The organism is Uruburuella testudinis, from assembly GCF_022870865.1.
Classification (GTDB): domain Bacteria; phylum Pseudomonadota; class Gammaproteobacteria; order Burkholderiales; family Neisseriaceae; genus Neisseria; species Neisseria testudinis.
Map to the genome: position 1 here is coordinate 288358 of NZ_CP091508.1, position 57671 is coordinate 346028.

Here is a 57671-nt window from a genome sequence, read left to right on the forward strand (position 1 = left end):
AAAATCACCACCCCCGAATCGTTATCGGTGCACGGTATGTATAAGGTCAACCCGCAATGGAATGTGTTTGGCGATGTTACCTGGACGCGCCACTCGCGCTTCAATCAGGCCAACCTGATGTGGGGCAATACCAAGCAAGTAGCCGCCGACGACCAGGGTAACAACACCTCCAACGTGACCAGGCTCACGCCCAACTGGCGCAACACTTATAAAGTGTCGCTCGGTGCCTCTTACCAATACAGCGAGCCGCTGCAACTGCGCGCCGGTATCGCTTATGACCAGTCGCCTGTGAAAAACGCCAACTACCGCATGAGCACGCTGCCCGATAACGACCGCATCTGGCTGTCTTTGGGTGCGAAATATGACATCAACCGCCAACACAGCATCAACGTAGCCTACAGCCATCTGTTTATTAAAAAGGCCACGGCCAATGTGAACGGTTATTGCGGCGGCAGCAGCGCCACCGAAGTGGCCTGCGTATCGAGCAAAACCAACGGCAGCGCCAATTTCAAAAGCAGTGCCAACATCTTAGGTTTGCAATACACCTATAAGTTTTAACCACAGCCTTTCAGACGGCCTTGATGCAGTTTGAGGCCGTCTGAAAGCCAAGAAACAAAGAGAGAGGATTACCATGACCGCAAAAAACTTCGTTATCCGTAAAGCCGCCGTGCTCGGTGCGGGCGTGATGGGCGCGCAGATTGCCGCCCATCTGGCCAACGCCAAGGTGCCGGTGGTGCTGTTTGACCTGCCGGCGAAAGAAGGCCCGAAAAACGGCATCGTGCAAAAAGCCATCGATGCGCTGAAAAAGCAAAAACCTGCGCCCCTGGCCGGTAAAGAGGCCATCGCCTACATCAGCGCCGCCAATTACGACGACGATTTGGCCAAGCTGGCCGATTGCGATTTGGTGATCGAAGCCGTGGCCGAGCGCCTCGACATCAAAGAAAGCCTCTATACCAAAGTGGCGCCGCATTTGGGCGAACACACCATTTTCGCCACCAACACATCGGGCTTGTCGGTTGAAACCCTGAGCGGCAAATTTCCTGCCGATTTGAAACACCGCTTCTGCGGCGTGCATTTCTTCAACCCGCCGCGCTATATGCACTTGGTAGAGCTGATTCCCACCGCCGCCACCGCCCCCGAATATCTCGACAATCTCGAACGCTTCTTGGTAAGCACGCTGGGCAAAGGCGTGGTACGCGCCAAAGACACCCCCAACTTTATCGGCAACCGCATCGGCGTATTCTCGATGCTGGCCACCATCTACAACACCGAAAAATTCGGCCTGCGCTTCGATGTGGTTGACGACCTCACCGGCAAACGCCTCGGCCGTGCCAAATCGGCCACCTTCCGCACCGCTGATGTGGTGGGCTTGGATACCTTCGCCCATGTGGCCAAAACCATGGAAGACAACCTGCCGCAAGACCCATGGCACGCTCATTTTACGCTGCCGCAATGGCTGCACACGCTGATCGAAAACGGCGCCCTCGGCTCAAAAACCAAGGCCGGCATCTTTAAAAAAGAAGGCAAACGCATCATGATGTTCGACCCGGCCGCGGGCGAATATGTGGCTTCAAATAAAAAAGCCGACAGCGAAGTTACCGACATTCTGAAAGAAAAAGACTGGGGCAAAAAGCTGGCTGCCCTGCGCGCAAGCGACAACCCGCAGGCGCAATTTTTGTGGGCGATTTTGCGCGATTCGTTCCACTACATCGCCGTGCACGGCCACAGCATCGCCACCACTGCCCGCGATGTCGATTTCGCCATCCGCTGGGGCTTCGGCTGGGAACAAGGCCCGCTGGAAATCTGGCAGGCCGCCGGCGTGCAGCAGGTTGCCGGCTGGATTCAGGAAGACATCGATGCGGGCGAGGCCATGAGCAATGCGCCGCTGCCCGAGTGGCTCAAAGGCGTGGAAGCGTTCCACAACAATGAAGGCAGCTTCAATTTCAGCACCGGCGCTTACGATGCGCGCTCATCGCTCGATGTTTACCAACGCCAATTCCGCCCCGCCGCGCTGTTGGGCGAAAACCTGCCGCCGCTGGGCAAAACCGTGTTTGAAACCGAAGTGATGCGCGGCTTTACCTTTGATGACGAAATTTTGGTGATTGAAAACCTGAATAAAATGCGCGCCATCAGCCGCGCCGTACTCGAAAGCATCAATCAGGCCATCGCCATTGCCGAAAAAGACTTTAAAGCGCTGGTGTTTTGGGCGCCCGAAGCACCGTTTTCAGTGGGCGCGGATTTGAAATCGATGATGCCCGAATTTGCCACCGGCGATTTCGAAGCGATTGAGAGCATGGTGAAATTGTTCCAAGACACTTCGATGAACCTGCGCTACAGCCAAATCCCCACCGTGTCGGCGGTGCAAGGCTTCGCGTTTGGCGGCGGCTGCGAATTTGTGATGCACAGCAATAAAGTGGTGGCGGCGCTGGAAAGCTATGTCGGCCTGGTGGAAGTGGGCGTCGGCCTGATTCCCGCCGGCGGCGGCACCAAAGATTTCGCCTTGCAGGCCGCACGCGCCAGCCAAGGCGACCTGCTGGCCGCCCTGAAAGACCGCTACATGAATCTGGCCATGGCTAAAGTGGCCACCAGCGCGATTGAGGCCAAAGAAATGGGCTTTATGCGCGAAAGCGATGTGGTGGTGTTCAACAGCTACGAGTTGCTGCATGTGGCGCTGGCCGAAGCGAAAACACTGGCCGACAGCGGCTTCCGCCCCGATATGCCCGCCACCTTCCCCGTGGCCGGCCGCAGCGGCGCCGCCTCGATTAAAGGCCAATTGCTCAACATGAAAGAGGGCGGCTTTATCAGCGAATACGATATGCACATCGGCAGCCAAATCGCTTGGGTGATTACCGGCGGCGACGTCGACCCCGGCACCCTTGTCGACGAACAATGGGTGTTGGATTTGGAGCGCCAAGTGTTTGTCGATTTGCTGAAAAACGAGAAAACGCTGGAGCGCATCGAAAACATGATGTCCACCGGCAAGCCGTTGCGCAACTGATGTTTGAGGCCGTCTGAAAAAAGCTGGCCCTTCAGACGGCTTGAGCAAAACCTGTAGGGCGTGTGGCGAAAGCCGCGCACGCAGTTCAAATCGTTAAAAATCAAAAACACGTGCGTGCCTCTCGGGCACACCCTACACAATCCGCTGAAAGGCCGTCTGAAAAGCCCGAGCATTCAGACGGCCACCCCCAACAGGAGAATACTGTGAAACAATTAAGAGAAGCCTATATCGTAGCCGCCACCCGCACCCCCATCGGCAAAGCCCCGCGCGGCATGCTGCGCACCACCCGCCCCGACGACATGCTCGCGCACGTTATCCGCTCAGTGGTGGCGCAGGCGCCGGGATTTGACCCCGCCGAAATCAATGATGTGGTGGCAGGCTGCGCCTTCCCCGAAGCCGAATCCGGCCTCAACTTTGCCCGCATCGCCGCCTTGTTGGCCGGCTTGCCCGAAACCGTGGGCGGCATCACCATCAACCGCTATTGCTCCAGCGGCATCAACGCGCTGCAAATCGCCGCCGACCGCATCCGCACCGGTGAGGCCGAAGCCGTGATTGCGGCGGGCAGCGAGAGCATGTCGATGATTCCGATGATGGGCAACAAAGTGTCGCTCAACCCTGAAATCTTCGCCAAAGAAGAAAATCTGGGCATCGCTTACGGCATGGGGTTGACCGCCGAAAAAGTGGCCGAACAATGGAACGTCAGCCGCGAAGATCAAGATGCGTTTGCGTTGGAAAGCCACAAACGTGCGCTGGCTGCGATTGAAACCGGCAAGTTCAAAGCCGAAATCAGCCCGATTGAAGCCGTGTACCGCAGCGCCGACTTGGGCAGCCGCGAAGTGAAAGAAGTGCGCAAACTGTGCGACACCGACGAAGGCCCCCGTGCCGACACTTCCGCCGAAGGTTTGGCCAAACTGCGCCCCGTATTTGCCGCCAAAGGCAGCGTAACCGCAGGCAATTCCTCGCAAATGTCGGACGGCGCGGGTGCCTTGCTGGTGGTGAGCGAAGAGGTGCTGAAACGCTACAACCTTACCCCCATCGCCCGCTACGAAGGCTTCGCCGTGCGCGGTGTGCCGCCCGAAATCATGGGCATCGGCCCCAAAGAAGCCATTCCGGCGGTGTTGAAATCATCAGGCTTGAGCTTGAGCGACATGAAATGGATTGAGCTGAACGAAGCCTTTGCCGCCCAATCGCTGGCGGTAATCCGCGATTTGGATTTAGACACCGCCATCGTCAACCCCAACGGCGGCGCCATCGCGCTGGGTCATCCGCTCGGCGCCACCGGCGCCATCCGCGCCGCCACCGCCATCCACGGCTTGCGCGAGCGCGGCGAAAAAGGCTATGCCATGGTGACCATGTGTATCGGCACCGGCATGGGCGCAGCGGGTTTGATTGAAGTGCTGTAAATAGAAATAGTTTTTCTAGAAAAGGCCGTCTGAAAAAAATTCAGACGGCCTCAATTTTCTAGCAGGGGCTGCCGGTATCAATGGCCGACACGGGTGTGCGAAGTTTCCACCCCGCCCTTGATTTCGCCATACATCTGCGTGTTGCCGCCACCTGCACCGCCGGCACAGGCTGATAATAACGCAGCGGCCAGCACGGCAGCCAAACAATATGTTTTCATCTCGATTCCTTGCGGGCTTTCAGACGGCCTATGATAACCGTTTGCACTGGGTTTAAAAGTGATAAAAAACCTGCCTGAAGCTTGTGCAACATGCCGGCTGCTTGAATCAAAAGTTTGCACAAGCTGTCGGCAGGTTTTTATTTTAGCGCATTACAGCTTGTCGGCATCGGCGGCCAGATAAGCCGCCACACCGTCGGGGCTGGCGGTCATGCCTTTGTCGCCTTTGTTCCAGCCGGCCGGGCACACTTCGCCGTTTTCTTCAAAGAATTGCAGTGCATCTACCATGCGCAGCATTTCGTCTACATTGCGGCCGAGCGGCAGATTGTTGACCACCTGGTGTTGCACGATGCCGTTTTTGTCGATTAAAAACGAACCGCGGAATGCCACGCCGTCGGCGCTTTCCACATCATAAGCCTGCATCAGCTCATGTTTCACATCGGCCACCATGGTAAATTTCACCGCGCCGATACCGCCTTCGTTAAGCGGGGTGTTGCGCCAGGCATTGTGGGTAAACTGGCTGTCGCACGATACCGAAAACACTTCTACATTGCGCTGTTTGAAGGCTTCTACACGGTGGTCGTGGGCGATGATTTCAGACGGGCACACAAAGGTGAAATCGAGCGGATAAAAAAATACGACCGCATATTTGCCCTTGGCCGCGGCCTGAAAGTTGAAATCTTCGACGATGCTGCCGTCACCCAATACCGCTGCGAATGTTTTGTCGCTGTCGTGAAAAAACGGAGCGGGTTTGTTTACCAATACGGCCATAATGAATCTCCTTGCTTCGGATGGTTGCGGGAATATCAGTTTACTATAGCCGCTTCACTTATACCAAGGCACAAAAGTCATGCCCATTCACCAAAATAAGCTAACGGCGTTGGCGCGCTTGAGCTCGAAGAGGACGCTTAGGCTGTCCTGATGTGTCATATATCATCATCTTTTTTGCGCAGTAGATGCATTTTCAGGGGCAAAATACGCTTATAAATCGAATGGTCATGACACCCTAAGGCGCTGAACGCCAAGTCAGCCGGCTCCGTAGCTGTGTACTGTCTTCGGCTCGCCGCCTTGTCAGCTTACTTTTGTGGATGGGTATTGTTTGGTCTGAACGCAAAAAAGCAGACCCGCAAGCCTGCTTTTTATCTGCACGTGCCGGGCGGCACTTGCAAAAATCAGCGCACTTCCATCACTTGCAGCATGTTGGTGCTGCCGCTCTCGCGCATGCGTGAGCCGCTGGTGATGATGTATTGGTCGCCGCTTTCCAGCACCTTGCGCTCAACCAGCATGGCTTCCACTTCATCCACAGCGGTATCGTGATCTTTGCTGGTGGCCAACATAATCGGGCGCACGCCGCGATACATGGCCATGCGGCGCTGGGCGGATACGCTCGGGGTGAGCGCGTAAACCGGCAGTTGGATGCTGTGGCGGCTGATTTGGAAGGCGGTGGAGCCGCTTTCGGTTAAGGCCACGATGGCTTTGGCCTGAACGGCGCGGGCAACGTGCACGGCGCCGCTGGCCACCGCTAGGTTGGTGCCCACCGGCGGGTGGATGTTGCTTTCGTCTACGCCGTTGAGCGAATCTTGTTCGGCTTCGGCGGCGGCGCAGATAATCGCCATTTGACGCACGGTTTCAAACGGATAGGCACCCACGGCGGTTTCGGCGGAACACATTACCGCATCGGTGCCGTCGAGCACGGCGTTGGCCACGTCGCTTACTTCGGCGCGGGTGGGCACGGGGTTGGTGATCATGCTTTCCATCATTTGGGTGGCGGTGATGCTGAAGCGGCGCAGCTCGCGGGCGCGTTTGATCATGCGTTTTTGCAGCGCGGGCACGGCGGCATTGCCGACTTCTACGGCCAAATCGCCGCGGGCTACCATGATGCCGTCTGAAGCTTTGATGATTTCGTCGAGGTTTTCAATCGCTTCCACACGCTCGATTTTGGATACCAGGCCGGGGCGCACGGCATCGCTGCCCTGCATTTCCTGCTCGACCAAATCGCGGGCAATTTTGAGGTCTTCGGCCGATTTCACGAAGCTGACCGCCAGATAGTCGCAGCCGATGGCCACGGCGGTTTTGAGGTCGCGGAAATCTTTTTCGGTCAGCGCGCCGGCAGACAAGCCGCCGCCTTGTTTGTTGATGCCTTTGTTGGATTTGAGCTTGTGGCTGTTTTGCACGGTGGTGAGGATTTCGCTGCCGTTTACGCTGTCGACAATCAGGGTCAGCAGGCCGTCGTCGAGCAGCAAGATATCGCCGGCTTTGACATCGTTGGGCAGGTCGCGGTAGTCGAGGCCGACACGTTCGCGGGTGCCTTCGCCTTCATGGGCGGCATCGAGCAGCAGCTTTTCGCCGGCGTTTAATTCGATAAAGCCGTTGACCAGTTTGCCCACGCGGATTTTCGGGCCTTGCAGGTCGGCCATAATGGCCACTTCATGGCCGGCGCGTTTGGCGGCTTCGCGTACGATTTTGGCGTTTTCCTGATGAAATTCGGCGGTGCCGTGGCTGAAGTTGAAGCGCACCACGTTGAGGCCGCCGACACGGATCATGTCTTCGAGCAGGTCAACATTGTTGCTGCCCGGGCCGAGTGTGGCCACGATTTTGGTGTTGTGGCGGATACGGGTTAAGTCGCGTTTGGTCGTGCTCATACGGCTTTCCTTTTAGCTGAAATGATGGGATTCGGTGGAAATTTTAGTTGCAGAATTGTAACCTGAAACCCTGATGGGCAGTCGGAAAATTACAGTTTTTTATGATTTAAACCAAATTATCGGCGCGCTGCCGCTGTATTTCTGCTTGGGTATTACGCGCATATTGTGAAGATGCACAATAAAAAGCGCTGAATTTGTTGGTGTTTACAATGAAGTTGTGTCGGGGCGGGTGAGTCATACGGCTGTAATATTGTTTCATATTTGTTTGACGAAAGAGCCTGGTGGCGTTGTTTTGCCGTGCTGTTTCTGTGCCGGGTTGTTTGACCGGTTTGTTGTGGCAAGCGGGGTTTCAGACGGCCTGAATATCAGGCCGTCTGAAACACTTATACTGGTTCACAAAAGCAAGCGAACCCCGCGGCGAGTTGAAGGCGGTATATGCGTGCGGTGAGGCGCGCCGCCGCCGTTAGCTTATTGTTGTGAATGAGTATTAAGGCTGATGGCCCGATTGCTTGTGGTTGGCGGCCACGCGCATGTAGTGGGCGGCGGAATACACCAGAAAAGCTTTTTCTTCTTCTGTGAGCGCACGTATCTGCTTGACCGGCGAGCCGACGTATAAATAACCGCCTGCCAGCCGTTTGCGCGGCGGCACCAGGCTGCATGCGCCGATCATCACATCATCTTCAATCACCACATCATCCATAATGGTGCTGCCCATGCCTACCAGCACGCGGTTGCCGATGGTGCAGCCGTGCAGCATGACTTTGTGGCCGATGGTAACATCTTCGCCGATTACCAGCGGCGAGCCTTCGGGCTTGGCTTCGTTTTTGTGCGACACATGCAGCATGCTCAAATCTTGCACATTGCTGCGTGCGCCGATACGGATGCTGTTGACATCGCCGCGTATCACCGCAAACGGCCACACCGACACCTGTTCCGCCAGCGCCACCTCGCCGATCACCACGCAGGCAGGGTCGATATAGCAGCTTGCATCGATTTTAGGGCTCTGTTCCAGATAGGGGCGGATGTTCATGGTTTCTCCTTAAGTGTGTGTTTTCAGACGGCCTCAGTGCAGCCCGGGGCTTGCTTGCAGCATATAATAGAATCAGGCCGTCTGAAAAGCCTTATAATCAAACCATCATTTGCATGTGAAAGCACCCCATGAATACCGTTGACCGACTTGCCCGCCTGATTGCTTTCGATACCACCAGCCGCTATTCCAATCTGGCGCTGATACACGATTGCGCCGATTATCTCGAATCGCTCGGCCTCAAGCCCTGGCTGGCGCACAATCCCGAGCAGACCAAAGCCAATCTGTTTGCCACCATTCCCGCTGAGGGCGGCAGCACCGACGGCGGGCTGGTGCTGAGCGGCCACACCGATGTGGTGCCGACAGACGGCCAGCAGTGGCATTCCGACCCCTACACCGCCAATATCCGCAACGGCCGTCTTTACGGGCGCGGCAGCGCCGACATGAAAGGCTTTATCGCCGCCGTGCTTGCCGCTGCGCCCGCGATGGTGCAGGCCAAACTTAAACGCCCGTTGCACATCGCACTTTCATACGATGAAGAAATCGGTTGCCTCGGCGCGCCGGTGATGATTGCCGAATTGCAGCGGCGCGGCCTCGCGCCCGAACACTGCATAGTCGGTGAGCCCACGTCGATGCGCATGGTGGTGGCGCACAAAGGCATCCACACCTTCAAATGCGCCGTGCACGGCAAAGCCGCCCATTCATCGCTCACGCCGCAAGGGGTAAACGCCATCGAATATGCCGCCAAACTGATTGTGTTTATCAACGGCTTGGCAGGCCGTCTGAAAGCCCGCCACGACACCGACCCCGATTACGACGTGCCGTTTTCCACTCTGAGTGTCAACACCATCGGCGGCGGCATTGCCGGCAATATCGTGCCGCAGCTGTGCGAATTCGAATTCGACTACCGCAACCTGCCGCACATGAGCCCCGCCGATATTCTTGCGCCGATTGAAACGCATATCCGCGAAGTGTTGCAGCCGCAGATGCAGGCGGTGGATGAGGCTTGCGGCATTGAAGTGAAACACGGCGAAAACGTGCCCGCCATGCCCGAAGCCGAAGCGCGGCTGCTGCATGAGCTGGTTACTCAGCTGGTAGAAGATTCCGCCCGCCTGAAAGTGGCCTATGCCACCGAAGGCGGCCAGTTTCAGCAGGCCGGTATCGCCACCGTGATTTGCGGCCCCGGCAATATCGAGCAGGCGCACAAAGCCGATGAATTTGTCGAGCTGGCGCAACTGGCGCGGTGCGATGCCTTTTTGCAGAAACTGATTGCCGCGCAGAGCGTTTGAGCGGACAGACAAAAGGCCGTCTGAAGATATGGTTTCAGACGGCCTGAGAGCGGATTGTCAGGCTTTTTGATTACTAGGGTGCCCTGACCATTCATATATCATCATCTTTTTTTCGCTAAAAGCACATCTGCTGCGTTAAAAAGCCTCGCAAGATGCCCAATCTTGCTGCGTTTTTTGCCTTGCATCTGTGCTGTTATCACAAAAAATCTGAATCATTCTGAATGGTCAGGGCATTCTATAGAAACGGCAATTAAATAACTGAATTTCTTAAATCAATCTAATTGTTTTAAAAAGAAATTAACAAAAGATTTTTAGAATTAGAATTGCCGAATAGCATACCTTAGAAATGAAGTGATTGGGCGATAATGGTTGATAACAGGTATCAGCGTTTGCCGCCGAAGCCGATTTCAAGATCTTGCTCTTCCAGCTCAAATTCAGAGCTGCCTGGGCGTGTGAATTCGGCCATACCGGCAAGCTCGTTGGCTTGAGGGCCGAAAAAGCCCAAGCCGTATGTGCCGCTCCCTAATTTGGCGGAGACGGCGCTACTGCTATCTAGAGATACGCCTGCACCATTGAAATTCTCATCTTTTATTCGAGTAATCGGAGCGCTGTTCAGCGTGATATCGCCGAAGGTTGCCAGTCCTGTAATCCTGCCGCTGCCAAGCTTGCGGCCGAAGTCTGCGGTATAAGTCAGCGTGCCTTTTTCACCCGCGCTGAATGCTTCACCTTTATAGGTGTAGCGGCCTGTGCCGGGTAATGCATCAAAGGGGGTTGCATCGCCTTGAATCTCCGCTACTGAAAATGCATCAATCAGCTCGGGTTGGTTGTTGTTGTTACTGCGATATTGATTGTGTATATAGTTGCCGGCCACCACTGAATAGGCTTGTTTGTAGAGATACAATTTGCCGTCGTAAGCTTTCTGATAATCGCCGGTTGGGTTTTTTATCGTCAGCCCGCTATCCAATGCGGTTTCCGTCAAGCCTTGCGGGTAGTGCGAAATATCAATCGTGTCGCCGCTGTGATAGGTTTTGCCGTCAAGCTTGATGTAATAGTTGTAAGAATCATCATCCGACCATTCCGGTATTTGTATTGTGCGGTAACCGTTGGCCGGTGTGGTTGGATTTAAAGGTGTGGTGGTGGCATCAGCAGACAGATTACCCGTGCTGCTACCGCTACTACCGCAAGCAGCCAGAGTCAAGGTGGCGGCAAATACGCCGAGCAGAGATAAGCGTGACATTCAAGTTCCCTTAAGTTTAAATAACTGAGGGATTTTATCATTTTATGTAAAGAAATAGTTATTGGGTTGATGTTTTTTTGATTTTCATTATGCGCGATTACCATTGTCCGCAGGTGATTCTATCCAATCCGGCCAAATCAACCAACGTCACCACCTCTTTAAAACCGCTGCCGGTAAAAATTTCCCGTGCTGCGGCGCCTTGATTGAAGCCGTGTTCCACCATCAGCCGGCCGCTGTGTTTCAAATACTGCGGCGCATTTTCAACCAGCGTGCGGATGCAGCTCAGGCCGTCTGAAAAATCGGTGAGCGCGTGTTGCGGTTCGAAGCGTAAATCGCCTTGTGTCAAATGGGCATCGCCGGCTTCGATATAGGGCGGGTTCGACACAATCACATCGTAGCTGCCGCATTCAGACGGCCTGTCGACAGCAAACCACGAGCCGTGGGCAAATTCGATTGTTGCCCCCAATGCCTGTGCATTTTGTGCGGCCACCGCCAGCGCGGCCCGGCTGATATCGGAAGCGCGCACCCGGGCATCGGGCCGCTCCAGTGCGATGGTAACGGCAACGGCGCCGCTGCCCGTGCCCAAATCCCACACCTTGCCGCCCGGCGGCAAATGCGCCAACGCGGCTTCGACCAGGTGTTCGGTTTCGGGGCGGGGAATCAATACGGCGGGGGTAACGGCAAACGGGCGGCCGTAAAATTCGCGGCTGCCCAAAATATAGGCCATCGGCTCGCCCTGCAAACGGCGGGCGGCCAAGGCATCAAGCGTTGTTTGAATATCGGCGGCCAGGATGTTGCCGTCGCGGGTAATCAGTTGGGCACGGCTCAGGCCGGTTGCCTGTTGCAGCAGCATGCGGGCTTCTGATTTCGGGAGCGGGCTGTTTTGCAGCCATTGGGCAAGGGTTTGCGGCATGGGTTAAACGCTTTCAGACGGCCTTCGGTGGGTTTACAATAAAAATATCGTGGCCAAGCCCAGGAAAATCAGAAAACCGCCGGAGTCGGTCACTGCGGTAATCAGCACCGAGCTGCCGAGCGCCGGATCGCGGCCGGCTTTTTCCATCGCCACGGGAATCAACACGCCCACAGTAGCCGCGAGCAAGAGGTTGAGCGTCATCGCCGCCACCATCACCAGGCCGATGCCGGGGCTGTCGTACAGCAGCCACGACACCAAGCCCATCACGCTGCCCCAAATCACACCGTTAACCAGCGCCACCGCCACTTCTTTTTTCAGCAGCCGCCGCGCCTGGTTGCCGGAAAGCTGGCCGGTGGCCATGGCGCGCACAATCATGGTGATGGTCTGGTTGCCCGAATTGCCGCCGATGCCGGCCACAATCGGCATCAGCGCCGCCAGCGCTACAATTTTGGCAATCGAGCCTTCAAAAGCGCCAATCACGCGGCTGGCGATAAAAGCTGTGCACAAATTGATGGCCAGCCACATCCAGCGGTTTTTCACTGAATCGAGCACCGGCGCAAACAAATCTTCTTCTTCTTGCAAACCGGCCATGTTCAACATATCGGCCTCAGATTCTTCACGAATCACGTCAACCATTTCATCAATGGTAACCCGGCCGATCAGCTTTTTGTTTTCATCGACCACCGGCGCGGTTACCAAGTCGTAGCGCTCAAACGCCTGTGCCGCTTCTTCGGCATCGTCTTCCGGGCGGAAGCGCACCACTTCGGTGGCCATCACATTTTCCACCCGCTCTTCAGGGTCGGCCACCAATAATTTGCGAATCGGCAACACCCCCTGCAACACCTCGTGATCATCAACCACAAAAATCTTGTCGGTGTGGTCGGGCAGCTGCTCGAAGCGGCGCAGATAGCGCAATACCACTTCGCAGCTGACATCGGCGCGGATGCTCACCAGCTCGAAATCCATCAGCGCCCCCACTTGGTCGTCTTCATACGACATCGCCGCCTGCACTTGCGCGCGCTCTTCTTCATCGCGGGTTTTCAGCGCTTCATACACCACCTGGTTGGGCAGGTCGTCGGCCAGTTCGGCCAATTCATCGGCATCCAGATCTTCCACCGCGGCCAGGAGCTCTTCCTTATCCATGGTTTCAATCAGGGTTTCGCGCACCGCATCAGATACTTCGAGCAACACCTCGCCGTCTTCTTCGGGCGCGGCCAAATGCCATACCAGCATCCGCTCTTTTTGCGGCAGCGATTCCAACACCGTGGCCACATCGGCCGGGTGCAGCTCGCGCAAAAGGCCGATTAATTCTACCAGGCAGGTATTGAGTTTGTGCTCTTCAAGCGGCCGGTTGGCTTCGATTTGCTCATAAACGGGCAACAGCGATTCTGCCAGCTCGTGAATGCGGGCGATATCCAGCGGCAGCCGTTCAAGGTCTGTTTGAGAAGGGTTTTGTGCTTCGATGCTCATAAATACTCCGCCCGCCGGCAAGCGCGGACGCGTATTCGGGCGGGGTTAGATGCGTGATTCGGATGATGTGTTAAATGAACTGGGAAGGTCCATGATATATGCCTGCGACACCGCAAGCCTTAGAGTGGAAAACGGGGCGTATTCTACACCTTTCAGACGGCATTACCAACACTTTTGCCAGTGTACGCAGCGAATGTGTCACCACGTAGACGATGATGCGGCTGTGCTGGCGGCAGATGTGGAAATCACCTCGATGCCGTCTGAAAAGCCGCATTGGTTTTCAGAACAGCGGGCCTGTATTTGGCCGGCTTTCTGCTTATTGCCTATATGAAACATCACGTTGCTTTTCTATATGTTATAATAAACGGTTATTTGATTGTATAAAGAGGAGCGGTTTTTCAGAAAGCGGCCTATCCTTGTTATCAAGTCATAAAAAGGCAACGCCATGAAATCGGCGATTGGCATGGTTGCCGGGACACCCTCGTAAACAATCTATTGCGCCAAACAATGCACGATTTTGTTTTGGGGTTTGCTGGGGCAATCAATATTTTGATTGAGTCGGGTTTCAAGGTGCATTTTTTATAAAAATTTGGCCGTCTGAATGGAGAGAAACGAATATGCGCTATTTCTTTGCCGTTTGTGTTTTGCTGTGCACCTCAATGGTGTGGGCTCAGCGTGCCATACCGCAAGATATGGATGTGGCGGTATTGAAACGAGTAAGCTACCCGCAAATTGTGTTGAGCAATGACGGGCTCTCTTGGTTAAAAATACTAACCTTGGGCTGGCTTGACCGTTCGGCTGTCTTTGAGGTGGCGCCTGCGGTGCGCATCAGGGATGAGCATAACCGCTTTATCGTTCGGGGAAAGTTGGTTGCCAAAACAGGTAAAACCGTTGCGGTAAGGCGTGATGGTGGTAATCGTATTTTGGAAATCTGGGTGCTTTCCGAACCGGAGCGGCAGGTTTTCGAGCAGCTTGGTCGCGAGGTCTTTTGAGTATTTGATTGACGGGTGCTTGTTGCTCCTAAAAACGCATATGCTGCGTTAAAAAGCCTCGCAAGATATCTAAATCTTGCGGCGTTTTTTGCCTTGCACCTGTATTTTTATCACAAAAAATCTGAAGAATTCTGAATTGTCGGGAAACCCTTCAGATAAGCAATTTAAAGTTATTGTTATTTAAGTTAGAAAAATCATGAAAAAAGTATTTATCCGTACCTTCGGCTGTCAGATGAATGAATACGACAGTGAAAAAATGCTGTCGGTTTTAGCTGAAGGCGATGAGCTGGTTCAGGTGAATGAAGCGGCGGATGCCGATATTATTCTCTTCAACACCTGCTCTGTGCGCGAAAAAGCGCAGGAAAAAGTGTTTTCCGATTTAGGGCGCGTCAAACCCTTGAAAGCTAAAAATCCCAACCTGATTATCGGTGTGGGCGGCTGTGTGGCCTCGCAGGAAGGCGAGGCGATTGTGAAGCGCGCACCCTATGTGGATGTGGTATTCGGCCCGCAAACTTTGCACCGCTTGCCGCAAATGATTGATGATAAAAAGGTGAGCGGCCGTTCGCAAGTGGATATTTCTTTTCCGGAAATTGAAAAATTTGACCATTTGCCGCCGGCGCGGGTAGAAGGCGGATCGGCATTTGTGTCGATTATGGAAGGGTGTTCGAAATATTGCAGTTTTTGTGTGGTGCCTTATACGCGCGGAGAAGAATTTTCACGACCGCTTAACGATGTGCTGACTGAAATCGCCAACCTGGCTCAGCAGGGCGTGAAGGAAATCAATCTGCTCGGCCAGAATGTTAATGCCTATCGCGGCTTGATGGATGATGGTGAGGTTTGTGATTTTGCCATGCTGCTGCGGATTGTGCATGAGATTCCCGGTATTGAGCGGATGCGTTTTACAACCAGCCACCCGCGCGAATTCAGCGACCGCATCATCGAATGCTATCGTGATTTGCCCAAATTGGTTTCACATCTGCACCTGCCGATTCAAAGCGGCTCCGACCGTGTATTGTCGGCGATGAAGCGCGGTTATACTGCCTTGGAATATAAATCGATTATCCGCAAACTGCGCGCAATCCGACCGGATTTGTGTTTAAGTTCCGATTTTATTGTGGGCTTTCCGGGGGAGACCGAGCAGGAGTTTGAGCAAACGCTGAAATTGGTGAAAGACATTGCTTTTGATTTGAGCTTTGTGTTTATTTACAGTCCGCGCCCGGGCACGCCGGCGGCAAATTTGCCGGACGACACGCCGCAAGCAGAAAAAGTGCGCCGCCTTGAAGCGCTGAATGAAATTATCGAAGTGGAAACGGCGCGTATCAATCAAAGCATGGTAGGCACGGTACAACGTTGCCTGGTAGAAGGGGTGTCAAAAAAAGACCCGGATCAATTACAAGCCCGCACCGCTAATAACCGTGTGGTGAATTTCAGCGGCGATCCTGCGCTGATTAATCAGATGGTGGCTTTGGAAATTACAGAAGCTTATACCTTTTCGCTGCGCGGTAAGCTGCTGGCGTAAGCCTGATCCGCTGCATCTTGATAAACTGTGATATCGGCAGGTGTTGCAATAATATTGATTATGCCTGGTCTGTTTTCATTATTGGCAAAGGCCGTCTGAAAGCCATTCAGACGGCCTTTGCCTTTTATCGGTGATATTTTTGGTTTTGCATTAAGGTTAAATTGTTGACAAAAATACCACACATCTGCCGGAGATTGCATACAAAGCAGCAGAAGTTGGCGGTTGAATCCGCTATAATACGGTCTTAACTTTTGCTTAACAAAGAATAACCATGAATCCTTCAAACAACGGCGTATTAGAACGCTTATTTAAACTGCGTGAAAACGGTTCGAATGTGCGCACAGAGCTTTTGGCCGGATTGACTACTTTTCTGACCATGTGCTACATCATCATTGTTAACCCTTTGATTTTGTCGGAAACCGGCATGGATATCGGGGCGGTGTTTGTGGCCACCTGTATTGCAGCGGCCATCGGCTGTTTTGTGATGGGGGCTTTGGCCAATTATCCGATTGCCTTGGCGCCGGGTATGGGCTTGAATGCTTATTTTACTTATGCCGTGGTCAAAGGCATGGGTGTGCCTTGGCAGATTGCCTTGGGTGCCGTGTTTGTGTCGGGCATTATTTTCATCATTTTCAGCTTATTTAAAGTGCGCGAAGCGTTGGTGAATGCGTTGCCGATGTCGCTGAAAATGTCGATTGCCGCCGGTATCGGCTTGTTTTTGGCGCTGATTGCGCTTAAAGGCTCCGGTATTATTGTCGACAACCCGGCCACATTGGTAGGCATGGGCGATGTGCACAATCCCAGCGCATTGTTGGCGATGCTGGGCTTTTTGATGATTATTGTGCTCGACCACTATCGCGTGCGCGGTGCGATTATTTTGAGCATCTTAGCCATTACCGCCATTGCGGTGGCGATGGGCTTGAGCGAATTCAAAGGCGTGGTCGGCAGCGTGCCCAGTATTGCGCCGACGTTTATGCAGATGGATTTCAACGGCCTGTTTACCGTGAGCATGGTCAGCGTGATTTTTGTCTTTTTCTTGGTTGACTTGTTCGACAGCACCGGCACCCTCGTCGGCGTTTCCCACCGGGCGGGTCTGCTCAAAAACGGCAAACTGCCGCGCCTGAAACGCGCTTTATTGGCCGACTCTACCGCCATTGTTGCCGGTGCTGCCTTAGGCACTTCATCGACTACACCGTATATCGAAAGCGCCTCAGGCGTGGCCGCCGGCGGGCGCACCGGCCTGACCGCCATCACCGTGGGCGTGTTGATGCTGGCCTGTTTGTGGTTCTCGCCGCTGGCGCAAACCGTACCGGCTTTTGCCACCGCTCCGGCATTGCTGTATGTGGGCGTGCATATGATGCGCAGTGCAACTGAAATTGACTGGAACGATATGACTGAAGCGGCACCGTCGTTTCTGACCATTGTGTTCATGCCGTTTGCCTATTCGATTGCCGACGGCATTGCCATGGGCTTTATCAGCTATGCCTTAATCAAGCTGTTATGCGGTAAAGCGGCCGAAGTGCCGCCGATGGTATGGATTGTGGCGGTATTGTGGGCTGCCAAATTCTGGTTTTTGGGGGCGTAAAACACAGAATGCGCTAAAGTGGGATAATAAATTCTGATGATTTGATGAATGGATTTATTCCGCCAATATTGCAGGCCGTCTGAAAGCCATTCAGACGGCCTGAGTTTTTACCAAATATTCTTTGGATATAAATGTTTATATGGCATTGTTCCGATCTGTGTCGGAATCAATATCAGTCGAACGATTCGGCTTCAACAGGTATTTGATACCCATTCACAAAAGTAAACCAACCCGGCGGCGAGCTGAAGACGGGTACAGCCAGCCCTCTTCGAGCTCGGGTGTGCCGGCGCCGGTAGGCTATTTTGGTGAATGGTTATGACAAAGTTTGCAGGATTATTTCTGATCAACAGGGCATAAAAACACAGAGGCCGTCTGAAAGTTTTCAGACGGCCTCTCATTTCATTTGGCGGGTTTATTTCACAATCTGGCTTAATTCGCCTTTGGCGTATTTGTCGGCCATTTTTTCCAATGATACCGGTTGGATTTTTGCCGCTTGGCCTTCGCAGCCGAAAGCCAGATAGCGGTCGATACAGATTTGTTTCATGGCTTCAACGGTTTTGGCCAGATATTTGCGCGGATCAAATTCAGCGGGGTGTTCCGCCATAAATTTGCGGATGGCACCGGTGGAAGCCAAACGCAAATCGGTGTCGATATTGACTTTGCGTACGCCGTGCTTGATACCTTCCACGATTTCTTCGACCGGCACGCCATAAGTTTCGCCGATATTGCCGCCGAATTCGTTAATCACCGCCAGCCATTCCTGCGGCACCGAGCTGGAGCCGTGCATCACCAGATGGGTGTTGGGCAGGGCTTCGTGGATTTCTTTGATACGGTCGATGCGCAACACGTCGCCGGTGGGCTTGCGGGTGAATTTATAGGCGCCGTGGCTGGTGCCGATGGCGATGGCCAGCGCATCCACGCCGGTGTCTTTCACGAAACGGGTGGCGTCTTCCACGCTGGTGAGCATTTGGTCGTGCGAGAGTTTGCCGACCGCGCCCACGCCGTCTTCTTCGCCGGCTTCACCGGTTTCCAGGTTGCCCAACACGCCGATTTCGCCTTCTACCGACACGCCGCAGGCATGGGAAAATTCGACCACTTTGCGGGTAACGTCAACGTTGTATTCATAAGAGGCGGGGGTTTTACCGTCGGCCAGCAGCGAGCCGTCCATCATCACCGAGCTGAAGCCCAGCTGGATGGAGCGTTGGCACACATCGGGCGAGGCACCGTGATCTTGGTGCATCACCACGGGAATATGCGGAAATTCTTCTACCGCAGCCAGAATCAAATGGCGTAAAAACGGGGCGCCGGCATATTTCCGTGCGCCTGCGCTGGCCTGCACAATCACCGGTGCGTTGACTTGGTCGGCGGCTTCCATGATGGCGCGCATCTGTTCGAGATTGTTTACATTAAATGCCGGCAGGCCGTAGCTGTGTTCCGCCGCATGGTCCAACAGTTGGCGCATGGATACAAGTGCCATGATAGAAGCTCCTCAGATTTGTAGTCGTTTGTAGTAAAAATGCTGCGGTTATGATTATATCAGCTTATCGGGCAGATGTTGAAGAGGGTTTGTTTAATATTTAACGGAGGCCGTCTGAAAATGCCGCGCAGCGGCGCACTGTAAATAAAATTTAATCACTGCAAAAGCAGGCAAACAGCGGTTTAAAAATAATATTCGGGCTATATTTGCAGCTACCCATACACAAAACACAGAAGGAAAGTAAATGAATAAAACCAAACTGACTGCTTTTTTACTGGCTGCCGGCCTGAGCGTAAGCGGTGTGGCTGCGGCTGAAACCTTCGGTGCGGCGGCACAAAACCAACAAGGTGCGGCGCAAACGGTTGCTGCGGCTAAAAAATTGGCTGATGACCATAAAGTGGTGTTGGAAGGCAGCATCGTTAAGAAAACCGGTCATGAGCACTATGAGTTTCGCGATGCCAGCGGCAGCGTGACTGTGGAAATCGATGACGACGATTGGCGCGGCCTGAGTGTGACTGCGGCTGATAAAGTGCGTATTGAAGGCGAAGTCGAGCACAAGCGCGGCGGTCAGGTTGAGATTGAAGTCGACCGTATTGTGAAACTGTAATTCATTTGCTTGATAATAAAAGGCCGTCTGAAAGCTTGATATGCTTTCAGACGGCCTTTGTTGTTGATACCCTTCACAAAAACAGCCTGATTGTGTTGGCCGGATTTGCTCATGCAGCGTGTCAAACCGCGCTCTTTGAGCCGTGCCCGGCAGCTGCATGTTCAGGCAAAATTTCCTTATCAACGGCGCCGGGCAACTCAATGTGTTTGTACAGCCTTATCCGGCGCGTTGTTCCAATACGGCAACGGCGGGCAGCTCTTTGCCTTCCAAAAATTCGAGGAATGCGCCGCCGCCGGTGGAAATATAGCTGATTTGGTCGGTGATGCCGAATTTGGCAATCGCGGCTAAAGTGTCGCCGCCGCCTGCGATAGAAAAGGCATTGCTTTGGGCAATTGCCTTGGCCAAAGCTTCGGTGCCGCCGGCAAACTGGTCGAATTCAAACACACCCACCGGGCCGTTCCACACGATGGTGCCGGCGGCTTTGAGCATGTCGGCCAGTGCGGCGGCAGATTGCGGGCCGATATCCAGAATCATATCGTCAGCCGTTACTTCGGCTACCGGTTTGACCGTGGCTTGGGCATCGGCGGCGAATTCGGCGGCCACCACCACATCGGTGGGCAAGGGCACGATGCCGCCTTTGTCGGCCATTTTCTGCATGATTTTTTTCGATTCTTCCACCAAATCATGTTCGGCCAGCGATTTGCCGATGGGCGCGCCTTGTGCCAGTAGGAAGGTGTTAGCGATGCCGCCGCCGACAATCAGTTGGTCGACTTTGTCGGCCAGGCTTTCGAGAATGGTGAGTTTGGTGGAGACTTTGCTGCCGGCCACGATGGCCACCAGCGGGCGGGCAGGGGCTTTCAGGGCTTTGCCGAGTGCATCCAATTCACCGGACATCAATACACCGGCGCAGGCGACAGGAGCAGCTTGCGCCACAGCTTCGGTTGAGGCTTGGGCGCGGTGGGCGGTGCCGAACGCATCGTTGACGAAAACATCGCACAAGGCCGCGTAGGCTTGACCCAATGCCAAATCGTTTTTCTTTTCGCCTTTGTTGATGCGCACATTTTGCAGCATCGCCACTTCGCCCGCTTGGAGCGCCGGCTGGTTGTCGCGCCAGTCGTTGAGCACTTTCACTTCTTTGCCCAGCAGTTTGCCCAGATGTGCCGCCACGGGGGCAACATCATCTTCGGGCTTGAACTCGCCTTCGGTGGGGCGGCCCAGATGCGACATCACTATCACGGCAGCGCCGTTGTCCAAACAGTATTGAATCGAGGCCAGCGAGGCGCGGATGCGGGTGTCGTCGCTGATGGCGCCGTCTTTAAACGGCACGTTCATGTCGGCACGGATTAAAACGGTTTTGCCTTGCACGTTTTGCTCGGTGAGTTTCAAAAAAGCCATGTCGGTTCCTTTGCGGTTGAGTCGGAATAATCGGGAATTTCAGCTGCCGTATTATGCGGCAAGCCTGTCTGCGGGTAAAGGCGCGTGTGGGTGCGGCTTGATGTGCATCACCTTACAATCGCTTACAGGTTGCCGGTTATGCCCGTTCACAAAAATAAGCTAACGGCATGGGCCTGCCTGAGCTCGAAGATGACTGCTTTCGCTAAGGCGCTGAAGCGCCAAGTCAGCCGGCCCTCTGCGTGTGTACTGTTTTCAGCCCGCTGTCTAACTTGCTGATGTGAACGGGCATTATGCAGCCGTTAAACTAAATCATCTTATTTTGTTGTTGCTGCGGTGTTGTCGCCATGCCAAGGCGCGACTTTATACAGCAGCAGCATGCCCGGTACGGCCAGGAAAAAGCACAGCCAGAAAAAATTCACGTAGCCCAGCCATTCGATCAAATAGCCGGTGCTGGCGTTGATAAAAGTGCGCGGCACGGCAGCGAGGCTGGTGAACAGGGCGAGCTGGGTGGCGGTAAAAGCAGGGTTGGTTTCGCGCGCCATATAGGCGACAAAAGCCGCCGTGCCCAAGCCTACTCCCACGGCTTCGGCGCCGATAACGGCGGCCAGCATCCAGCGTTCGGAAGCGCCCACTTCGGCAAACGGCCCCATATCGGCCAGCCACACGAAACCCAAAATGGTCACAATCTGCACCAAGCCAAACAGCCACAATGCTTTGTTGATGCCGAGCTTGAGCATCCAGATGCCGCCGATGATGCCGAAAATCACCGCCGGCCACAGCCCGGCATTTTTGGCAATCAGGCCGATATCGGTTTTGCTGTAGCCCATATCGAGATAAAACGGTGTGGCCAGTGCGGTGGCCATGCTGTCGCCAAGTTTGTAGAGAAAAATAAACGCCAGCACCAACAGCGCCTGTTGCACGCCTTTTCTGCCGAAAAATTCGCTGAACGGCTCAACCACGGTTTGATAGAAGGTTTTCGGTGCGGCAGGCGGCAGTTGCGGTTCGCGGGCGATAAACAGCGTCATCAGCAGGCCGGGAATCATAAACAGCGCGGTAATCAGAAACACATTCTGCCAGGGCATGATGTCGGCCAGAATCAGCGATAGAGAACCGGGCACCAGCGCGGCGATGCGGTAGGTGTTGACATGCACGGCATTGCCCAGCCCCAATTCGTTGTCGGGCAGAATTTCGCGGCGGAAGGCATCGAGCACGATATCTTGGCTGGCGGAGAAAAAAGCCACCACCAGCGATAAGCCCATGATGATGTGCATATGTTGGTGCGGATTGAGAAATGCATAAGCTGCCAGCGCGAGTAGCAGGCTGATTTGGGTAACCAGCATCCAGCCGCGGCGGCGGCCGAGAAAGGGCAACTGCACCGCATCCATCAGCGGCGACCACACGAATTTCCACGTAAACGGCAGGCCGATCAGGGCGAACAGGCCGATGGTTTTCAAATCAATGGCTTCGCTGCGCAGCCAGGCCGGAATCAGGTTGATCAGAAAATACAGCGGCAGGCCGGAAGTGAAGCCGGTAAAGATACAAATCAGCATGCGGCGGGTAAAGATTTGCTGCCAGATGCCGGGTGGGGTTGTGTGCATGGAAAATCCTGAATGATGCCGTCTGAAAGGCTTCAGACGGCCTTAAAATTAAGCGGTATTGTAACAATAAGCGTTGAGGCCGTCTGAAAAGATTATGCAAAAACAAGCGGCATGGCGGGTGTTTGGGGCGGGTGTTTGTTTGTCGGGCGGTTTTCAAGCGTGAGAAAGGCATGCCCGGCGGTTTGCTGCCCGCTCCCGCAGAAGAGCTCGAGTGGCAGGCCGTCTGAAAGGCTGCTGTGGTTTAAAAGCGCCCGGCAGCTCGAATCAATCATGCAATTGTGTAGCGTGGACTTTGCCTGCGGAATATCAGCCGCTAGGGTGTCCTGACAATTCAGAATTATTCATGTCAAACCACGCAATTTGTGCGGGGAAAGCAGGCCGAGCGGCCGCAATCTTTCAGACGGCCTCTGCCGCCGTATCTTCGCTATCTTTGCCGCTGCCGTCGGGTAGGGCGGGCGCTTGTTCGGCCTGTTCGGCCAATTGTTTGTCGAGCTGTTTGGTGGCTTTGATGCCGAGTTTGCGCAGCTTTTCGGCACGGTTGACAAGATTGCCGCGGCCTTCGGAAAGCTGTTTGTAGGCGGCCTGATATTGGGTTTGTGCCTGCTCGATGTTTTTGCCGACGCTTTCGAGCGTGGTCACGAAGCCGACGAATTTGTCGTACAGCTTGCCACCCTCATCGGCAATGGCTAGCGCATTTTGGTTTTGCTGCTCGTTGCGCCAGATGTTGGCAACGGTGCGCAGGGTGGCCAGGAGGGTGCTGGGGCCGGCGAGCATGATGCGTTTGTCGAAACACTCTTGAAACAGGCTGTTGTCGTGTTGCAGCGCCAACAGATACGCAGGCTCTACCGGGATAAACATAAACACGAAATCCAGCGTGTTGACGCCTTCGATATTGCTGTATTGCTTGAGCGACAGGCTTTTGATGTGGGCGCGGATGCTGGCCACGTGGGCGGCGAGCGCGCGGCCGGCTTCGTCGGCATCTTGTGCTTGGGTGTAGCGCACATAGGCGGTGAGCGAGACTTTGCTGTCGATGATGATTTGTTTGTTGTCGGGCAGGTTGACTAAAACGTCGGGCTGGAGGCGGCGGGTGCTGCCGTCTTCTTCGGTGCGGGTGCCGGCGGCCTGCACGAGGTATTCGCGCCCTTTGCTGAGGCCGGAATTTTCGAGCACGGTTTCCAAAATCATCTCGCCCCAGTTGCCTTGGGTTTTGTTTTGGCTGCCAATCAGCGCTTGGGTGAGGGCTTTGGCGTCGGTGTGCAGCTGGCTGTTGAGGGTTTGCAGGCGCTTGAGCTCGTTTTCAAGTGTGAGCCGCTCTTTGGCTTCTTTTTCGTAGGTGTTTTGCACTAGCTCGCTGAATTTGCCCATGCGCTCGTTGAGCGGGGTGAGCAGGCGGTTGATGCTTTCGGTGTTGTGTTCGCTGAATTTTTTGCTTTTTTCTTCGAGAATGTTGTTGGCGAGGTTTTGAAATTGGTCGCTCAGGCTTTGGCGCGCTTCGGTGAGCAGGGCAAGTTTTTCTTGGTGGGCCAGGCGCTCTTGTTCGATTTGGGTGGCCAGGCGCTCGTTGCGGATTTGGGTGTCGGCCAGTTGCTGCTGCAAATCGTTGAAATCGTTTTTCAGACGGCCTGCTTCTTGTTCGCGCTGTTGCAGATGCTCGATTTGCTGGCCGGCGGCGGCGAAACGGCTGTGCAGCGCTTGCAGCTGGGTTTGCAGCTCGCGGGCGCTGCGGTGTTGTTCAGCCAGCTCGTTTTGCAGCGGCGGCAGCTGGCGGTTGATGGTTTCGGCGGTGGCCAGCGCGTTTTGGGTGTTTTGATATTGCTGGCGGAGCGCGGTCAGCGCGGTTTCCGCTTCGGCCTGCTCTTGTGCGGCAAATTGGTATTGCTGGGTGCGCTCGGCAAGTTGGTTTTGCAGGGCGGCGGTTTCTTCGCGGTGGGCGCTGCGTTCGGTTTGCATGCGGGTTTGGTGTTTGTGGTTCAGCAGCAGCCAGATAATCAGGGCGCTGAAAAAGGCGGCGGCGAGGGCGGCGAGAATGAGGTGGAGTTGGGTGTCGGTCATAGTGGGTAAATGAAAGAGAGGCCGTCTGAAAAAAGAATTCGGGGGGTTACTATATCATGTTTAGATGTTTCAGACGGCCTGTTTGCGGTATGATTCAGACCGATAATATCTGAACAGGATAAGGATTGTGGGCGGATTTTGGGAAGCGGTGCTGTTTGCGGTCGGAGTGACGGTGCCGAGTATGTTGTTGCTGCTTTTTGGCATGCTGCTGCGCCGCAGCGGCCAGATTAACGGTGATTTTTGCGCACAGGCTGCCAAGCTGGTGTTTAACTACGGCTTGCCGACACTGCTGTTTGTGAACCTGCTCAAGGGCGAGATTCATTACGGCGAACAGTTGGTGCTGTTGGCGGCGGGGGTTGGTTCTACGCTGCTGCTGTATTTCGGAGCGGAGCTGTATGCCTGGCGCTTTGTGCCGGAAACGCGCGATAAGGGTGTGTTTGTGCAAGGTGTGTTCCGCAGCAATCTGGGCATTATGGGGCTGGCGTTTGTGCAAAATGCTTACGGTGACGGCGGGTTGGCCGCAGGGGCGGTGTATATGGGCGTGGTCACGATTTTGTTTAATATTCTGGCGGTGATTACGCTGAGCCGTTCTGCTGAGGGCTCGTGGGCGGCGAAGATGAAAGTGATGGGCGGAAAAATCATCACCAATCCGCTGATTGTTGCGATTGTGCTGGCGTTGGCGTTGCAGGCGCTGGCGCTGAAAGTGCCGCGGCCGCTGCTGCAAACGGCGCAATATGTGGGCAATATTTCGCTGCCGCTGGCGCTGATTTGCGCAGGGGCGACGTTTGATATGAAGTCGATGTTGAAGATGTCGGATATTTCGTTGCAGGCCAGCATCGGGCGCTTGGTGGTGGCGCCGCTGGTGGCGGTGGCGGTGGGGCTGCTGTTGGGGCTCGAAGGTGTGCCCATGGGGGTGCTGTTTTTGATGACGGCCACGCCGGTGGCGGCGACCAGTTATGTGATGGCCAAGGTGATGGGCGGCAATGATGTGGCGGCGGCGAATATCACCGGCATTACTACGCTCGGGGCGCTGTTTTCGGCAGCTGTAGGCATTGTAGCGCTGCGCAGCATGGGCTTGATGTAGCGGCGATATCATCATGCCGTCTGAAAACTTTCAGACGGCATGATGATGGTTTTGATTGTTAAGTTGCCAAGGCCTTTCAGACGGCCTCTTCAGTGACTGTTTTCATCTTTACCGTTTTCATCTTCAATGAGGGATGTGGCGGCGGCAAACCATTTTCCCACCACTTCATTCACTTCTTCCTTGCCCTGTTTTTTCAGGCTGGAAAACAGTTGCACGCTGACCGGTTGGCGCTCGGCATAAGGTTTCAATGCTTTTTTGACCGCCGACAAGGTTTTGATTTGCTCGTTTTTGGATAATTTGTCTGCTTTAGACAACAAAATATGCACCGGCCGGCCGGTGTGGTGGAAAAAATCCAGCATCTGCACATCCAGCGCTTTGAGCGGGTGGCGGGCATCCATAATCAGCACCAGGCCGATAAGCTGGCGCCGCTGTTGCAGATAATCGCCCAGCAGCCTCACCCAGTGGGTGCGGATGGCCTCGGGCACTTGGGCATAACCGTAACCGGGCAGGTCGACCATAAAATGACCGTCGGCCAGCTCGAAAAAGTTGATGTGCTGGGTGCGGCCGGGGGTTTTCGATACATAGGCCAGGCGCACGTGGTTGGTCAAGGTGTTGATGGCGCTTGATTTGCCCGCATTACTGCGCCCCACAAAGGCGATTTCGGCCGGTGTGTCGGGAAGGTCTTTCAAATGATTGACCGTAGTAAAGAATTTTGCGTTTTGAAATAGGTTCATGGGTAGTAAAATTGTGTGAACTTAGTATAGAATAGCATGTTTATAGCGTTATCGGTTTGGCCGGGCACAAAAATCAGGCCCGGTGTTGAGTATTAGCAAAGGGTATTGCAGGCAGCGGGCCTGACAATGCTGTCATCAGGAGCACTTCCATGAAACGGTTTACCTTACTGGCTTTAACGGCGCTGGCTGCCGGCTCGGCATTGGCTGCCGAACTGAAAGGCGATGTTGCCAAGGGCAAAGAAATCGCAACCAACGTGTGCGCAGCCTGCCATGCGGCAGACGGCAACAGCGGCATTGCGATGTATCCGAAGCTGTCGGCTCAGTTTTCAAACTATATTTTCCATCAGACCAAAGATATTAAAGACGGCAAGCGCACCACCGGGGCGGCCGCGTCGATGGCGCCGATGGTGATGGGGCTGTCTGATCAGGACATCGCCGACGTTTCGGCTTTCTATGCCAAACAGTTTCCCAAGCAGGGCGAAACCAATCCTAAAGAAAACCCCGAGCTGGGCGCCCGTATTTTCCGCGGCGGCCTGGCCGATAAGAAAATTCCGGCCTGCATGGCCTGCCACGGCCCCAACGGCGCCGGTATTCCGGGCGGCGGCACCGATATTCTGGCCTACCCGCGCTTGGGCGGCCAGCACAAGGCTTATGTGGTTGAGCAGCTGAAGGCCTACCAAAGCGGCCGTCGCGAAAATGCCATTATGGCCGACGTGGCCAAGCGTATGTCTGATGAAGAGATGAATGCGGTGGCCAACTTTATCCAAGGTTTACATTGATTCATTTGCGGTTTGAATGATTTTTCAAGTTATCATGCCGGGAGGCCGTCTGAAAGCTGTTTCTTTCAGACGGCCTTGCCTACAGTTTGACCGACTGTTTTATCCGTTTGTATTGTTGTATAAAATCCACAGTTATGAGCCAGCCTAAACCTTCTCTTCCCCTTATCCGCCGCCCGTGGTTTGCTTTTTTAAGCTCCATGCGTTTTGCTGTGGCCTTGCTGTGCCTGCTCGGTATCGCTTCGATTATCGGCACGGTGTTGCAGCAGGGGCAGCCGGTGGCGAATTATCTGGTGAAATTCGGCCCGTTTTGGACGGAAATTTTCGGCTTTCTCGGTTTGTTTGATGTGTATGCATCGGGCTGGTTTGTGGTGATTATGTTGTTTTTGGTGCTTTCCACCGGCTTGTGTTTGTGGCGCAATATTCCGCCGTTTATGCGCGAGATGAAGTCTTACCGCATCAAGGCGGGCCGGCAGTCGCTCGCGGCCATGCGGCACAGCACCGTGCTCGCGGGGCGGCTGACGCCGGAAATCGCCGTGCGCTATCTTGATGTGCAGGGTTTCAGCAGCAAAACCGTGGTGCGGGAAGACGGCTCGCTGCTGGTTGCCGCCAAAAAAGGCGCCATGAACAAATGGGGCTATATCTGCGCCCATGCCGCCATTATCGTGATTTGCCTGGGCGGCCTGATCGACAGCAATATTTTGCTCAAAGCCGGCATGCTCAGCGGCCATATCGTGCCCGACAATGATTCGCTGTATGCCAAAGATTTCAAACCGGAAAGCACGTTGGGGCGCAACAATATTTCGTTTCGCGGCAATGTGGATATCCGCGAAGGGCAAGGCGCGGACGTGGTATTTCTGAATGCCGATAAAGGGATGCTGGTGCAGGATTTGCCCTTTACCGTCGATCTGAAAAAATTCCATATCGATTTTTACGATACCGGCATGCCGAAAGATTTTGCCAGCGACTTGGTGGTCACCGACAAGGCCACCGGTGAAAAAATCGAACAAACCATCCGCGTTAATCATCCGCTGACTTTGCACGGCATCACCATTTACCAGGCCAGCTTTGCCGACGGCGGCTCCGATTTGAAATTCAAAGCCTGGAATCTGGCCGGCAACAGCCGCACGCCCACAGCGATGGATGCCGTATCGATGCGCCAGTTTCCATTTGAGATGGGCGGGCGCAAATATCAGTTGGAATTCGATCAGTTTACGGCCATGAATGTGGAAGACATGAGTGAGCCGTCTGAAAAAAAAGCGCAAAACTTTCAGACGGCCATTAATGATGTCCGAGCCGTGCGCCAAGATAAAAAATTTACCAATATCGGCCCGTCGATTATTTACCGGCTGCGCGATCAGGCAGGGCAGGCGGTGGAATATAAAAACTATATGCTGCCGGTGAAGCAGGAAGAAGATTATTTTTTCATCACCGGCACGCGGGAAGGCTTGGAGCAGCAATACCGCTGGCTGCGCCTGCCGGCCGATGCCCAAGGCAAACCTGATACCTTTATGGCATTGCGCGAGCGGATTAATGATGAAAGCGCCCGCAAACGCATTATCGAAGCAGCCACCCGCGGCACGCCCGCAGATATCCGCGACCGCTTCAATCAGGCGGCGGAAAACACCTTGAGCATTTTTGCGCAAGGCGGTTATTTGGCTTTGAATGATTTTATGGCGCAAAATATTCCGCAGGCCGAGCGCGCCAAAATGCAGGATTATTTTTATCAGATTTTATACGGCGCCATGAATGCCGCGCTGGAAGACACCATCAGCCATTACCGGCTGCCCGCGTGGCCGCAGGATGAAGCGCGCAACCGTTTTTTGTTTCACAGCATGGATGCCTATACCGGCCTGACTGTTTACCCGGCCCCCGTGCTGTTGCAGCTTGAGGGCTATAAAGAGGTGCGCTCTTCCGGCTTGCAGATGACCAAATCGCCGGGGGCGTCGCTGGTGTATGTCGGCTCGCTGCTGCTGGTGTTGGGCACGGTATTTATGTTTTATATCCGCGAAAAACGCGCTTGGCTGCTGTTTGATGATGGGGAAATCCGTTTCGCCATGTCTTCCAGCCGCAATGAGCGCGACTTACAAAAAGAATTTCCAGAACACACACAACGCCTGGAGCAGTTGGCGAAGGACTTAAACCATGACTAACCCTACTGAGCGCGGCCGGCTGCCCGAGCATGCCCTGCTGACGCATAAATCGTTTATCCGCCGGCTGACTGCGGCCGACTGGCTGTTTGCCGTTGCCATTGTTTTTATTGCGGTATTTTCCCAAACCCGTATCGGCCACCATATGGACGGTTATGAAGTGGCGATTTTGTGGTTCAGCGCCGCTTCGGCCATCTTGTTGGGCTGGTTTTTCAAACCCTTGCGCTGGTTTACCCCGCTCAGCGTGCTGCTGGCTTATACGGCGGTGTTGCTGTATGGCGGCAACATCAATCGCGGCGACGGCTTTTTGCTGAAATATTTTTTGAGCAGCCAGTCGGCGATTATGTGGCAGTGTGCCACCGTATTTTTTGCACTGTTTTGCTATATTGCCGGTGCGGTTGTGGCGAAACAACGCCACGCCGACACCAACACCTTGCTCGGTATGGGCACGGCGCTGGCTTGGGTGTCGGCGCTGGCCGGCTTTACCGGGCTGCTGGTACGCTGGCACGAAAGCTATTTGCTGCGCCCCGATGCCGGGCATATTCCGGTGTCGAACCTGTATGAGGTGTTTATTCTTTTTTTGGTGATTACGGCGCTGATGTATCTGTATTATGAGAAAAAATTTGCCGTGCAGAAGCTGGGCGGGTTTGTCTTTTCGTTTATGGCGGTGGTGGTGGTGTTTGTCTTGTGGTACAGCATCTCTCGTGATGCGCATGCCATTCAGCCGCTGATTCCGGCCTTGCAGTCGTGGTGGATGAAAATTCATGTGCCGGCCAATTTTATCGGCTACGGCGCATTCTGTATGGCGGCCATGCTCGGCATTGCCGAATTGTGGGCATTGGCCAACGAAGCCAAAGGTAAAAAATCATGGCTTCCCGAATCGCAAGTGATTGAAGAAGTGATGTATAAAGCCATTGCGGTGGGTTTTTTGTTTTTTACCATCGCTACGATTTTGGGCGCACTGTGGGCAGCAGACGCTTGGGGCCGCTATTGGAGTTGGGATCCGAAAGAAACCTGGGCGTTTATCGTGTGGCTCAATTATGCCGTGTGGCTGCATTTGCGCCTGGTGGCCGGCTGGCGCGGCAAAGTGCTGGCATGGTGGGCGATTGTCGGCCTGTTTATCACTGCTTTCGCTTTTATCGGCGTGAATATGTTTTTGAGCGGCCTGCATTCTTACGGCACTTTGTAAGCATTGGGTTGCCGCTTGCATTTTTGATGCAAACTGGTAAACTTGAATTTCTTATATTTAAGGCCGATTCACACCACCATGAAAGATGACGAGCAGAGCAGTTTACGTTGGCGTAATCCGTGTGGTGGCGTGTATGCAGCAGATTCAAGGCAACCCTGAAGCTTCGGGGTTGCCTTTTGTTATTTTTATTTTACAACCGTAACCAACCGTTCAATACCCATACAAAACAATCAGCCGAGGCCGTTGGGCTGTTTTTGTGAATGGGCATCAGACGGCCTGTAGATACTTGAGGCCGTCTGAACGGCATGCGTAAGGACATCAAATATTATGGATTTCAGTTGGCTCGCCGAACCGACCACTTGGATAGGTTTCGCTACTTTGCTGATATTGGAAGTGGTGTTGGGCATCGACAATCTGGTTTTTGTGGCGATTCTGGCCAATAAGGTCAAGCCTGCTTATCGCGATAAAGCCCGGATTACCGGCCTCTCTTTGGCCATCGTGATGCGTATCGTGATGCTGGCCTTTATGGCACACATCATGACGCTGACCCACCCGTGGTTTTACATCGGCTCGTTTGCGGTGTCGGGCAAAGATCTGATTATGCTGCTGGGCGGCTTGTTTCTGCTTTATAAAGCCACCACCGAGCTGCATGAGCGGTTGGAAGGACACAATCAATTTCATGTGGCCGATACGCAAAAAAAACACTCGCCGTTTTGGGGGGTGGTGTTGCAGATTTTGGTGCTGGATGCGGTGTTTTCCATCGATTCGGTGATTACTGCCGTGGCGATGGTGGATCATATCGTGGTGGCGATGGCCGCCGTCATCGTGGCCATGAGCGTGATGATTTGGGCAAGCAAACCGCTGACTGAATTTGTCGATAACCATCCTACCGTAGTGATGTTGTGCTTGGGCTTCCTGTTGATGATCGGTTTCAGTCTGATTGCCGAAGCGTTTCACTTCCATATTCCCAAAGGGTATCTGTATGCCGCCATCGGTTTCTCAATTCTGATTGAAGTGTTTAACCAGGTTTCGCAGAAAAACAGCAAGCGCAATGCCTATATCGGCAACACCTGGCGCCAGCGCACGGCGGAAAACGTGTTGGGCATGATGGGCATTCGCGAGGCGGTGCTGGCTAAGGCCGGAGAGAGTGTTGGGGAAGATGACAGCCATTTCGAAGAAAACGAAAAATCAATGATACGCAGCGTGCTCACGTTGGCCGAACGGCCGATTATGGGGGTGATGATACCGCGGCGCGACATCGAGCGGCTGGATATTTCGCAAAGCAGAGAAGAACAGTCTGCACAACTGCAAAACACGCCCTACAGCCGCCTGTTGGTGGTCGGCAAAGCAGGGGTAGACGAGCCGTTGGGTTATATCAACAAAAAAGATCTGCTGGCGCAACTGATCGACGGCGGCGAGATGAACATTCAAGCCGCCCTGCGCCAGCCGCTGGTTTTACCCGACAGCACCACTGCGCTGAATGCCATCGAGTTGTTCCGCAAAAACAGCGCTGATTATGCGCTGGTGGTGGATGAATTCGGCGCCATTCTCGGCATGGTTACCATGAAAGACCTGCTGGAAACCATCGCAGGCGAGTTTCCCGAAGAATTCGAGCGCGAAGATGCGCCGCTGATTGAAGAAAACAGTGAAGATGAAAGCTTCACGGTCGACGGCAGCATCGAATATGTGGAATTGGCGCAGCAAATCGACTTGCCGCCGCACAATGATGATGCCGATTACCATACCGTGGCCGGTTTGATGATGGAAGAGTTGCAAACCATTCCCGACGTGGGCGATGCGGTTGATTTTCACGGTTGGCGTTTTGAAGTAACCGAAAAAGAAGGCCAGCGCATTGAGCGTGTGCGCATCAGCCGCGTGCCTGATGCGGAGGATGTTTGAGCCAGGCTGCACAATAAAGTGGCTTTGCTGAAACCTGCACGTTTCAAATAGCCTGAATATGTTCGCCTGCCTGAGCCGCAGGAGCATGATTAAGCTTTGGATGCCAAGGATATCATTCCATTAATACTTCAGGCCGTCCGAACATTTTGCTTTCAGACGGCCTGATGATATATCCAGTAGCCAAATGCCTGATATTTATTCGGAAAAATAAATTGGTGTCGAAAGGCTGGCGCTGGTGCGCATTCACAAAATTCAGCTAACCCGGCGGCGGGCTGAAGACGGTGTACACGTATGGCGAGCCGGTACGGTTGGATGCTTTTTTTGAATGGGTATGAAAAAATGGTAAATGAAAAAAGACCACATGATGATGTGGTCTTTTTTTGAATCTGGTGGAGGTAAGCGGGATCGAACCGCTGACCTCTTGCATGCCATGCAAGCGCTCTACCAACTGAGCTATACCCCCAAATGGTGGCGAATCAGGGATTCGAACCCCGGACACAAGGATTATGATTCCTCTGCTCTAACCGACTGAGCTAATTCGCCGCTTTGTGTTGAAGACGTGATTATACGGGTTTTAAATTTTTGGGCAAGCGTTTTTTACAGGAATATTAATTTTTATTTGATTTTTCGGGGAAAATTACTTTTGATACCGCAAGCTTAAGGCCGTCTGAAAGTTTTTATACCCATTCACAAAACAGCCTGAATACATTCTTGTTAGCTTACTTTTATGTAGATGGGTGTAAAAAAGATGGGTGTAAAAAACTTTCAGACGGCCTCTGAAGTGGTTGTTTCGCTATAGTTTGTGGCAAATATCGCCAAAACTGAAACCTTGCCAATCAACATCGATATTCCGCCCAAGCGCCATCACTTTAAACAGCTCGCCCATTTCATGTTGGTCGATTAATTGGTGTAGGGCGGCGGATTGGTGTATGTAGTCGGCAGATTGCGGCTGCGCGGTTTGTGCCATGATGTCGGTAATGCCCAAATTGAGCAGAAAATGAGCCTGGCTGGTGTAGCCGATTAAATCCAGCCCCGCATCGGTGCCTGCCTGGGCGATGTCGGTAAAATTAACGTGTGCGGTCAGGTCGGTGAGGCCGATATGGAAAAACGGGTCGTGTACGGTGTGGTGGCGGTAGTGGCCGATTAATGTGCCCATGTGTCGTTGCGGGTGGTAATACTGGGCGGCATCAAAACCGTAATCGATAAAGATAAGGGCGCCGCAGGCCAGTTTGCCGGCCAAGGTGTGTATCAGGGCGTGTTGTGCCGGGTGTAGCTCGCTGGTGTAGGGTTCGCAGCCCGGAAAGTAGTTGCGGGCGGCTTGCAGCAGCGCGGGCGAAGTCAGCGGGCGGGGCGTTTGTGTGAACGTTTGTTTGGTCATGCCAACCCCGATTTGCCAAAACTGCCCTTGTTGTCGGCGGACCAATTCGCAGGGGATGGCATCGAGTACTTCGTTGCCGATGAGTATGCCGTTCAGTGTATCGGGCAGCTGGCTGAGATGTATCACTTTGTCGGCGTTTTCGGGAGCGTTTTCGGCAATATGGATCCGTTGGCGTTCGGCCAGCTCGGGCGAGACTTCGATGATGTAATAGTGTTTGATGCCGTCTGAAAGGCTGTTGAGTAAGGTGGCGGCCAGTGCGCCGGTGCCTGCGCCCAGCTCATACAGATTGCCTTCCGTTTGCGCCAGCAGCGGCTTGAGTTGGCGGGCCAGGGTTTGGCCGAACAGTGGTGAGAGGGTGGGCGCGGTAATGAAGTCGCCGCCGCTGCCGATTTTATGTGCGCCGCCGGTGTAATAGCCGTATTGCGGTGCATAAAGTGCCAGCTCCATAAAGCGTGAAAACGGTATCCAGTTTCCTTGCCGGCGGATTTCCTCGGCAATCAGCGTTTGCAATGCACGGCTGGCGGCTGCGGCTGTTGCAGAAGGGGGAGGAAGTTGTAAATCCATGATTGTTAGAACATGTAAATTTAAAAAGAGGATGCAGTCATTATAACCTGTATTGAAATGGTGCGGGTTTTGGTGTCTGAATACTATATATGGTATTTTTTATAATTAGTTGATACTAAATGTTGTATTTTTGCTTGTTTGAGGCCGTTGTCTGTAAAGGTGGCGGCCTGTTTTTGTGCCGATAAGTGCTTGTCTGGCCGTCTGTTTTTATGAAAAAGCCGATTTGACCGTGAGCATAAAATTTTTTATAGTGTGGGCATGTGGGGTAATGTGTGTCAAAGTGTCGCTATTGCCCGAAAATGATAACGGAGTGGGATAAAGTGTTTGGCGGCGTTCATGAATTGAGCATAGACAGCAAAGGGCGGTTGGCGATTCCTGCCAAGTTCCGCGAAATGCTGCTGCGCCATTACACCCCGGCCGTGGTGGCCACGCTGGATTCGCGCCACCGCCTGCTGATTTATCCCGAACCGGAGTGGGAAGGGGTTGCCCGCCAGCTGTTGGGTTTGAAAGTGGCCGGCAACCCGGCCTTGCAGCGTTATCAAAACCTGTTGTTGCACAATGCCGATACGCTGGAGCTGGATACCGCAGGCCGTGTGTTGCTGCCGGCCAATCTGCGCCGCCGTGTGGATTTCGATAAAGAAGTGACTTTGGTCGGCCGCGCCAACCGCCTTGAGCTGTGGGGCAGAGAGCATTGGGAAGAAGAAATGAATCAGGCGCTGGATATTGATGCGGACGAGCTGGCGTTTGAATTGAGCAAAACGGATTTGCAGCTATGAGTGAAACCACGCCGCACCGCCACATTACGGTATTGCTGAATGAAGCGGTGGATGCGCTGAATATCCGTGACAACGGTGTGTATGTTGACGGCACCTTCGGCAGGGGCGGCCATTCGCGGCTGATTTTGTCGAAGCTGGGCAGCGAAGGCCGTTTGGTGGTGTTTGATAAAGACCCGCAAGCCATTGCCGTAGCCCGTGAGCTGGCTGCCCGAGATTCGCGCGTGAGCGTGGTGCACAACGGTTTTGCCACGTTTCAGACGGCCTTGGATGATTTGGGCATTGGCAAGATTGACGGCGCTCTGTTTGATTTGGGCATTTCGTCGCCGCAAATTGACGAAGGCGCGCGCGGATTCAGTTTCCGTTTTGATGCGCCGCTGGATATGCGTATGGATCCGACCCGCGGCCAATCCGCTGCCGAATGGCTGGCGGCGGCTGAAGAGCAGCAGATACACGAGGTGATTAAAAATTATGGTGAAGAGCGGTTTAGTCGCCAGATTGCGCGCGCCATTGTTTCGCAACGCGAGGCCGCGCCCATTGATACAACCGGCAAGCTGGCGCAGCTGGTGGCGCAAAACGTCCGTACTCGCGAGCGCGGACAGGATCCGGCGACGCGGACGTTTCAGGCCGTTCGCATCTTCATCAACCGTGAGCTTGAAGAAGTAAAAGCCGTGCTGCCGCAAGCGGTGCAGCGTTTGAATACGGGCGGGCGCCTTGCGGTGATTGCCTTTCATTCGCTGGAAGACCGCATCGTGAAGCAGTTTATGAAGCAATATTCGCAACATGCGCCGCTGCCGAAATGGGCGGCAATACGTGAAGCCGATTTGCCGCAGCCGCCGCTTACCTTAATCGGTAAAGCTGTGAAGCCGTCTGAACAAGAAGTGCAAGGCAACCCGCGCGCCCGTTCGGCCGTATTGCGGATTGCCGGGCGCACGGGCGGTCAATTTGAAGCATCTGAGCAGGCCGTCTGAAAAAATAAGTGTATGAATAAATTAAATGTGATTTTGCTGGCGGCGGCGTTGTTGTCGGGCTTGGCGGTGGTAACCGTGCAAGACCAGTCGCGCCAATACTACATAGCGTTGGATAAGGCCGAAAAGCAGGAAGTGCAGCTTGAGCAGGATTATGCGCGCCTGAAGTTGGACCAGGCCAAGTTGTCCAACCACCAGCTGATTAAAAATGCAGCCGAAAGGCAAAACCTGCATCCGCCCGCCATGGCCGATACCCGCATGATTCAGATGCAATAACGGCCGGCACGTTCTGCCAATGGGTTTGTAAGAGGCAAAAACATCTGTAAATCGAATGGTCGGGATGCCGCGGGAGGCCCCGCAACGGCCGCAGAAGATTTTGTATGCCGGCGGATGCTGCCGACCATTGAATGAAATATTATAAAAACGAGAAGTTGCTATGTTAATCAAAAACGAATACAAGCCGCAGATGCTGCCCAAGCAGCCCAAGGGCAAGAAACCCGTCAGCACCAACGGGCGGATTGCGTTTGTGTTGGGCGGCTTGGCGCTTGCCTTTGCCGCATTGGTAGGGCGGGGCGTGTATCTGCAAACCACACAGCATGATTTTCTGAAAAATCAGGGCGACCAGCGCTTTGTGCGCACCTTGGCATTGCCCGCATCGCGCGGCACCATTACCGACCGCAACGGCGCCACCTTGGCGCTGAGTGCGCCGACCGAATCGCTGTATGCCGTGCCTTCCAGCATGGATGCGATGCCGCCGGCCGACAAGCTGGCCGAGCTCTCGGCGTTGACCGGTGTGCCGTTGGAAACCCTTGAGGCGCGGCTGGCCAAAAAAGACAAAGATTTTATCTATCTGAAACGCCAGCTGCCGAAAGAAACCGCCGATAAAGTGGCGGCCTTGGGCATTAAAGGGCTGGCTTTCCAAAAAGAAGCCAAACGCCATTATCCGATGGGCAATCTGTTTGCCCATGTGATCGGTTTTACCAATATCGACGGCAAAGGCCAGGAAGGCTTGGAGCTGGCGCGTGAAGATGATTTGCGCGGAGAAAACGGCGCCAAAGTGGTGTTGCGCGACAATAAAGGCAACATCGTCGACAGCCTCGATTCGCCGCGCAACCGCGATCCGAAAAACGGCCACGATATGGTGATGTCGATGGATCAGCGTATCCAAACGCTGGCTTATGAAGAGTTGAACAAAGCCATCGCCCACCACCGTGCCAAAGCCGGCAGCGTGGTGGTGCTGGATGCGCAAACCGGTGAAATTCTGGCGTTGGCCAACAGCCCGGCTTATGATCCCAACAATCCGGGCAAGGCCGACAGCGAGCAGCGCCGCAACCGCGCCGTTACCGATATGATTGAGCCCGGCTCCGCCATGAAGCCGTTTGCCATTGCCAAAGCATTAGATTCGGGCAAAGTGAATGTGAATACCTGGTTTAACACCAACCCCTATAAAATCGGCCCGGCCACCGTGCGCGACACCCATGTTTACCCTTCTTTGGATGTGCGCGGCATTATGCAGAAATCATCCAACGTGGGCACCAGCAAGCTGTCGGCCATGTTTACGCCGCATGAAATGTATGATTTTTACCGCAGCATCGGTGTCGGCCAGCGCATGCATTCGGGCTTTCCGGGCGAATCGGCCGGCCTGTTGCGCAAGTGGGAAAACTGGCGGCCGATCGAGCAGGCCACCATGTCGTTCGGCTATGGTCTGCAATTGAGCCTGCTGCAACTGGTGCGCGCCTACACCGTGATTACCCACGACGGCGAATTGCTGCCGATAAGTTTTGAAAAGCAGGAAGCCGCGCCCAAAGGGCAGCAGATTATCAAGCCCGAAACCGCCAAAGCCGTGCGCAATATCATGATTTCGGTCACTGAAAAAGGCGGCACCGGCACCGCCGGCGCAATAGACGGCTTTGATGTGGGCGCCAAAACCGGCACCGCCCGCAAACTGGTCAACGGCCGTTATGTCAACAATAAGCACGTGGGCACCTTTATCGGTTTCGCGCCGGCGCAAAGCCCGCGGGTGATTGTGGCGGTGAGCATCGACGAGCCTACTGTTAACGGCTATTACGGCGGCGTGGTGGCCGGGCCGGTGTTTAAAAGCGTGATGGCGGGCAGCCTGAATATTCTCGGCGTTTCCCCCACCAAACCCTTGAAAGAAACCATCGTGCAGGCCGCCCGCAACCCTTAGACAAGAGACCTTTGTATGTTCAGCGAATTATCCCCTTTAGCTGAAACCCATCTGCCGCCCCTGCTGTGTGATTTTACAGCAGGGCGGTTGCTGCATTCAGACAGCCGCAAAATCCGCCCCGGCGACATCTTCATCGCCTGCCAGGGCGAATATACCGATGGGCGCAGCTATATTCCCGCCGCCATCGATAACGGTGCGGCGTTTGTGTTTTGGGACGACGACGGCACATTTGCGTGGCCGTCTGAATACACCGTGCCCAATCAGGGCATCAAAGATTTGAAACGCCGCGCCGGCATTGTGGCTGCTGCGGTGTACGGCAATGTTTCAGACGGCCTCACCGTTTGGGGTGTAACCGGCACCAACGGCAAAACCTCCATCAGCCAATGGCTGGCGCAGGCCGGCGATTTGCTCGGCACCCCCACCGCCGTTATCGGCACCGTGGGCAACGGCTTTTGGGGCAAACTCGAAGCCGCCACGCACACTACCCCCGATCCGGTGTCGGTGCAAACCCTGTTGCACCACTTTGCCGGGCAAAACGCAAAAAATGTGGCGATGGAAGTGTCCAGCCACGGCCTCGACCAATTCCGTGTGAACGGCACCGCGTTTAAAAGCGCCATTTTCACCAATCTCACGCGCGACCACCTCGACTACCACGGCAGCATGCAGGCATACGGCGAAATCAAGGCGCGGCTGTTTTATTGGCAGGGTTTGCAGCATGCGTTTATCAATATCGACGACGACTACGGCGCTGTATTGGCAGGCCGTCTGAAAGCCGAGCGCCCCGATTTGGCGGTATATGGATATGGTTTCGGCGAACAGGCCGACATCCGCATCAACCGTTTTAGCGCTGCTTCAGACGGCATGAACGTGATGCTGGCCACACCGTGGGGCCGCAGCGAAATCAACAGCCGCCTGCTCGGACGCTTCAACGCCCAAAACCTTGCCGCCTGCGTAGGCCTGCTGTGCGCCAACGGTTATCCGCTGGATAAAGTATCGGCCGCGCTGGCGCAAATCCGCCCCGCCACCGGCCGCATGGACTGCATCATGAACCCCGGTAAGCCGCTGGTGGTGGTGGATTATGCCCACACCCCCGATGCGCTTGAAAAAGCCATTGCCACGTTGAATGAAATCAAACCGCAAGGTGCTGTGCTGTGGTGCGTGTTCGGCTGCGGCGGCAACCGCGACAAAGGCAAACGCCCGCTGATGGGCGCCGCCGCGACCGCCGCCGACAAAGTGGTGGTAACCAGCGACAACCCGCGCATGGAAGAGCCGCAAGACATTATCAATGATATTCTGCCTGCCGTGCCGCAGCCCGAACGGGTGGAAGCCGACCGTGCAGCCGCCATCCGATACGCCGTGGCGCAGGCCGCACCGCAAGACATTATCCTGATTGCGGGCAAAGGCCATGAAACCTATCAGGATATCTTGGGTCAGAAACAGCATTTTTCCGATTTTGAAGTGGCCGAAGCGGCGTTGGTCGGGCGATAGTTTTCAAGCGGCCTGTATAGGTTCAGGCCGTCTGAAAACAAGCACAGGATGGGTGTAAACCCAGCAAAATAATTCGATTGCTGAAAATATGAAGAAGGCATTAAATTAATGCAGTGGTTTAAACGTATATTTCCGGATTATTCACGCTTGCCGAAAAGCGGCAAATTTTTGGCATGGCTAACTTTTTTACAGGCTACACATTGGCTGGCTGTGTTGGTATTGCAGCAGGTTTTTGCGCCTGAAACGGTTTTTTGGTGGTCGGTATTGGTGATGCTGGCGGTGGCTGCACTCACTTTGGCGGCATCGTGGAATGCTTTTAAATATCGGGTCAAAGGCTTCCGGCTGATGTTGCTGGTATTTGCATTGGCTTTGATTAAGGTTCAATTTGGCAACAAGTTTTTTATCGATTTGACAGGAGTGCTGTCTTTTAGCGTGAGCTGGCATACCAATAATATAATGTTTGGTATCAATTTTTTAGCATTGCTGTTTTTGTGGTTGGCTGGAAAAAATATTGCTTATTTTACTGATGAAGCAGCCAGGCAACGCTCTGCAAATACGCCTGAGCAGATAGAAAAGCAGCAGGCGTAGGATGGGGCAAACTCATCAACATCTGATACGATACGAAAAATGATGGGTTCACGCCCACCCTATACTTAAAATCATAAATACGCTTTTCAGACGGCCTTTGCATAAACCACAGGCCGTCTGAAAGAAACTATAAATCATATGAAACCTTTAGATTTAAACTTTATTTGTGAAGCGCTCCATCTGCCGTTGCCGTCTGAAAATGCAGCGGTGCAGCGCATTGTTACCGACAGCCGCGATATACAAAGCGGTGATGTGTTTTTCGCGCTTGCGGGCGATCGCTTTGATGCACATGATTTTGTCGCCGACGTGTTGGAAAAAGGCGCATTGGCGGCGGTGGTGTCGCGTGAAGATTGCGCGGCGCTGCCGGATACGCTGCATGTGGCAGACACGCTGCACGCCCTGCAAACGCTGGCGCAGGCTTGGCGCAACCACATCAACCCGTTTGTGGTCGGCATCACCGGCTCATCGGGCAAAACCACGGTGAAAGAAATGCTGGCGGCAGTATTGCGCCACAGCTTCGGTGCGGAAACGGTGTTGGCCACAGCAGGCAATTTCAACAACCACATCGGCCTGCCGCTTACCTTGTTGAAGCTCACGCCGGCGCACCGTTATGCGGTAATTGAAATGGGCATGAGCCATTTTGGCGAATTGGCGGCATTAACACAAATCGCCAAGCCCGATGTGGCGCTGGTCAACAATGCCTTGCGCGCGCATGTCGGTTGCGGTTTTGACGGCGTGGGCGATATTGCCCGCGCCAAAAGCGAGATTTATCAGGGCTTGGCTTCAGACGGCCTGGCGCTGATTCCGTGTGAAGACGCTCATCAGGCGGTGTTTCAGACGGCCTCAAAAGCATTTAAACGGCAGACGTTCGGTGTGCAGGGCGGTGATATTCATGCTGAAAACATGGTATTGAAGCCTTTGTCTTGCGAATTTGATTTGGTGTACGGCGGCAAACGGGCGGCGGTGGTGCTGCCGGTGCCGGGGCGGCACAATGTGCACAATGCCGTGGCCGCCGCCGCATTGGCCTTGGCGGCAGGGTTGGATGTGCAAAACGTTGCCGACGGTCTTAAAAATTTTGCCAACATCAAAGGCCGTCTGCAAATCAAACCGGGCATCAAAAACGCCACCGTGCTCGATGATACTTATAATGCCAACCCCGACAGCATGAAAGCGGCGTTGGATGTGTTGGCCGAGCTGCCCGCACCGCGCGTGTTTGTGATGGGCGATATGGGCGAACTCGGCGCAGACGAAGCCGCCGCCATGCATGCCGAAGTGGGCAGGTATGCGCACGGCAAAGGCATCGAAGCGGCTTATTTTGTCGGCGATGAGAGTGTGCATGCGGCCGAAGCATTCGGTGCGGCGGGTTTGTGGTTTGCTGATAAAGATCCGCTGATTCAGGTGCTTTGCCACGATTTGCCGCCGGGTGCGCATGTGCTGGTGAAGGGGTCGCGTTTTATGAAAATGGAAGCTGTGGCCGCCGCGCTGGCCGAACATTGAATCGGGTTAGCCAGATGCCGTCTGAATGTTTCAGACGGCCTGTGCGAAGCGGCAACATCAATAAAAGCAATATCAATTAAAGGAATCAGCCCATGCTGTTATGGCTTGCAAATATTTTCGACAACTGGATTACTGCCTTTAATGTGGTGCATTACACCACGTTTCGCGCCGTGATGGCGGCACTGACTTCGCTGGCATTTTCGCTGCTGTTGGGGCCGTGGACCATCCGCAAGCTCACGGCGCTGAAAGTCGGCCAGGCGGTGCGCCACGACGGCCCGCAAACCCATTTGGTGAAAAACGGCACCCCGACCATGGGCGGCTCGCTGATTCTGACCGCCATTGCCGTGTCTACGCTGTTGTGGGGCAATCTGGCCAATCCGTATATCTGGATTTTGCTGGTGGTGCTGCTGGCCACCGGCGCGCTCGGTTTTTACGACGATTGGCGCAAAGTGGTTTATAAAGACCCCAACGGCGTGTCGGGCAAGTTTAAGCTGGTGTGGCAATCAGTGGTGGCGCTTTCGGCCGGCGTGTTTTTGTTTTATTTTGCCCATTTGAGTGCCAGCAATGCCTTTATCGTGCCGTTTTTCAAGCAAATTGCCTATCCGCTCGGCGGCATCGGCTTTGTGGTGCTGACTTATTTTGTGATTGTCGGCACATCGAATGCGGTCAACCTCACCGACGGCTTAGACGGCTTGGCGGCGTTTCCGGTGGTGCTGGTGGCGGGCGGCTTGGCAATTTTTGCCTATGCCAGCGGCCACGTGGAATTTGCCCGTTATCTGCAATTGCCGCACGTGGTGGGCGCAAATGAAGTGGTGATATTCTGTGCCGCGATGTGCGGGGCGTGTTTGGGCTTTTTGTGGTTCAACGCCTATCCCGCGCAGGTGTTTATGGGCGACGTGGGCGCCTTGGCGCTGGGCGCAGCTTTGGGCACGGTGGCAGTGATTGTGCGCCAGGAAATCGTGCTGTTTATCATGGGCGGGTTGTTTGTGGTGGAAGCGGTGTCGGTGATGTTGCAGGTGGGCTCTTATAAAACCCGCAAGAAGCGCATTTTTCTGATGGCGCCGATTCACCATCATTACGAACAAAAAGGCTGGAAAGAAACCCAAGTGGTGGTGCGCTTTTGGATTATCACCATGATTTTGGTGCTGATTGGCCTGACGACTTTGAAAATCCGCTAGGGTGTCTTGATGTGTTGTTGATGAGGTTTTTTTGTTCCTGTAAATGCAGATACCAGGCAAAAAACGCAGCAAGATTGGACATCTTGCGAGGCTTTTTCACGCAGCAGATGTGTTTTCAGAGGCAAAATACCCCCATCAATCGAATGGACAAGACACTCTGAAAGCCGTCTGAAAGCCATTGTGTTTAACAGTAGGAAAAATGATGTTTATCCATCCAAAAACTTTTGCTGTTTTACTTTTGCCGGTGCTTGTCAGTGGCTGCTTGACTTTGTCTGGCCATTACGAGTTGAAAGCCTTTGATCACAATGGCAAACCGGCTTTGGGCAATATTCGCTCGGTAGCCCAAGGCAGCGGCATTTATAGCGCGCGCAACGCGATGTGCTCGGCATTGGAGACGGGGGCAACCATTCGTATTTATCATTTGGAAACGGGTAAAGAGTTGGCAAGCGAAAGCCCTTATCATTGCCGCCGGCATAAAAAGGCCGTCTGAACATGAGCACGATGTATGCCTCACTCGGCGGAGAAACGGCAGTGGCCGCACTGACCGACCGTTTTTACGATTTGATGGATTTGGAGCCGTGTTATGCGGCTTTACGCGCCACACACGGCGAAACGCTGGATTACGCGCGCGAGCGCCTGTTTCAATTTTTAAGCGGCTGGCTCGGCGGCCCCGATTTGTATCAGCAGGCGCACGGTCATCCGCGTTTGCGCCAGCGGCACATGCCGTTTGCCGTCACCATGCAGCTGCGCAACGAATGGCTGGCTTGTTTTGCGCAGGCTTTGCAGGAATTGGCAGTGGCAAAAGAGCTGGCCGAGCCGCTGCTGTTTAATCTGTTTGTATTGGGCGACTGGATGCGCAACCAGCCCGAACCGCAATATGCGCCGCCGCAACCGCCGATGGCCGCCGATGTGCAGCGCCTGCCGCAATTGCAGGCGCTGTTGCAGCAATACGGTATCGAGGGTTTTTTTCAGACGGCCTCTGTCATGGATGTTGAATAAGCGATGAATTGGCAAAATAAACAAGTATTAGTCGCCGGCCTCGGTGGCTCTGGCGTATCGATGATTGCCTTTTTGCAGGGGCAGGGCGCGGCGGTGTCGGCTTACGATGCCAAATTAAGCGCAGAACGCGAAACGCAGCTGAAGCAGCGGTTTCCCGGCCTGCCATGTTATACAGGCCGTCTGAACGATGCTTTGCAAGGCGTTGAAATATTGGCGCTCAGCCCCGGCATCAGCGAGCGCACGCCCGAAATCGCAGCTTTCAAACAAGCGGGCGGGCGGGTGCTCGGCGACATTGAAATACTGGCCGGTCTGCTGGCGCAACAAAGCGGCAAAATCATTGCCATCACCGGCAGCAACGGCAAAACCACGGTCACCAGCCTGGCGGGCTATTTGTGTGAACAATGCGGCCTCGATACGGTGGTGGCGGGCAATATCGGCACACCGGTGCTGGAAGCGTATATGCAGCGCGGCGGCCGGCCTGCCGATGTGTGGGTGTTGGAGCTTTCCAGCTTTCAATTGGAAAACACCGATCATCTAAACGCCGATGCGGCGGCGGTGCTGAATATTTCTGAAGACCACCTCGACCGCTATGACGATTTGCTCGATTACGCCCACGCCAAAGATAAAATTTTTCGCGGCAGCGGCGTGCAGGTGCTGAATGCCGATGATGTGATGTGCCGTGCCATGCGCCGCAGCGGCCGCGAAGTGAAATGGTTTTCGCTGGCGCAGCCGGCCGATTATTGGGTGGAGGGCGGTTCAGGCCGTCTGAAAGCGGGTAATAACGATTTGCTCGCCGCTGCCGATATTCCGCTGCAAGGGCTGCATAATGCCGCCAATGTGCTGGCCGCACTGGCCTTGTGCGAAGCCGTCGGGCTGCCGCGCACCGAATTGCTCAAACATGTACAAACCTTTAAAGGCCTGCCGCACCGTGTCGAAAAAGTGGGTGAGAAAAACGGCGTTGTGTTTATCGACGACAGCAAAGGCACCAATGTCGGCGCCACCGAAGCGGCGATTGCCGGGCTGCAAAGCCCGCTGGTGCTGATTGCGGGCGGGCAGGGCAAAGGCCAGGATTTCACGCCGTTGCGCGCCGCGCTGCACAACAAAGCCCGTGCGGTGCTGTTGATCGGTGCGGACGCGCCGAAAATCGAAGCCGACCTGCAAGGCTGCGGTGTGCCGCTGGAGCACTGCCATACGCTGCAAGCGGCGGTGCGGCGCGCTTATGAAATCGCGCAGAGCGGCGATATCGTGTTGCTCAGCCCGGCTTGCGCCAGCTTTGATATGTTTCAAGGCTATGCCCACCGCGCGCAAGTGTTTGTTGAAGCATTTGAGGCTTTATAGCTTATTTACCCGCGGCATATCCTTAAGCCGCAGCTGCTGATCCGGCCGGCTTTTTTGAAGGGTTTTCAGACGGCCTTTCTGATACAGGCCGTCTGAAAACCGAAAATGATGATGTTGATATGATTACCGAATCCAAAATCCTCGACCGCAAAATCTTGAAAAGCGGCCATAAAATCGACCAGTCACTGTTGTGGATGGTGGTGCTGATGCTGTCGTTCAGCCTGCTGATGATTTATTCCGCCTCGATTGCCTATGCCGCGCACGACGGCGGCGACAAATGGTTTTACCTCGGCCGGCAGGCGGTGTTTCTGGCCGCCGGCACGACAGCCGGGCTGGTGGCGGCCAAAATTCCGATGGCCAAGTGGAAAAAACATACGCCGAAAATTCTGATTTTCAGCGTGATTTTATTGATAGCAGTGTTGGCTGTCGGCCGTGAAATCAACGGTGCCAAACGCTGGATTCACTTGGGGCCGGTCAACCTGCAACCGACGGAAGTGTTTAAGTTGGCGATTATTCTTTATCTGGCCAGCTTTTTTACCCGCCGTGCCGAGATTTTGAAGCAGTTTAAAAAAGTGGCTTTTGCCGGTGTGCCGGTGGGTATCGGGCTGGGGCTGATTATGCTGGAGCCGGATTTCGGCTCGTTTGTGGTGGTGACCGTGGTGGCCTTGGGTTTGCTGTTTTTGGCCGGGCTGCCGTGGAAATGGTTTTCTATGATGGTGGGCATGGGCTTACTGAGCATGGCCGGACTGATTGCAATAGCGCCTTACCGGGTGGCGCGGGTAACGGCGTTTCTGAATCCGTGGGAAGACCCGTTGGGCAAGGGCTACCAGCTCACCCATTCGCTGATGGCGATTGCGCGCGGCGAATGGTTCGGCGTGGGCTTGGGTGCGAGCCTCGAAAAACGTTTTTATCTGCCCGAAGCGCATACCGACTTTATTTTGGCGGTGATTGGCGAAGAATTTGGTATGGCGGGCATCTGCGTGTTGATTTTCTGCTACGGCTGGCTGGTGTGGCGGGCGTTTTCCATCGGCAAACAGGCGCGTGATTTGGAATTGTATTTCGGTGCGTTTGTGGCTAAAGGTGTGGGCATCTGGTTGGGCATTCAAAGCTTTTTCAATATCGGTGTGAATATCGGCCTGCTGCCCACCAAAGGGCTCACGCTGCCGCTGATGTCATACGGCGGCTCGGCCGTAATTGTGATGCTGGTCAGCATGGCGCTGCTGTTGCGGGTGGATTATGAAAACCGCTTGAAAATGCGCGGTTATAAAGTGGAAGGATAACTGAAATGGGCGGCAAAACCTTTTTATTGATGGCCGGCGGCACCGGCGGCCATATTTTCCCTGCGCTGGCGGTGGCCGAAGCTTTGCGCGCGCGCGGGCATCATGTGGTGTGGTTGGGCAGCGAAGGCGGCATGGAAACGCGGATTGTGCCGCAACACGATATTTTGTTGGAAACGCTGGCCATGAAAGGGGTGCGCGGCAACGGCTGGAAACGCAAGCTGATGCTGCCGTTTACCTTGTCGAAAGCGGTGGCGGCAGCGGCTAAAATCATCAAAAAACACCGTATCGACGGCGTTATCGGTTTTGGCGGGTTTGTCACGTTTCCCGGCGGCCTGGCGGCAAAAATGGCCGGTGTGCCGATTGTGATTCACGAGCAAAACGCCATTGCCGGCATGGCCAACAAACAGCTTGCCCGCTGGGCGCAGCGCGTATTGTATGCGTTTCCGCGCGCCTTTGATAATGCCGACGGGCTGGTGGGCAACCCCGTGCGCGCCGATATCGCCAACCTGCCTGCGCCGGAAACGCGTTTTGCCGCCAGAGAAGGCCGTCTGAAAGTATTGGTGATGGGCGGCAGCTTGGGTGCCGATGTGTTGAATCAGACCATGCCCAAAGCGCTGGCGCTGCTGTCTGAAAACGAACGGCCGCAGATTTACCACCAATCGGGCCGCAATAAGTTGGGCAATTTGCAGGCGGAATATACGCAGTTGGGCGTGGATGCCGAGTGTGTGGAATTTATCGACGACATGGTCTCGGCTTACCGTAAGGCCGATGTAGTGGTTTGCCGCAGCGGTGCGCTTACCATCGCCGAACTGACCGCTGCCGGTGTGGGCGCGCTGCTGGTGCCTTATCCGCATGCCGTCGACGACCATCAAACCGCCAACGCCCGCTTTATGGTGCATGCCGAGGCGGGGCTGCTGCTGCCGCAGTCGCAGCTGACTGCCGAAAAGCTGGCGCAAGTGTTGGGCGGGTTGAGCCGCGGACAATGTTTGCAGTGGGCGCAAAATGCCCGCACGCTGGCCCTGCCCGACAGCGCCGACGATGTGGCGCAAGCCGCCGTTGCGGTGGCGGCGTAAGCTTTATGCCGTCTGAATGGCAAAGATGCGGCGCATGTTTTCAGACGGCCTTTGACCGCCTTTACAATAAAAGCATGGCGCAGATTGCAGACGGCCTTTAAAATAACCTTTTTCGAGCATTTCAAGGCCGTCTGAAACACGAGGTTTGGGAACTGAAACCATGATGAAAAACAGAGTAAACAACATTCATTTTGTCGGCATCGGCGGCTCGGGCATGAGCGGCATTGCCGAAGTTTTGCACAACCTCGGTTTTAAAGTATCCGGCTCCGATCAGGCGCAAAGTGCCGTGACCCAACATTTGAGCAGTTTGGGCATTCAGGTTTACCCCGGCCACACCGAAGCGCATGTGGCCGATGCCGATGTGGTGGTCACGTCTACCGCCGTGAAAAAAGACAACCCCGAAGTGATGGCGGCACAAGAGCGCAAAATCCCCGTGATTCCGCGCGCGCTGATGCTGGCTGAATTGATGCGCTTTCGCGACGGCATCGCCATTGCCGGCACTCACGGCAAAACCACCACCACCAGCCTCACCGCCTCGATTTTGGCGGCGGCGGGTATGGATCCGACTTTTGTCATCGGCGGCAAACTCACCGCCGCCGGCACCAACGCCCGTTTGGGTAAAGGCGAATACATTGTGGCCGAAGCCGATGAATCGGACGCCTCGTTTCTGCACCTGACCCCCATCATGTCGGTGGTAACCAACATCGACACCGACCACATGGACACTTACAACCACAGCATCGACAAGCTGCATCAGGCGTTTGTGAGCTTTATCCACCGCATGCCGTTTTACGGCAAAGCGTTTTTGTGTATCGACAGCGAGCATGTGCGCGCGATTCTGCCGCAAATCAGCAAGCCTTTTGCCACCTACGGGCTGGACGAAGATGCCGATATTTATGCCGCCGATATTCAAACCGACGGCGCTCAAATGCGCTTTACCGTACATGCCGAACAGGAAGGTGTGGCGCCGTTTGAAGTGGTGCTGAACATGCCCGGCCGCCACAATGTGCTCAACGCCCTGGCCGCCATCGGCGTGGCCTTGGAAGTGGGCGCGCCTGTTGAAGCCATCCAACAGGGTTTGCTCGGTTTTGCCGGCGTCGGCCGCCGTTTTCAAAGCTATGGCGAAATCAGCCTGCCTGCCGGCGGCACGGCGCTGGTGATTGACGATTACGGCCACCATCCCGTAGAAATGGCGGCCACGCTGGCCGCCGCGCGCGGTGCTTATCCCGACAAACGCCTGGTGTTGGCCTTTCAGCCGCACCGCTACACCCGCACCCGTGATTTGTTTGAAGATTTTGTCGGCGTATTGGGCAAAACCGACTGCCTGGTGCTCACCGAGGTATATGCTGCCGGCGAAGAGCCGATTGTGGCTGCCGACAGCCGCGCATTGGCACGCGCCATCCGCGTATTGGGCAAGCTGGAGCCGATTTATTGCGAAGAAGTGGGCGAATTGCCGCAAACCTTGTTGAACGTATTGCAAGACGGCGATGTCGTACTCACCATGGGCGCCGGCAGCATCAATAAAGCGCCGCAGGCATTGGTAGCGGCGGCAGCCGGCAAGCAGTAACAGGCCGTCTGAACAAGAAACAGGAAATAAATATGCAAGATTTCGGTAAAGTGGCCGTATTGGCAGGCGGGTTTTCCAGCGAGCGCGAAGTATCGCTCAACAGCGGCGGCGCCGTGCTGGCAGCGCTGCAAAGCAAAGGCATTGACGCCCATCTGTTTGATCCGCAGCAAACACCGTTGGGCGAATTGAAAGCACAAGGTTTTCAGACGGCCTTTAATATGCTGCACGGCACTTACGGCGAAGACGGCGTGGTGCAGGGCGCATTGGAGGCCATGCAGATGCCTTATACCGGCTGCGGCGTATTGGCTTCAGCCATCGGTATGGACAAATACCGCTGCAAACTGCTGTGGCAGGCGCTCGGGCTGCCGGTGCCCGAATTTGCGGTATTAAACGACGACAGCGATTTTGATGCGGTCGAGCGCCGGCTCGGCTTGCCGCTGTTTATCAAGCCCGCGCTCGAAGGCAGCAGCGTGGGTGTGGTCAAAGTAAAAGAAGCAGGCCGTCTGAAAGCCGCCTACCAATCCATCAAACACCTGCACGGCGAAATTCTGGCCGAACGCTTTATCGGCGGCGGCGAATACACCTGCGCGGTGTTGAACGGCCAAGCTTTACCGAGCATCCGCATCATTCCGGCCACCGAATTTTACGATTACGAAGCCAAATACAACCGCGACGACACGGTATACCAATGCCCGTCGGATTTGGACGAGGCCGGTGAGGCGCAAATACGCGCGCTGGCCATACGCAGTGCCGACGCCATCGGCGCAGAAGGCTGCATCCGTGTTGATTTCTTGAAAGATGCCGAGGGCAGACTTTACCTGCTTGAAATCAATACCCTGCCCGGCATGACCGGCCACAGCCTGGTGCCGAAAGCGGCGGCGGAAAGCGGCTTGAGCTTTGCCGATTTATGTGTTGAAATCTTGAAGCGTGCACATGTGGGATAATGCCGGCGCCATGCGGCGCATCACCCGATGGCTGTTTACCCTGGTATTGCTGCTGTTGCTGGGCGCGGGCGCGGTATGGCTTTACCATTCGCCGCATTTTCCGATTAAGCAGGTCAGAATCGAAGGCGATTTGCAGCGTGTCAGCAGCAGCCAGTTGCAAACCGTGGCGCAAAAATATATCCGCGGCAATATTTTCAGCGCCGATCTCAACGGCGCGCAGCAAGCATTTGAAAAACTGCCGTGGATTGCCAAAGCACAAGTGCGCCGCCGTTTGCCTGATGTGGTGGAAATCCATCTGGTCGAGCGGATTCCGGTGGCGCGTTGGCAAGGCGCCGGCCTGGTCGACAGCGACGGCCGGGTGTTTCAGGCGGCCACAGACGAGACGTTTCCCGAATTCGACGGCCAGCCGGGCACCGGCGCAACCATGGTGGCGCATTATGCCGAATTCAGCCGCATTCTCGAGCCGCAAGGTTTGGCGATTGCCAAGCTTGAATACACACCGCGCTCAGCCTGGTCGGTGGTGCTGACCAATGGCGTCAACGTGCGCTTGGGGCGCGAGCAGGAAACGCCGCGCCTGCAAAGGTTTGCTGCCGTATGGCCCGGTATTTTGCGGGCGCAGCAGGGTAATTTGGATTATGTCGACATGCGCTATAAAGACGGCTTTGCCGTACGCCACCGCAACCGCGACGAAGAAACAGGCGCCACCGCCCAAGCAGAGGCTTCAGGGGCGGCCGCAGAAAATCAACAGTAACACGAAAATGAATGGAACATCATGGTAAAAGGCAAATACATCAGTGCCCTGGATATCGGCACCTCTAAAGTGATTGCGCTTATCGGCGAAGTGCAGGAAGACAACGAAATCCATATCGTCGGCTTGGGTCAGGCGCCTTCGCGCGGCCTGAAAGCCGGCATGGTGACCAACATCGACGCCACCGCACAAGCCATCAAACAAGCCATGAACGAAGCCGAGCTGATGGCCGACTGCAAGGTCGACAGCGTCACCACCGGCATCGCCGGCAACCACATTCGCAGCCTCAATTCGCAAGGCGTGGTAAAAATCAAAGACGGCGAAGTGTCGCAGGCAGATATCGACCGCGCCATCGAAACCGCCAAAGCCGTGAATATTCCGCCCGACCACAACATTTTGCATACCGTGGTGCAGGAATACATCATCGACAACCAGCCCGGCGTGAAAGAGCCCATCGGCATGAGCGGCGTGCGCCTCGATACGCGCGTACACATCATCACCGGCGCCATTACCGCGCTGCAAAACATTCAAAAATGCGTTAACCGCTGCGGCCTGCACATGGATCAAATCATGCTGCAACCCTTGGCCAGCGGCCAGGCGGTGCTGACCGAAGATGAAAAAGATTTGGGCGTGTGTGTGATTGATATCGGCGGCGGCACCACCGATATCGCCGTGTATACCAACGGCGCCATCCGACACACCGCGGTGATTCCGGTGGCCGGCGATTTGATTACCAAAGATTTGGCGCAAGCCCTGCGCACGCCGCACAATGCCGCCGAATACATCAAAATCAACCACGGCGTGGCCATCGCCAGCATGGACGGTCTCGATGAAATGATTGAAGTGCCCAGCGTGGGCGACCGCCAGCCGCGTCAGATTTCCCGCCGCGTATTGGCCAGCGTAATCGGGCCGCGGGTAGAAGAAATTTTGGAGCTGACCCTCAATGAATTGCGCCGCAGCGGCTTTCCCGAAGAAGTGCTCACATCAGGCGTGGTGCTGACCGGCGGCGCCTCGCTGCTGACCGGCATCGTTGATTTGGCGGAAGACGTGTTCAACCTGCCGGCGCGTATCGGCGTGCCGCATGAAATGGGCGGTGTTTCCGAGCGCATCCGCAACCCGCGTTATGCCACCGCCATCGGCCTGCTGCAAGCTGCGCGCGGCGATGTCTACGGCAGCTCCGTCAGCGGCGCCGTGGCGGTTAAGGAACCGCAGGAAAGCTTGCTGGTCAAAATAAAAGAGTGGTTGAAAAATAATTTTTAACGCGCCTGCAAATACATGCCGGAGCGAACGTAAAGTTGTAAGAAGCCTTTTGCAATCGGGCTTGTAGTTCTTATATAATGTCAACAGTTTATTATTCGAGTCATCACGTTTTCGTCCTGACGCAGGGCGCAGAGGAGTAGTTATGGAATTGGTTTACGACGTAGTAGAGTCTGCCGCAAGCCCTGCGGTAATCAAAGTGATCGGTATCGGCGGCGGCGGCTGCAATGCCATCAACAATATGATCGACAACACCGTGCAAGGCGTAGAATTTATCAGCGCCAACACCGATGCGCAGGCTTTAGGTAAAAACAATGCCGCCAAGCGCATTCAGCTGGGCGTTAACCTGACCCGCGGTTTGGGTGCGGGTGCCAACCCCGAAATCGGCCGTGCCGCCGCACAGGAAGACCGTGAAGCCATTGCCGACGCTATCCGCGGCGCCCATATGCTGTTTATCACCACCGGCATGGGCGGCGGCACCGGCACCGGCGCCGCGCCCGTGATTGCCGAAATCGCCAAAGAGCTGGGCATTCTCACCGTAGCCGTGGTCACGCGCCCCTTCGGCCATGAAGGCAAACGCATCAGCATCGCCCAAGAAGGCTTGGATCACCTGAAAAGCCAAGTGGATTCGCTGATTGTGATTCCGAACGACAAACTGATGACTGCTTTAGGTGAAGACGTGACCGTGCGAGAAGCCTTCCGTGCTGCCGACAACGTATTGCGCGATGCCGTAGCCGGTATTTCCGAAGTGGTGACCCGTCCCGGCTTTATCAACCTTGACTTCGCCGACGTGAAAAACGTGATGAGCATCATGGGCATGGCCATGATGGGCTCTGGTGCGGCACAAGGCATCGACCGTGCCCGCCTGGCTACCGAACAAGCCATTTCCAGCCCGCTGCTGGATGATGTTACTCTAGACGGCGCACGCGGCGTTTTGGTTAACATCACCACCGCTCCGGGCTGCCTGAAAATGTCGGAATACCGCGAAATCATGAAAGTGGTAGACGAATACGCCCACCCCGATGCCGAGCGCAAATACGGTACGGCCGAAGATGAAGCGATGGAAGAAGATGCCATCCGCGTGACCATCATCGCCACCGGTTTGAAAGAAAACCAAAACACCGGCGGCAATAATCTGCGCATGGTCAAACAAGCGCAGGCCACCGGCACCGACGACGGCTTTCCGGGTATGGGCGGCGTGCTCCGCCCCAACCGCGAACCGCGCAGCATGAACCTGACCGCCTCAGATTTCTCCAATCAATCGGTGTTGGACGATTTTGAAATTCCCGCCGTATTGCGCCGCCAGGCAGACTGATATCGCGTCTGAAAAAAAGCCCGCACAACGTGCGGGCTTTTTTTCAGACGGCCAACCCATTTCAGACGGCCAACCCATTTCAGACGGCCAACCCATTTCAGACGGCCAACCCATTTCAGACGGCCAACCCATTTCAGACGGCCAACCCATTTCAGACGGCCAACCCATTTCAGACGGCCAACCCATTTCAGACGGCCAACCCATTTCAGACGGCCAACCCATTTCAGACGGCCAACCCATTTCAGACGGCCAACCCATTTCAGACGGCCAACCCATTTCAGACGGCCAACCCATTTCAGACGGCCAACCCATTTCAGACGGCCAACCCATTTCAGACGGCCAACCCATTTCAGACGGCCAACCCATTTCAGACGGCCAACCCATTTCAGACGGCCAACCCATTTCAGACGGCCAACCCATTTCAGACGGCCAACCCATTTCAGACGGCCAACCCATTTCAGACGGCCAACCCATTTCAGACGGCCAACCCATTTCAGACGGCCAACCCATTTCAGACGGCCAACCCATTTCAGACGGCCAACCCATTTCAGACGGCCAACCCATTTCAGACGGCCAACCCATTTCAGACGGCCAACCCATTTCAGACGGCCAACCCATTTCAGACGGCCAACCCATTTCAGACGGCCAACCCATTTCAGACGGCCAACCCATTTCAGACGGCCAACCCATTTCAGACGGCCAACCCATTTCAGACGGCCAACCCATTTCAGACGGCCAACCCATTTCAGACGGCCAACCCATTTCAGACGGCCAACCCATTTCAGACGGCCAACCCATTTCAGACGGCCAACCCATTTCAGACGGCCAACCCATTTCAGACGGCCAACCCATTTCAGACGGCCAACCCATTTCAGACGGCCAACCCATTTCAGACGGCCAACCCATTTCAGACGGCCAACCCATTTCAGACGGCCAACCCATTTCAGACGGCCAACCCATTTCAGACGGCCAACCCATTTCAGACGGCCAACCCATTTCAGACGGCCAACCCATTTCAGACGGCCAACCCATTTCAGACGGCCAACCCATTTCAGACGGCCAACCCATTTCAGACGGCCAACCCATTTCAGACGGCCAACCCATTTCAGACGGCCAACCCATTTCAGACGGCCAACCCATTTCAGACGGCCAACCCATTTCAGACGGCCAACCCATTTCAGACGGCCAACCCATTTCAGACGGCCAACCCATTTCAGACGGCCAACCCATTTCAGACGGCCAACCCATTTCAGACGGCCAACCCATTTCAGACGGCCAACCCATTTCAGACGGCCAACCCATTTCAGACGGCCAACCCATTTCAGACGGCCAACCCATTTCAGACGGCCAACCCATTTCAGACGGCCAACCCATTTCAGACGGCCAACCCATTTCAGACGGCCAACCCATTTCAGACGGCCAACCCATTTCAGACGGCCAACCCATTTCAGACGGCCAACCCATTTCAGACGGCCAACCCATTTCAGACGGCCAACCCATTTCAGACGGCCAACCCATTTCAGACGGCCAACCCATTTCAGACGGCCAACCCATTTCAGACGGCCAACCCATTTCAGACGGCCAACCCATTTCAGACGGCCAACCCATTTCAGACGGCCAGCCCATTTCAGACGGCCAGCCCATTTCAGACGGCCAACCCAATGCAGATAGCTGAGCCTGCCGAAGCCATTATGTTGACATAAAAGGCTTCGGCAGGCTCAGCTTGCTCATCGGTTAAATGGTATTGTCGCTGCGTTTCATCAGCAGCAGATACAGAATAAAGCCCAAGGCGCAGCCGATAAACCAATTGAAGTCGGCCAGAGGTTTGATGCCGGCCAAGGTAATGCTCACGCCGACCGCCACCGGCGGTATCAGCGCCAGCAATGCTTTGATGTTCCAGCCGCCGCGATACCAGTAAGCACCGTCGGGGCGGGTGCTGTAGAGGGCGTCGACATCGATTTTTTGCTGGCGGACGATATAGAAATCGGCCAGCAAGATGCCGAACAGCGGCCCGATAAAGGCAGAAAGCATATCCAGAGTATAGTGGATGGTTTCCGGAGAGTTAAACAGATTCCAGGGCATGATAAACACCGAGCCGATGGCAGCAATAAAACCGCCGATGCGAAAGCTGATGTGCTGCGGCGCCACATTGGCAAAATCGAAGGCGGGCGATACGAAATTGGCCACGATATTGATGCCGATGGTGGCGGTCACAAAAGTAAAGGCACCCAACAGCATCACGCCGACATTATCGATGCGGGCTACGGTGTCGATGGGGTCAGTCAGCATTTCGCCAAATACCGGAATGGTGCCGGAAGTAATGATCACAGTCACCAGGGCAAACAGTGTGAAGTTGATCGGCAACCCCCAGAAATTGCCTTTTTTCACGGCTTTAAAGCTTTTGCCGTAGCGTGAAAAGTCGCCGAAGTTCAACATCGGCCCTGAAAAATAAGACACCACCAACGCGATGGCGGTTAGCATCGGCAAAATGGCATCGCTGCCGAAATATTTGACCTCGCCCAGATTCAGGCTGATGTTGCTCAAGCCGGCGCGCTGCACAATCCAGATGGCCAGCAGCAGCATCACCACATAAACGGCAGGGCCCGCCCAATCGATAAATTTTTTGATGGTATCCATGCCGTGCCAAAATACAGCGGCTTGCAATACCCACATAATGCCGAAGCTGAGCCAGCCCAACAGCGACAAGCCCAGCAGGCTGGTTTCCGCCAACCCTTGTGCGGCAGGAAACGCCCACAAAATCAGAATATCCAGCGATTTTGAGGCCAGAAAAGTTTGAATGCCGTACCAGGCCACCGCAATCAAACCGCGGATGACCGCCGGCACATTGGCGCCGAATACCCCGAATGCCATGCGGCAGGCCACCGGATAAGGCACACCGGCCTGCTGGCTGGGTTTGGCGACCAGATTGCATAAAAACTGCACAATCACAATGCCGACAATCAGCGATATCAATACCTGCCAGCTGTGCAGGCCGAGGGCAAACAGGCTGCCGGCAAACACATAACCGCCAACACTGTGCACATCAGACATCCAGAAAGCAAAAATGTTATACCACGACCAGTTTTGCCGGGCACCGGAGAGCGGCGCCAAATCATTATTATAAAGTTTATGGCTGTATTCTTCCGATACACTATCGGTTTGCCCGGCAGAGGGTGCCATTGCACCGTCTATCACAGAATCGAAGGTTTTTTCCATTTAGCGCTCCCAATTTGACTGCATGGTTAAAAAATAATGAGGTGAAAATATCGGGAAATCTGCTGCAATAACCGTTTGCCCGCATCTGTTTGGATGACGGTGCCATTGTGCAAATTTCAATCAATCAGGTTATTTCATTGCGTGAAAGTGTGCACCTGTCGAAGAAAATGCTCAATATAATTCAAACACGCTATAAAAAATAACCATAAATTTTTTATAGCCGGAAGATTCAAGGTTGATTATTTTAAATTAAATTTATTTTAACGCATAAATTGTTGACAATATAATCTATGATTGTTGACAATATGCGCATATTATCTGATGCTGAAACCAGTTTCACCGAAAGGAAACACCATGCATATCCGCCTGATCAACCCCAATACCTCGGCACACATGACCGAGGCCATGTTTCAAAGCGTTCGTGCTTACGCTGCGCCCGGCACGGTGCTGTCGGCCGTGACATCGGCGCAGGGGCCGGTGTCGATCGAATCGCATTTTGACGAAGCGGTAAGCGTTATCGGTGTGTGTGATGAAATTTTGCAGGGCTGCGCTGAACAGGTAGACGCCTATATATTGGCCTGTTTCGGCGATCCGGGCATTTGGGCGGCGCGCGAGCTGACTGATGCGCCGGTGATCGGCATTGCTCAAGCCGCTTTCAGCACCGCAGCCATGCTGGCGCCGCGTTTTGCGGTGGTTACCAGCATGCAGCGCACCGTGATTATGGCGCATCACCTGCTGGCACAATACGGCATGGCATCGTTGTGCTGCCATGTCGGTGCGGTTGATTTACCGGTGCTCGATTTGGATAACGGAGCTGCCGTTGAAGCCATTATCCGCCATGCCGTGCAGGCGCGCGATCAGCACGGTGCCGGCGCCATCGTGCTCGGATGTGGCGGCATGTCGCACGCCCGCGCCGAAATCGAAGCGGCTGTGGAGGTGCCGGTGGTAGACGGGGTGGCGGCGGCGCTGAAGCTGGCGGAAATGCTGGTGATGCTGGGTCTGAAAACCGGCAAACACGGTGATTTGGCCTACCCGCTGCCGAAGACCTTTACCGGCGGTAT

At 54.7% G+C, this 57671-nt stretch carries 49 protein-coding genes and 2 tRNA genes (2 of these 51 only partly in view); 33 read left to right on the plus strand and 18 right to left on the minus strand.

The window, feature by feature from the left end:
• The 3 genes from LVJ83_RS01280 to LVJ83_RS01290 form a co-directional block, all read left to right on the plus strand.
• Positions 1-558, plus strand: the 3' end of a protein-coding gene (locus LVJ83_RS01280; protein WP_244785547.1) for an OmpP1/FadL family transporter. The gene continues 1137 nt to the left of window position 1, outside the view; the window shows 558 of its 1695 coding nt (coding positions 1138-1695); its start codon lies beyond the left edge, outside the window; its stop codon occupies positions 556-558.
• A gap of 73 nt (positions 559-631) precedes the next feature.
• Positions 632-2998, plus strand: a complete 2367-nt coding sequence (locus LVJ83_RS01285) for a 3-hydroxyacyl-CoA dehydrogenase/enoyl-CoA hydratase family protein (protein WP_244785550.1) — start codon at positions 632-634, stop codon at positions 2996-2998.
• A 203-nt stretch (positions 2999-3201) separates the two neighbouring features.
• Positions 3202-4401, plus strand: coding sequence for an acetyl-CoA C-acyltransferase (locus LVJ83_RS01290; RefSeq protein ID WP_244785552.1), 1200 nt, complete (start codon positions 3202-3204; stop codon positions 4399-4401).
• A 77-nt stretch (positions 4402-4478) separates the two neighbouring features.
• On the opposite strand, the gene LVJ83_RS01295 is transcribed toward LVJ83_RS01290, so the two are convergent.
• The 4 genes from LVJ83_RS01295 to LVJ83_RS01310 form a co-directional block, all read right to left on the minus strand.
• Positions 4479-4619, minus strand: coding sequence for a hypothetical protein (locus LVJ83_RS01295; protein WP_244785554.1), 141 nt, complete (start codon positions 4617-4619; stop codon positions 4479-4481).
• 150 nt (positions 4620-4769) lie between these two features.
• A complete protein-coding gene (locus LVJ83_RS01300; protein ID WP_244785556.1) occupies positions 4770-5387 on the minus strand; it encodes a peroxiredoxin in 618 nt (205 codons plus the stop codon).
• Positions 5388-5788: 401 nt separating this feature from the next.
• The gene (pyk, locus tag LVJ83_RS01305; protein WP_244785558.1) at positions 5789-7258 is read right to left on the minus strand and encodes a pyruvate kinase; all 1470 of its coding nucleotides are present in this window, start codon (positions 7256-7258) and stop codon (positions 5789-5791) included.
• Between the two features lie 487 nt (positions 7259-7745).
• Positions 7746-8288: a gamma carbonic anhydrase family protein gene (locus tag LVJ83_RS01310; RefSeq protein WP_244785560.1), complete on the minus strand. Its 543-nt coding sequence runs from the start codon at positions 8286-8288 to the stop codon at positions 7746-7748.
• Positions 8289-8416: 128 nt separating this feature from the next.
• On the opposite strand from LVJ83_RS01310, the gene argE reads away from it, so the two are divergent.
• Entirely contained in the window at positions 8417-9574 is a 1158-nt protein-coding gene (gene argE, locus LVJ83_RS01315) for an acetylornithine deacetylase (protein ID WP_244785562.1), read from the plus strand.
• Positions 9575-9956: 382 nt separating this feature from the next.
• On the opposite strand, the gene LVJ83_RS01320 is transcribed toward argE, so the two are convergent.
• The 3 genes from LVJ83_RS01320 to mgtE all read right to left on the minus strand — a co-directional run bounded on the left by LVJ83_RS01320 (position 9957) and on the right by mgtE (position 13194).
• A complete protein-coding gene (locus LVJ83_RS01320; RefSeq protein ID WP_244785564.1) occupies positions 9957-10811 on the minus strand; it encodes a factor H binding family protein in 855 nt (284 codons plus the stop codon).
• 97 nt (positions 10812-10908) lie between these two features.
• A complete protein-coding gene (gene prmC / locus LVJ83_RS01325) occupies positions 10909-11724 on the minus strand; it encodes a peptide chain release factor N(5)-glutamine methyltransferase (protein WP_244785566.1) in 816 nt (271 codons plus the stop codon).
• 33 nt (positions 11725-11757) lie between these two features.
• Complete coding sequence (mgtE, locus tag LVJ83_RS01330; protein WP_244785568.1) at positions 11758-13194, minus strand: magnesium transporter; 1437 nt, start codon at positions 13192-13194, stop codon at positions 11758-11760.
• Between the two features lie 617 nt (positions 13195-13811).
• Here mgtE and LVJ83_RS01335 point away from each other — a divergent pair.
• Together LVJ83_RS01335 and miaB are read left to right on the plus strand one after the other, a co-directional pair.
• Entirely contained in the window at positions 13812-14186 is a 375-nt protein-coding gene (locus LVJ83_RS01335) for a hypothetical protein (RefSeq protein WP_244785571.1), read from the plus strand.
• Between the two features lie 196 nt (positions 14187-14382).
• Positions 14383-15705 carry a tRNA (N6-isopentenyl adenosine(37)-C2)-methylthiotransferase MiaB gene (miaB, locus tag LVJ83_RS01340; RefSeq protein WP_244785573.1) on the plus strand — a complete coding sequence of 441 codons (1323 nt, stop codon included), beginning with the start codon at positions 14383-14385 and terminating at the stop codon, positions 15703-15705.
• Here the strand turns inward: miaB and LVJ83_RS01345 are convergent.
• Complete coding sequence (locus LVJ83_RS01345) at positions 15669-15989, minus strand: hypothetical protein (RefSeq protein WP_244785575.1); 321 nt, start codon at positions 15987-15989, stop codon at positions 15669-15671. The two genes, miaB and LVJ83_RS01345, sit on opposite strands and share 37 nt — an antisense overlap.
• Here LVJ83_RS01345 and LVJ83_RS01350 point away from each other — a divergent pair.
• Positions 15977-17290 (plus strand): NCS2 family permease, encoded by a 1314-nt coding sequence (locus LVJ83_RS01350; protein WP_244785577.1) that lies wholly within the window; start codon positions 15977-15979, stop codon positions 17288-17290. The two genes, LVJ83_RS01345 and LVJ83_RS01350, sit on opposite strands and share 13 nt — an antisense overlap.
• A 412-nt stretch (positions 17291-17702) precedes the next feature.
• On the opposite strand, the gene fba is transcribed toward LVJ83_RS01350, so the two are convergent.
• Entirely contained in the window at positions 17703-18767 is a 1065-nt protein-coding gene (gene fba / locus LVJ83_RS01355) for a class II fructose-bisphosphate aldolase (RefSeq protein WP_244785578.1), read from the minus strand.
• Positions 18768-19011: 244 nt separating this feature from the next.
• On the opposite strand from fba, the gene LVJ83_RS01360 reads away from it, so the two are divergent.
• On the plus strand, positions 19012-19374 hold the full coding sequence (locus LVJ83_RS01360) for a YgiW/YdeI family stress tolerance OB fold protein (protein WP_244785581.1): 363 nt from the start codon (positions 19012-19014) through the stop codon (positions 19372-19374).
• Positions 19375-19590: 216 nt separating this feature from the next.
• Here the strand turns inward: LVJ83_RS01360 and LVJ83_RS01365 are convergent, their stop codons facing one another.
• The 3 genes from LVJ83_RS01365 to LVJ83_RS01375 all read right to left on the minus strand — a co-directional run bounded on the left by LVJ83_RS01365 (position 19591) and on the right by LVJ83_RS01375 (position 24317).
• Positions 19591-20769, minus strand: a complete 1179-nt coding sequence (locus LVJ83_RS01365) for a phosphoglycerate kinase (protein WP_244785583.1) — start codon at positions 20767-20769, stop codon at positions 19591-19593.
• 314 nt (positions 20770-21083) lie between these two features.
• On the minus strand, positions 21084-22367 hold the full coding sequence (locus LVJ83_RS01370; protein WP_244785585.1) for an AmpG family muropeptide MFS transporter: 1284 nt from the start codon (positions 22365-22367) through the stop codon (positions 21084-21086).
• A 396-nt stretch (positions 22368-22763) separates the two neighbouring features.
• Positions 22764-24317: a DNA recombination protein RmuC gene (locus tag LVJ83_RS01375; RefSeq protein WP_244787584.1), complete on the minus strand. Its 1554-nt coding sequence runs from the start codon at positions 24315-24317 to the stop codon at positions 22764-22766.
• A gap of 229 nt (positions 24318-24546) precedes the next feature.
• Between LVJ83_RS01375 and LVJ83_RS01380 the strand changes: the two genes are divergently transcribed.
• Complete coding sequence (locus LVJ83_RS01380) at positions 24547-25503, plus strand: AEC family transporter (protein ID WP_244785587.1); 957 nt, start codon at positions 24547-24549, stop codon at positions 25501-25503.
• 89 nt (positions 25504-25592) lie between these two features.
• Here the strand turns inward: LVJ83_RS01380 and yihA are convergent, their stop codons facing one another.
• Complete coding sequence (yihA, locus tag LVJ83_RS01385; RefSeq protein WP_244785589.1) at positions 25593-26237, minus strand: ribosome biogenesis GTP-binding protein YihA/YsxC; 645 nt, start codon at positions 26235-26237, stop codon at positions 25593-25595.
• 149 nt (positions 26238-26386) lie between these two features.
• On the opposite strand from yihA, the gene LVJ83_RS01390 reads away from it, so the two are divergent.
• The 4 genes from LVJ83_RS01390 (at position 26387) to LVJ83_RS01405 (ending at position 32251) form a co-directional block, all read left to right on the plus strand.
• Positions 26387-27016: a c-type cytochrome gene (locus tag LVJ83_RS01390; RefSeq protein ID WP_244785591.1), complete on the plus strand. Its 630-nt coding sequence runs from the start codon at positions 26387-26389 to the stop codon at positions 27014-27016.
• A gap of 197 nt (positions 27017-27213) precedes the next feature.
• A complete protein-coding gene (locus LVJ83_RS01395) occupies positions 27214-29166 on the plus strand; it encodes a cytochrome c biogenesis protein ResB (RefSeq protein WP_244787586.1) in 1953 nt (650 codons plus the stop codon).
• Positions 29159-30352 carry a c-type cytochrome biogenesis protein CcsB gene (gene ccsB, locus LVJ83_RS01400; protein ID WP_244785593.1) on the plus strand — a complete coding sequence of 398 codons (1194 nt, stop codon included), beginning with the start codon at positions 29159-29161 and terminating at the stop codon, positions 30350-30352. The genes LVJ83_RS01395 and ccsB overlap by 8 nt, the downstream gene beginning before the upstream one ends.
• A 327-nt stretch (positions 30353-30679) precedes the next feature.
• Positions 30680-32251 (plus strand): TerC family protein, encoded by a 1572-nt coding sequence (locus LVJ83_RS01405; RefSeq protein ID WP_244785595.1) that lies wholly within the window; start codon positions 30680-30682, stop codon positions 32249-32251.
• A gap of 387 nt (positions 32252-32638) precedes the next feature.
• On the opposite strand, the gene LVJ83_RS01410 is transcribed toward LVJ83_RS01405, so the two are convergent.
• The 3 genes from LVJ83_RS01410 to LVJ83_RS01420 form a co-directional block, all read right to left on the minus strand.
• Positions 32639-32714 (minus strand) — tRNA-Ala (locus LVJ83_RS01410).
• A 3-nt stretch (positions 32715-32717) separates the two neighbouring features.
• Positions 32718-32794: transfer RNA gene (locus LVJ83_RS01415), tRNA-Met, on the minus strand.
• Between the two features lie 250 nt (positions 32795-33044).
• Complete coding sequence (locus tag LVJ83_RS01420; RefSeq protein WP_244785597.1) at positions 33045-34193, minus strand: class I SAM-dependent methyltransferase; 1149 nt, start codon at positions 34191-34193, stop codon at positions 33045-33047.
• A gap of 320 nt (positions 34194-34513) precedes the next feature.
• On the opposite strand from LVJ83_RS01420, the gene mraZ reads away from it, so the two are divergent.
• The 13 genes from mraZ to murG all read left to right on the plus strand — a co-directional run bounded on the left by mraZ (position 34514) and on the right by murG (position 47563).
• Entirely contained in the window at positions 34514-34969 is a 456-nt protein-coding gene (gene mraZ / locus LVJ83_RS01425) for a division/cell wall cluster transcriptional repressor MraZ (protein ID WP_244787588.1), read from the plus strand.
• Positions 34966-35937: a 16S rRNA (cytosine(1402)-N(4))-methyltransferase RsmH gene (rsmH, locus tag LVJ83_RS01430; RefSeq protein WP_244785599.1), complete on the plus strand. Its 972-nt coding sequence runs from the start codon at positions 34966-34968 to the stop codon at positions 35935-35937. Before mraZ ends, rsmH begins: the two co-directional genes overlap by 4 nt.
• Positions 35938-35949: 12 nt before the next feature.
• Positions 35950-36210: a cell division protein FtsL gene (ftsL, locus tag LVJ83_RS01435; protein WP_244785601.1), complete on the plus strand. Its 261-nt coding sequence runs from the start codon at positions 35950-35952 to the stop codon at positions 36208-36210.
• Between the two features lie 160 nt (positions 36211-36370).
• Positions 36371-38122: a peptidoglycan D,D-transpeptidase PBP2 gene (penA, locus tag LVJ83_RS01440; RefSeq protein WP_244785604.1), complete on the plus strand. Its 1752-nt coding sequence runs from the start codon at positions 36371-36373 to the stop codon at positions 38120-38122.
• Positions 38123-38137: 15 nt separating this feature from the next.
• Entirely contained in the window at positions 38138-39610 is a 1473-nt protein-coding gene (locus LVJ83_RS01445; protein ID WP_244785605.1) for a UDP-N-acetylmuramoyl-L-alanyl-D-glutamate--2,6-diaminopimelate ligase, read from the plus strand.
• A 108-nt stretch (positions 39611-39718) separates the two neighbouring features.
• Positions 39719-40198 carry a hypothetical protein gene (locus tag LVJ83_RS01450; RefSeq protein WP_244785607.1) on the plus strand — a complete coding sequence of 160 codons (480 nt, stop codon included), beginning with the start codon at positions 39719-39721 and terminating at the stop codon, positions 40196-40198.
• Between the two features lie 138 nt (positions 40199-40336).
• On the plus strand, positions 40337-41695 hold the full coding sequence (locus LVJ83_RS01455) for a UDP-N-acetylmuramoyl-tripeptide--D-alanyl-D-alanine ligase (protein ID WP_244785609.1): 1359 nt from the start codon (positions 40337-40339) through the stop codon (positions 41693-41695).
• Between the two features lie 92 nt (positions 41696-41787).
• Positions 41788-42873 carry a phospho-N-acetylmuramoyl-pentapeptide-transferase gene (gene mraY / locus LVJ83_RS01460; RefSeq protein ID WP_244785611.1) on the plus strand — a complete coding sequence of 362 codons (1086 nt, stop codon included), beginning with the start codon at positions 41788-41790 and terminating at the stop codon, positions 42871-42873.
• 202 nt (positions 42874-43075) lie between these two features.
• Complete coding sequence (locus LVJ83_RS01465; protein ID WP_244785613.1) at positions 43076-43363, plus strand: hypothetical protein; 288 nt, start codon at positions 43076-43078, stop codon at positions 43361-43363.
• An 11-nt stretch (positions 43364-43374) separates the two neighbouring features.
• The gene (locus tag LVJ83_RS01470; protein WP_244787590.1) at positions 43375-43872 is read left to right on the plus strand and encodes a group II truncated hemoglobin; all 498 of its coding nucleotides are present in this window, start codon (positions 43375-43377) and stop codon (positions 43870-43872) included.
• Positions 43873-43875: 3 nt separating this feature from the next.
• Positions 43876-45210 carry a UDP-N-acetylmuramoyl-L-alanine--D-glutamate ligase gene (gene murD / locus LVJ83_RS01475; protein WP_244785615.1) on the plus strand — a complete coding sequence of 445 codons (1335 nt, stop codon included), beginning with the start codon at positions 43876-43878 and terminating at the stop codon, positions 45208-45210.
• 119 nt (positions 45211-45329) lie between these two features.
• Entirely contained in the window at positions 45330-46490 is a 1161-nt protein-coding gene (gene ftsW / locus LVJ83_RS01480; protein WP_244785616.1) for a putative lipid II flippase FtsW, read from the plus strand.
• 5 nt (positions 46491-46495) lie between these two features.
• On the plus strand, positions 46496-47563 hold the full coding sequence (murG, locus tag LVJ83_RS01485) for an undecaprenyldiphospho-muramoylpentapeptide beta-N-acetylglucosaminyltransferase (protein WP_244785618.1): 1068 nt from the start codon (positions 46496-46498) through the stop codon (positions 47561-47563).
• Positions 47564-47566: 3 nt separating this feature from the next.
• Here murG and LVJ83_RS01490 read toward each other — a convergent pair whose 3' ends face one another.
• A complete protein-coding gene (locus tag LVJ83_RS01490; protein ID WP_244785620.1) occupies positions 47567-47725 on the minus strand; it encodes a hypothetical protein in 159 nt (52 codons plus the stop codon).
• Here LVJ83_RS01490 and murC point away from each other — a divergent pair.
• From murC to LVJ83_RS01520, 6 genes are all read left to right on the plus strand, one after another.
• The gene (gene murC / locus LVJ83_RS01495) at positions 47724-49130 is read left to right on the plus strand and encodes a UDP-N-acetylmuramate--L-alanine ligase (protein WP_244785622.1); all 1407 of its coding nucleotides are present in this window, start codon (positions 47724-47726) and stop codon (positions 49128-49130) included. The genes LVJ83_RS01490 and murC overlap by 2 nt on opposite strands.
• Positions 49131-49162: 32 nt before the next feature.
• On the plus strand, positions 49163-50074 hold the full coding sequence (locus tag LVJ83_RS01500) for a D-alanine--D-alanine ligase (RefSeq protein ID WP_244785624.1): 912 nt from the start codon (positions 49163-49165) through the stop codon (positions 50072-50074).
• Positions 50064-50825 carry a cell division protein FtsQ/DivIB gene (locus LVJ83_RS01505; protein WP_244785626.1) on the plus strand — a complete coding sequence of 254 codons (762 nt, stop codon included), beginning with the start codon at positions 50064-50066 and terminating at the stop codon, positions 50823-50825. Before LVJ83_RS01500 ends, LVJ83_RS01505 begins: the two co-directional genes overlap by 11 nt.
• A gap of 21 nt (positions 50826-50846) precedes the next feature.
• A complete protein-coding gene (gene ftsA / locus LVJ83_RS01510; protein ID WP_244785628.1) occupies positions 50847-52082 on the plus strand; it encodes a cell division protein FtsA in 1236 nt (411 codons plus the stop codon).
• Between the two features lie 142 nt (positions 52083-52224).
• Complete coding sequence (ftsZ, locus tag LVJ83_RS01515; RefSeq protein ID WP_244785630.1) at positions 52225-53394, plus strand: cell division protein FtsZ; 1170 nt, start codon at positions 52225-52227, stop codon at positions 53392-53394.
• Positions 53395-53423: 29 nt separating this feature from the next.
• Positions 53424-55097 (plus strand): hypothetical protein, encoded by a 1674-nt coding sequence (locus LVJ83_RS01520; protein WP_244785632.1) that lies wholly within the window; start codon positions 53424-53426, stop codon positions 55095-55097.
• 31 nt (positions 55098-55128) lie between these two features.
• On the opposite strand, the gene LVJ83_RS01525 is transcribed toward LVJ83_RS01520, so the two are convergent.
• On the minus strand, positions 55129-56610 hold the full coding sequence (locus tag LVJ83_RS01525; protein WP_244785634.1) for an NCS1 family nucleobase:cation symporter-1: 1482 nt from the start codon (positions 56608-56610) through the stop codon (positions 55129-55131).
• Between the two features lie 354 nt (positions 56611-56964).
• Between LVJ83_RS01525 and LVJ83_RS01530 the strand changes: the two genes are divergently transcribed.
• Positions 56965-57671 carry the 5' portion of an aspartate/glutamate racemase family protein gene (locus tag LVJ83_RS01530; protein ID WP_244785636.1) on the plus strand. 19 nt of this gene lie beyond the right edge of the window, so the window shows 707 of its 726 coding nt (coding positions 1-707); the start codon lies at positions 56965-56967; its stop codon lies off the right edge, out of view.

What these genes read in the sequence shown, in the direction of transcription:
- mgtE (WP_244785568.1), bottom strand. Translation starts at nt 13,194, where the DNA reads ATGAGCATCGAAGCACAAAACCCTTCTCAAACAGACCTTGAACGGCTG.
- ftsZ (WP_244785630.1), top strand. Translation starts at nt 52,225, where the DNA reads ATGGAATTGGTTTACGACGTAGTAGAGTCTGCCGCAAGCCCTGCGGTA.
- LVJ83_RS01295 (WP_244785554.1), bottom strand. Translation starts at nt 4,619, where the DNA reads ATGAAAACATATTGTTTGGCTGCCGTGCTGGCCGCTGCGTTATTATCA.
- fba (WP_244785578.1), bottom strand. Translation starts at nt 18,767, where the DNA reads ATGGCACTTGTATCCATGCGCCAACTGTTGGACCATGCGGCGGAACAC.
- ftsA (WP_244785628.1), top strand. Translation starts at nt 50,847, where the DNA reads ATGGTAAAAGGCAAATACATCAGTGCCCTGGATATCGGCACCTCTAAA.
- LVJ83_RS01335 (WP_244785571.1), top strand. Translation starts at nt 13,812, where the DNA reads ATGCGCTATTTCTTTGCCGTTTGTGTTTTGCTGTGCACCTCAATGGTG.
- murD (WP_244785615.1), top strand. Translation starts at nt 43,876, where the DNA reads ATGAATTGGCAAAATAAACAAGTATTAGTCGCCGGCCTCGGTGGCTCT.
- murC (WP_244785622.1), top strand. Translation starts at nt 47,724, where the DNA reads ATGATGAAAAACAGAGTAAACAACATTCATTTTGTCGGCATCGGCGGC.
- LVJ83_RS01365 (WP_244785583.1), bottom strand. Translation starts at nt 20,769, where the DNA reads ATGGCTTTTTTGAAACTCACCGAGCAAAACGTGCAAGGCAAAACCGTT.
- LVJ83_RS01405 (WP_244785595.1), top strand. Translation starts at nt 30,680, where the DNA reads ATGGATTTCAGTTGGCTCGCCGAACCGACCACTTGGATAGGTTTCGCT.
- LVJ83_RS01500 (WP_244785624.1), top strand. Translation starts at nt 49,163, where the DNA reads ATGCAAGATTTCGGTAAAGTGGCCGTATTGGCAGGCGGGTTTTCCAGC.
- yihA (WP_244785589.1), bottom strand. Translation starts at nt 26,237, where the DNA reads ATGAACCTATTTCAAAACGCAAAATTCTTTACTACGGTCAATCATTTG.
- LVJ83_RS01285 (WP_244785550.1), top strand. Translation starts at nt 632, where the DNA reads ATGACCGCAAAAAACTTCGTTATCCGTAAAGCCGCCGTGCTCGGTGCG.
- LVJ83_RS01350 (WP_244785577.1), top strand. Translation starts at nt 15,977, where the DNA reads ATGAATCCTTCAAACAACGGCGTATTAGAACGCTTATTTAAACTGCGT.
- LVJ83_RS01455 (WP_244785609.1), top strand. Translation starts at nt 40,337, where the DNA reads ATGAAACCTTTAGATTTAAACTTTATTTGTGAAGCGCTCCATCTGCCG.
- LVJ83_RS01310 (WP_244785560.1), bottom strand. Translation starts at nt 8,288, where the DNA reads ATGAACATCCGCCCCTATCTGGAACAGAGCCCTAAAATCGATGCAAGC.
- LVJ83_RS01505 (WP_244785626.1), top strand. Translation starts at nt 50,064, where the DNA reads ATGTGGGATAATGCCGGCGCCATGCGGCGCATCACCCGATGGCTGTTT.
- pyk (WP_244785558.1), bottom strand. Translation starts at nt 7,258, where the DNA reads ATGAGCACGACCAAACGCGACTTAACCCGTATCCGCCACAACACCAAA.
- ftsL (WP_244785601.1), top strand. Translation starts at nt 35,950, where the DNA reads ATGAATAAATTAAATGTGATTTTGCTGGCGGCGGCGTTGTTGTCGGGC.
- LVJ83_RS01465 (WP_244785613.1), top strand. Translation starts at nt 43,076, where the DNA reads ATGTTTATCCATCCAAAAACTTTTGCTGTTTTACTTTTGCCGGTGCTT.
- penA (WP_244785604.1), top strand. Translation starts at nt 36,371, where the DNA reads ATGTTAATCAAAAACGAATACAAGCCGCAGATGCTGCCCAAGCAGCCC.
- prmC (WP_244785566.1), bottom strand. Translation starts at nt 11,724, where the DNA reads ATGCCGCAAACCCTTGCCCAATGGCTGCAAAACAGCCCGCTCCCGAAA.
- LVJ83_RS01470 (WP_244787590.1), top strand. Translation starts at nt 43,375, where the DNA reads ATGTATGCCTCACTCGGCGGAGAAACGGCAGTGGCCGCACTGACCGAC.
- LVJ83_RS01395 (WP_244787586.1), top strand. Translation starts at nt 27,214, where the DNA reads ATGCGTTTTGCTGTGGCCTTGCTGTGCCTGCTCGGTATCGCTTCGATT.
- LVJ83_RS01300 (WP_244785556.1), bottom strand. Translation starts at nt 5,387, where the DNA reads ATGGCCGTATTGGTAAACAAACCCGCTCCGTTTTTTCACGACAGCGAC.
- ccsB (WP_244785593.1), top strand. Translation starts at nt 29,159, where the DNA reads ATGACTAACCCTACTGAGCGCGGCCGGCTGCCCGAGCATGCCCTGCTG.
- LVJ83_RS01320 (WP_244785564.1), bottom strand. Translation starts at nt 10,811, where the DNA reads ATGTCACGCTTATCTCTGCTCGGCGTATTTGCCGCCACCTTGACTCTG.
- ftsW (WP_244785616.1), top strand. Translation starts at nt 45,330, where the DNA reads ATGATTACCGAATCCAAAATCCTCGACCGCAAAATCTTGAAAAGCGGC.
- miaB (WP_244785573.1), top strand. Translation starts at nt 14,383, where the DNA reads ATGAAAAAAGTATTTATCCGTACCTTCGGCTGTCAGATGAATGAATAC.
- murG (WP_244785618.1), top strand. Translation starts at nt 46,496, where the DNA reads ATGGGCGGCAAAACCTTTTTATTGATGGCCGGCGGCACCGGCGGCCAT.
- LVJ83_RS01360 (WP_244785581.1), top strand. Translation starts at nt 19,012, where the DNA reads ATGAATAAAACCAAACTGACTGCTTTTTTACTGGCTGCCGGCCTGAGC.
- mraY (WP_244785611.1), top strand. Translation starts at nt 41,788, where the DNA reads ATGCTGTTATGGCTTGCAAATATTTTCGACAACTGGATTACTGCCTTT.
- LVJ83_RS01375 (WP_244787584.1), bottom strand. Translation starts at nt 24,317, where the DNA reads ATGCAAACCGAACGCAGCGCCCACCGCGAAGAAACCGCCGCCCTGCAA.
- LVJ83_RS01370 (WP_244785585.1), bottom strand. Translation starts at nt 22,367, where the DNA reads ATGCACACAACCCCACCCGGCATCTGGCAGCAAATCTTTACCCGCCGC.
- LVJ83_RS01450 (WP_244785607.1), top strand. Translation starts at nt 39,719, where the DNA reads ATGCAGTGGTTTAAACGTATATTTCCGGATTATTCACGCTTGCCGAAA.
- LVJ83_RS01390 (WP_244785591.1), top strand. Translation starts at nt 26,387, where the DNA reads ATGAAACGGTTTACCTTACTGGCTTTAACGGCGCTGGCTGCCGGCTCG.
- LVJ83_RS01420 (WP_244785597.1), bottom strand. Translation starts at nt 34,193, where the DNA reads ATGGATTTACAACTTCCTCCCCCTTCTGCAACAGCCGCAGCCGCCAGC.
- LVJ83_RS01525 (WP_244785634.1), bottom strand. Translation starts at nt 56,610, where the DNA reads ATGGAAAAAACCTTCGATTCTGTGATAGACGGTGCAATGGCACCCTCT.
- LVJ83_RS01445 (WP_244785605.1), top strand. Translation starts at nt 38,138, where the DNA reads ATGTTCAGCGAATTATCCCCTTTAGCTGAAACCCATCTGCCGCCCCTG.
- argE (WP_244785562.1), top strand. Translation starts at nt 8,417, where the DNA reads ATGAATACCGTTGACCGACTTGCCCGCCTGATTGCTTTCGATACCACC.
- LVJ83_RS01490 (WP_244785620.1), bottom strand. Translation starts at nt 47,725, where the DNA reads ATGGTTTCAGTTCCCAAACCTCGTGTTTCAGACGGCCTTGAAATGCTC.
- rsmH (WP_244785599.1), top strand. Translation starts at nt 34,966, where the DNA reads ATGAGTGAAACCACGCCGCACCGCCACATTACGGTATTGCTGAATGAA.